The 57,671-nt window shown below is 73.0% G+C and carries 45 protein-coding genes and 2 pseudogenes (2 of these 47 only partly in view); 26 read left to right on the forward strand and 21 right to left on the reverse strand.

Features of this window, described 5'->3' with window-relative positions:
* Together ACXNSR_RS38075 and ACXNSR_RS38080 are read left to right on the forward strand one after the other, a co-directional pair.
* A protein-coding gene (locus ACXNSR_RS38075) for a DUF2625 domain-containing protein (RefSeq protein WP_458639906.1) crosses the window boundary here: on the forward strand, positions 1–611 show its 3' portion. 121 nt of this gene lie to the left of the window's left edge; the window shows 611 of its 732 coding nt (coding positions 122–732); the start codon falls outside the window, past its left edge; the stop codon is at positions 609–611.
* A gap of 37 nt (positions 612–648) precedes the next feature.
* A pseudogene (locus tag ACXNSR_RS38080) lies at positions 649–1,008 on the forward strand (response regulator); the annotation flags it as partial.
* A 61-nt stretch (positions 1,009–1,069) separates the two neighbouring features.
* Here ACXNSR_RS38080 and ACXNSR_RS38085 read toward each other — a convergent pair.
* Positions 1,070–1,612: pseudogene (locus ACXNSR_RS38085) on the reverse strand (phosphatase PAP2 family protein); the annotation flags it as partial.
* A gap of 261 nt (positions 1,613–1,873) precedes the next feature.
* On the opposite strand from ACXNSR_RS38085, the gene ACXNSR_RS38090 reads away from it, so the two are divergent.
* From ACXNSR_RS38090 to ACXNSR_RS38115, 6 genes are all read left to right on the forward strand, one after another.
* A complete protein-coding gene (locus ACXNSR_RS38090; protein WP_458639907.1) occupies positions 1,874–3,973 on the forward strand; it encodes a SpoIIE family protein phosphatase in 2,100 nt (699 codons plus the stop codon).
* 36 nt (positions 3,974–4,009) lie between these two features.
* Entirely contained in the window at positions 4,010–4,534 is a 525-nt protein-coding gene (locus ACXNSR_RS38095; RefSeq protein ID WP_458639908.1) for a GNAT family N-acetyltransferase, read from the forward strand.
* 150 nt (positions 4,535–4,684) lie between these two features.
* The gene (locus ACXNSR_RS38100) at positions 4,685–6,004 is read left to right on the forward strand and encodes a hypothetical protein (RefSeq protein ID WP_458639909.1); all 1,320 of its coding nucleotides are present in this window, start codon (positions 4,685–4,687) and stop codon (positions 6,002–6,004) included.
* A 63-nt stretch (positions 6,005–6,067) separates the two neighbouring features.
* The gene (locus ACXNSR_RS38105) at positions 6,068–6,859 is read left to right on the forward strand and encodes a class I SAM-dependent methyltransferase (RefSeq protein WP_458639910.1); all 792 of its coding nucleotides are present in this window, start codon (positions 6,068–6,070) and stop codon (positions 6,857–6,859) included.
* A gap of 45 nt (positions 6,860–6,904) precedes the next feature.
* Positions 6,905–7,312: a Cif family virulence factor gene (locus ACXNSR_RS38110; protein WP_458639911.1), complete on the forward strand. Its 408-nt coding sequence runs from the start codon at positions 6,905–6,907 to the stop codon at positions 7,310–7,312.
* A 51-nt stretch (positions 7,313–7,363) separates the two neighbouring features.
* Positions 7,364–8,005 (forward strand): hypothetical protein, encoded by a 642-nt coding sequence (locus ACXNSR_RS38115; protein ID WP_458639912.1) that lies wholly within the window; start codon positions 7,364–7,366, stop codon positions 8,003–8,005.
* Positions 8,006–8,012: 7 nt separating this feature from the next.
* On the opposite strand, the gene ACXNSR_RS38120 is transcribed toward ACXNSR_RS38115, so the two are convergent.
* Both ACXNSR_RS38120 and ACXNSR_RS38125 read right to left on the reverse strand, forming a co-directional pair.
* The gene (locus tag ACXNSR_RS38120) at positions 8,013–8,969 is read right to left on the reverse strand and encodes a nucleotidyl transferase AbiEii/AbiGii toxin family protein (protein WP_458639913.1); all 957 of its coding nucleotides are present in this window, start codon (positions 8,967–8,969) and stop codon (positions 8,013–8,015) included.
* Positions 8,970–9,085: 116 nt separating this feature from the next.
* Positions 9,086–12,349 carry an amidohydrolase family protein gene (locus tag ACXNSR_RS38125; protein ID WP_458639914.1) on the reverse strand — a complete coding sequence of 1,088 codons (3,264 nt, stop codon included), beginning with the start codon at positions 12,347–12,349 and terminating at the stop codon, positions 9,086–9,088.
* A gap of 142 nt (positions 12,350–12,491) precedes the next feature.
* On the opposite strand from ACXNSR_RS38125, the gene ACXNSR_RS38130 reads away from it, so the two are divergent.
* Positions 12,492–13,400 carry an aminoglycoside phosphotransferase family protein gene (locus tag ACXNSR_RS38130; protein ID WP_458639915.1) on the forward strand — a complete coding sequence of 303 codons (909 nt, stop codon included), beginning with the start codon at positions 12,492–12,494 and terminating at the stop codon, positions 13,398–13,400.
* A gap of 63 nt (positions 13,401–13,463) precedes the next feature.
* On the opposite strand, the gene ACXNSR_RS38135 is transcribed toward ACXNSR_RS38130, so the two are convergent.
* From ACXNSR_RS38135 to ACXNSR_RS38165, 7 genes are all read right to left on the reverse strand, one after another.
* A complete protein-coding gene (locus tag ACXNSR_RS38135; RefSeq protein WP_458639916.1) occupies positions 13,464–13,994 on the reverse strand; it encodes a hypothetical protein in 531 nt (176 codons plus the stop codon).
* A gap of 173 nt (positions 13,995–14,167) precedes the next feature.
* Positions 14,168–15,352 (reverse strand): cytochrome P450, encoded by a 1,185-nt coding sequence (locus tag ACXNSR_RS38140; protein WP_458639917.1) that lies wholly within the window; start codon positions 15,350–15,352, stop codon positions 14,168–14,170.
* The gene (locus ACXNSR_RS38145; protein ID WP_458639918.1) at positions 15,342–16,082 is read right to left on the reverse strand and encodes a cyclodityrosine synthase; all 741 of its coding nucleotides are present in this window, start codon (positions 16,080–16,082) and stop codon (positions 15,342–15,344) included. The genes ACXNSR_RS38140 and ACXNSR_RS38145 overlap by 11 nt, the downstream gene beginning before the upstream one ends.
* A gap of 313 nt (positions 16,083–16,395) precedes the next feature.
* Complete coding sequence (locus ACXNSR_RS38150) at positions 16,396–17,658, reverse strand: serine hydrolase domain-containing protein (protein WP_458639919.1); 1,263 nt, start codon at positions 17,656–17,658, stop codon at positions 16,396–16,398.
* Between the two features lie 97 nt (positions 17,659–17,755).
* Entirely contained in the window at positions 17,756–18,628 is an 873-nt protein-coding gene (locus ACXNSR_RS38155) for a PhzF family phenazine biosynthesis protein (RefSeq protein WP_458639920.1), read from the reverse strand.
* Between the two features lie 25 nt (positions 18,629–18,653).
* Positions 18,654–18,902, reverse strand: coding sequence for a hypothetical protein (locus tag ACXNSR_RS38160; RefSeq protein ID WP_458639921.1), 249 nt, complete (start codon positions 18,900–18,902; stop codon positions 18,654–18,656).
* Positions 18,902–19,528, reverse strand: coding sequence for a class I SAM-dependent methyltransferase (locus ACXNSR_RS38165; protein ID WP_458639922.1), 627 nt, complete (start codon positions 19,526–19,528; stop codon positions 18,902–18,904). The genes ACXNSR_RS38160 and ACXNSR_RS38165 overlap by 1 nt, the downstream gene beginning before the upstream one ends.
* 371 nt (positions 19,529–19,899) lie before the next feature.
* Between ACXNSR_RS38165 and ACXNSR_RS38170 the strand changes: the two genes are divergently transcribed.
* The gene (locus ACXNSR_RS38170; RefSeq protein WP_458639923.1) at positions 19,900–20,898 is read left to right on the forward strand and encodes a TAXI family TRAP transporter solute-binding subunit; all 999 of its coding nucleotides are present in this window, start codon (positions 19,900–19,902) and stop codon (positions 20,896–20,898) included.
* Between the two features lie 4 nt (positions 20,899–20,902).
* On the opposite strand, the gene ACXNSR_RS38175 is transcribed toward ACXNSR_RS38170, so the two are convergent.
* The 3 genes from ACXNSR_RS38175 to ACXNSR_RS38185 form a co-directional block, all read right to left on the reverse strand.
* Positions 20,903–22,363, reverse strand: a complete 1,461-nt coding sequence (locus ACXNSR_RS38175) for a sensor histidine kinase (RefSeq protein ID WP_458639924.1) — start codon at positions 22,361–22,363, stop codon at positions 20,903–20,905.
* The gene (locus tag ACXNSR_RS38180) at positions 22,360–23,067 is read right to left on the reverse strand and encodes a response regulator transcription factor (RefSeq protein ID WP_458639925.1); all 708 of its coding nucleotides are present in this window, start codon (positions 23,065–23,067) and stop codon (positions 22,360–22,362) included. Before ACXNSR_RS38180 ends, ACXNSR_RS38175 begins: the two co-directional genes overlap by 4 nt.
* 125 nt (positions 23,068–23,192) lie before the next feature.
* Complete coding sequence (locus ACXNSR_RS38185; RefSeq protein ID WP_458643502.1) at positions 23,193–24,584, reverse strand: MFS transporter; 1,392 nt, start codon at positions 24,582–24,584, stop codon at positions 23,193–23,195.
* Positions 24,585–24,913: 329 nt separating this feature from the next.
* Here ACXNSR_RS38185 and ACXNSR_RS38190 point away from each other — a divergent pair, with 329 nt between their 5' ends.
* The 5 genes from ACXNSR_RS38190 (at position 24,914) to ACXNSR_RS38210 (ending at position 29,250) form a co-directional block, all read left to right on the forward strand.
* The gene (locus tag ACXNSR_RS38190; protein WP_458639926.1) at positions 24,914–26,263 is read left to right on the forward strand and encodes a phytase; all 1,350 of its coding nucleotides are present in this window, start codon (positions 24,914–24,916) and stop codon (positions 26,261–26,263) included.
* Between the two features lie 84 nt (positions 26,264–26,347).
* Complete coding sequence (locus tag ACXNSR_RS38195; protein WP_458639927.1) at positions 26,348–27,175, forward strand: PaaX family transcriptional regulator; 828 nt, start codon at positions 26,348–26,350, stop codon at positions 27,173–27,175.
* Positions 27,176–27,241: 66 nt separating this feature from the next.
* Positions 27,242–27,667, forward strand: coding sequence for a secondary thiamine-phosphate synthase enzyme YjbQ (locus ACXNSR_RS38200; protein ID WP_458639928.1), 426 nt, complete (start codon positions 27,242–27,244; stop codon positions 27,665–27,667).
* A 126-nt stretch (positions 27,668–27,793) separates the two neighbouring features.
* Entirely contained in the window at positions 27,794–28,180 is a 387-nt protein-coding gene (locus ACXNSR_RS38205) for a hypothetical protein (RefSeq protein WP_458639929.1), read from the forward strand.
* Between the two features lie 107 nt (positions 28,181–28,287).
* Positions 28,288–29,250 carry an alpha/beta fold hydrolase gene (locus ACXNSR_RS38210; RefSeq protein WP_458639930.1) on the forward strand — a complete coding sequence of 321 codons (963 nt, stop codon included), beginning with the start codon at positions 28,288–28,290 and terminating at the stop codon, positions 29,248–29,250.
* 19 nt (positions 29,251–29,269) lie between these two features.
* On the opposite strand, the gene katG is transcribed toward ACXNSR_RS38210, so the two are convergent.
* Entirely contained in the window at positions 29,270–31,501 is a 2,232-nt protein-coding gene (gene katG, locus ACXNSR_RS38215; RefSeq protein WP_458639931.1) for a catalase/peroxidase HPI, read from the reverse strand.
* Between the two features lie 392 nt (positions 31,502–31,893).
* Here katG and ACXNSR_RS38220 point away from each other — a divergent pair, with 392 nt between their 5' ends.
* From ACXNSR_RS38220 to ACXNSR_RS38230, 3 genes are all read left to right on the forward strand, one after another.
* Positions 31,894–32,304: a Fur family transcriptional regulator gene (locus tag ACXNSR_RS38220; protein ID WP_458639932.1), complete on the forward strand. Its 411-nt coding sequence runs from the start codon at positions 31,894–31,896 to the stop codon at positions 32,302–32,304.
* Positions 32,305–32,500: 196 nt separating this feature from the next.
* A complete protein-coding gene (locus ACXNSR_RS38225; RefSeq protein WP_458639933.1) occupies positions 32,501–36,412 on the forward strand; it encodes a Pls/PosA family non-ribosomal peptide synthetase in 3,912 nt (1,303 codons plus the stop codon).
* Positions 36,413–36,518: 106 nt separating this feature from the next.
* Positions 36,519–37,919 (forward strand): M1 family metallopeptidase, encoded by a 1,401-nt coding sequence (locus ACXNSR_RS38230; protein ID WP_458639934.1) that lies wholly within the window; start codon positions 36,519–36,521, stop codon positions 37,917–37,919.
* A gap of 49 nt (positions 37,920–37,968) precedes the next feature.
* On the opposite strand, the gene ACXNSR_RS38235 is transcribed toward ACXNSR_RS38230, so the two are convergent.
* Complete coding sequence (locus ACXNSR_RS38235) at positions 37,969–38,817, reverse strand: MurR/RpiR family transcriptional regulator (RefSeq protein ID WP_458639935.1); 849 nt, start codon at positions 38,815–38,817, stop codon at positions 37,969–37,971.
* Between the two features lie 73 nt (positions 38,818–38,890).
* On the opposite strand from ACXNSR_RS38235, the gene ACXNSR_RS38240 reads away from it, so the two are divergent.
* A complete protein-coding gene (locus tag ACXNSR_RS38240) occupies positions 38,891–39,748 on the forward strand; it encodes an EamA family transporter (RefSeq protein WP_458643503.1) in 858 nt (285 codons plus the stop codon).
* 19 nt (positions 39,749–39,767) lie between these two features.
* On the opposite strand, the gene ACXNSR_RS38245 is transcribed toward ACXNSR_RS38240, so the two are convergent.
* Positions 39,768–40,703 (reverse strand): glycoside hydrolase family 16 protein, encoded by a 936-nt coding sequence (locus tag ACXNSR_RS38245; protein WP_458639936.1) that lies wholly within the window; start codon positions 40,701–40,703, stop codon positions 39,768–39,770.
* A 363-nt stretch (positions 40,704–41,066) separates the two neighbouring features.
* Here ACXNSR_RS38245 and ACXNSR_RS38250 point away from each other — a divergent pair, with 363 nt between their 5' ends.
* From ACXNSR_RS38250 to ACXNSR_RS38260, 3 genes are read left to right on the forward strand one after another with little or no spacing between them, the layout of a single operon-like run.
* Positions 41,067–41,546 carry a hypothetical protein gene (locus ACXNSR_RS38250; protein WP_458639937.1) on the forward strand — a complete coding sequence of 160 codons (480 nt, stop codon included), beginning with the start codon at positions 41,067–41,069 and terminating at the stop codon, positions 41,544–41,546.
* Between the two features lie 30 nt (positions 41,547–41,576).
* Positions 41,577–43,727 (forward strand): bifunctional polysaccharide deacetylase/glycosyltransferase family 2 protein, encoded by a 2,151-nt coding sequence (locus ACXNSR_RS38255; protein WP_458639938.1) that lies wholly within the window; start codon positions 41,577–41,579, stop codon positions 43,725–43,727.
* A gap of 2 nt (positions 43,728–43,729) precedes the next feature.
* Entirely contained in the window at positions 43,730–45,007 is a 1,278-nt protein-coding gene (locus ACXNSR_RS38260; protein WP_458639939.1) for an acyltransferase family protein, read from the forward strand.
* A gap of 12 nt (positions 45,008–45,019) precedes the next feature.
* Here the strand turns inward: ACXNSR_RS38260 and ACXNSR_RS38265 are convergent, their stop codons facing one another.
* The 5 genes from ACXNSR_RS38265 to ACXNSR_RS38285 form a co-directional block, all read right to left on the reverse strand.
* On the reverse strand, positions 45,020–45,679 hold the full coding sequence (locus tag ACXNSR_RS38265) for a peptidoglycan recognition protein family protein (RefSeq protein ID WP_458639940.1): 660 nt from the start codon (positions 45,677–45,679) through the stop codon (positions 45,020–45,022).
* A gap of 369 nt (positions 45,680–46,048) precedes the next feature.
* Positions 46,049–47,215 carry a sensor histidine kinase gene (locus tag ACXNSR_RS38270; RefSeq protein ID WP_458639941.1) on the reverse strand — a complete coding sequence of 389 codons (1,167 nt, stop codon included), beginning with the start codon at positions 47,213–47,215 and terminating at the stop codon, positions 46,049–46,051.
* A gap of 133 nt (positions 47,216–47,348) precedes the next feature.
* On the reverse strand, positions 47,349–47,825 hold the full coding sequence (locus tag ACXNSR_RS38275) for a MarR family transcriptional regulator (RefSeq protein WP_458639942.1): 477 nt from the start codon (positions 47,823–47,825) through the stop codon (positions 47,349–47,351).
* Positions 47,826–47,905: 80 nt separating this feature from the next.
* The gene (locus ACXNSR_RS38280) at positions 47,906–48,289 is read right to left on the reverse strand and encodes a VOC family protein (protein WP_458639943.1); all 384 of its coding nucleotides are present in this window, start codon (positions 48,287–48,289) and stop codon (positions 47,906–47,908) included.
* A 184-nt stretch (positions 48,290–48,473) separates the two neighbouring features.
* Positions 48,474–50,387: a serine/threonine-protein kinase gene (locus tag ACXNSR_RS38285; protein ID WP_458639944.1), complete on the reverse strand. Its 1,914-nt coding sequence runs from the start codon at positions 50,385–50,387 to the stop codon at positions 48,474–48,476.
* Between the two features lie 209 nt (positions 50,388–50,596).
* Between ACXNSR_RS38285 and ACXNSR_RS38290 the strand changes: the two genes are divergently transcribed.
* The 4 genes from ACXNSR_RS38290 to ACXNSR_RS38305 all read left to right on the forward strand — a co-directional run.
* Positions 50,597–52,795, forward strand: coding sequence for a CHAT domain-containing protein (locus tag ACXNSR_RS38290; protein WP_458639945.1), 2,199 nt, complete (start codon positions 50,597–50,599; stop codon positions 52,793–52,795).
* An 11-nt stretch (positions 52,796–52,806) separates the two neighbouring features.
* The gene (locus tag ACXNSR_RS38295) at positions 52,807–54,246 is read left to right on the forward strand and encodes a lipase/acyltransferase domain-containing protein (protein ID WP_458639946.1); all 1,440 of its coding nucleotides are present in this window, start codon (positions 52,807–52,809) and stop codon (positions 54,244–54,246) included.
* Positions 54,247–54,369: 123 nt separating this feature from the next.
* Positions 54,370–56,253 (forward strand): VanW family protein, encoded by a 1,884-nt coding sequence (locus ACXNSR_RS38300; protein ID WP_458639947.1) that lies wholly within the window; start codon positions 54,370–54,372, stop codon positions 56,251–56,253.
* A gap of 182 nt (positions 56,254–56,435) precedes the next feature.
* Positions 56,436–57,671: the 5' end (the start) of a SpoIIE family protein phosphatase gene (locus ACXNSR_RS38305; RefSeq protein ID WP_458643504.1), read on the forward strand. It continues 1,392 nt past the right edge of the window; the window shows 1,236 of its 2,628 coding nt (coding positions 1–1,236); it begins with the start codon at positions 56,436–56,438; the stop codon falls past the right edge of the window.

The following is a 57,671-nucleotide window of genomic DNA, read 5'->3' on the forward strand; positions in this document are numbered from 1 at the left end:
CCTCGCTCCTCCAGCTGCAGGTCACGGCGCGGTCGTACCTGGGCGCGGTGGTGCTGCACTGCGGCGGCCTGCTCCTGGACGACGGCTGGCTGCGCGTCCTCGGCAGCCCCGCCCCCGACGACCGCTCCCGCGGGCTGCCCGGACTCGCACGGGCCAACGCCTTCCCCTCGGCGTTCGACGCCGACTGGCGCCCGGATGCCGGGCTGGTCGTGGCGTACGACGTGCTGGGCGGGGTCTTCGCCCTGAACGGCGCGCGTCCCGCCGACGACGGCCGCCCCGGAGGACCGGGCGAGATCGTCTACTACGCCCCCGACGCGCTGCGCTGGGAGGCGCTCGGGGCCGGCCATTCGGCGTGGCTGTCCTGGCTGCTGTCCGGGGCCCTCGACCGGTTCTACGCCGACCTGCGCTGGTCCGGGTGGCGGGAGGAGGTCGCGGAACTGAACGGCGGCCGGGGGCTGTCGCTCCACCCGCCCCTGTGGTCCGCCGAGGGCCGTGGCGACCTGGCGGCGACCAGCCGTCGCGCCGTCCCCATGCGGGAGCTGCTGGGCATCGGCCGGGAAACCGGGCGGCAGTTCGACGGGGTCGACCCGGGATTCATGGGCACGGTCTGACCGGCCGGGGCCGAAGGCGCACTTTCGGCAGTGCTACGGCCGCGAGGCGGTGCGGCTGGTGCAGCACCACCGCCCGGACGTGGCCGTCCTGGACATCCGGATGCCGGGCACGGACGGTATCGCTGCCGCCGCCGAGATACGAAGGACCGTACCGGCGACGGGAGTCGTGATGCTGACGACCTTCGGCGAGGACGACTACATCCTGCGCGCCCTCGGCGAGGGGGCCACCGGCTTCCTGATCAAGTCCGGCGATCCGGAGGAGTTGCAGGCCGGTGTGCGGGCCGTCGCCGACGGCGCCGCCTACCTGTCACCGAAGGTCGCCGCCCGGGTCGTCGCCCATCTCGCGGCCGACGGCGCGGGGGCCCGGGCGCACCGCCGCGCCGCCGCCCGCACCCGTGGGCGTCGTGCGGATAGTGCACGCCGACCAGGACCCGCAGCAGGGCGCCGGCCACGGCCACCGGGAGGGCCAGGCCCGCCAGCCGGGGACGTACGAGCGTCACCCCGACCGCCAGCGCGGCGGCGAGGGTGGCGTGATTGCTCGGGAACGACCAGTCGCCGGGCGCGGGACACGGCGCGACCGCCAGGGCCCCGGCCACGGCCCGGCACGGCCGTTCCTCGTCGACCAGGAGCTTCAGCGCCTCGCTGAGCGCGTAGGCGGCCACGGTCCCGGCGGCCGCCAGGGCCACCTCGGCCAGGCCCGGCACGTCACGGCGCCGCAGGGATTGCAGACCCAGCGAGAGCAGCAGCAGGGCCAGGAGCAGCACGGTGCCCCCGCTCGCCGCCTCCAGGGCCGTCCCGGCCCAGGCCGGCCAGTCGTCGGCCACACTCCGGGCGAGCGACCGGTAGGCCGTCGCCGAGACGCCCTCGGTGACGTGTACCGGCTCGTTCGTGCCCAGCGCGCCGCCGGGCGCCGCCCCGGCGACGGCCGCGGTGCCCGCCCCGGCCGTCGCGCCGGCGAGCAGCAGCCGTCGGGCCCATCCGTATCGGGTGTTCGATTCCATGGGCCCCGACCGTAGGAATGCCGGGGTCCGTCCGCCCCGGCCGAACGGCCGGCCCGGCCCCCGACGAACGTCGGGTTGCGGTGTCCGCCGTCGCGTGCATGGCGAGCGCGCGGCGACGGCGCGGTGGTCCCGGCGGGGCCGTTCCGGACGCTGCCGGCCGGGTTCGGGGGCACGATGAGAGGAAGCCGTGCGCCTCGGACCGCCCCAGGGCGGGTGGCGGCGGGCGGCGGCTGGCCGACGATGCCGGAAGGAGCGTCGCCGATGGGTGCGATCGACGGGGCGGGGACCGGTGGGATCCGACCCGGCATGGCCGGGGTCTCGCCGCCGAGCGGTCTGCTCGACGTCCTGAACGTCGCGGCGGTCGTCCTCGACTCCGAAGGGCGGGTCGCGCTGTGGAGCCCCCAGGCCGAGCAGCTGTTCGGCTGGACGGCGGAGGAGGCACTCGGCCGTCCAGCCGCCCGGCTGCTGGCCGCCAACGAGCACGTGGGCCTGGTCACGGAGCTGTTCGCGCGCGTCATGGGCGGCGCGGGGGACTGGGCGGGAGCCTTCCCGGTACGGCGCAGGGACGGCACCACCCGCCTGGTGGAGTTCCGCAACATGCGGCTGCTCGACGAGCACGGCGAAATGTACGCCCTCGGCATCGCGACCGACCGCACCCGGCTGCGCCAGCTCGAGCGCGACCTCGCCCTGTCCGCGCGCCTGGTGGCCCAGTCCCCGATCGGCCTCGCGGTCCTGGACACCGAGCTGCGGTACGTGCTCGTCAACCCGACGCTGGAGCGGATCAACGGGCTGCCCGCCGAGCAGCACATCGGCCGGGGCGTCCGCGAGGCCCTGGCCTTCCTCGACGACGCGGAGGCCGCCGAGTCGGCGATGCGCCAGGTCCTCGCCACCGGAACGCCGCTCCTCGAACAGTTCACGGCCGGCCGCACCCACGGCGGAGACCGCACCGAACACGCCTGGTCGGTGTCGTACTACCGGCTGGAGGACGCCACCGGCCGGGTACTGGGCCTCGCCACCTCCGTGGTGGACGTCACCCAGAGTCACCGGGCGGCCATCGAGATCGCCCGCAGCCGCCGCCGCCTCGCCCTCATCGCGGACGCCACCGTCCGCATCGGCACCACCCTCGACCTCGACCAGACCGCACGGGAGCTCGCGGACGTCGTCGTGCCCGAGCTCGCGGACATCGCCGCCGTCGACATCCTCGACTCCGTCCTCGAAGGCCGGCCGACCCTGAGGTCCTCCGCCCACGAGCCGGCGGTGTTCCGGGCGCTGGCCCTCGCGGCCGCCTACCCCAGCGACGCCGTCCGCGCCGCCGACCCGCCCGGCGACATCGCCCGCTACGCCGCCGACCGGCTGGTCACCCAGTCCGTGACGACCGGCCACCCGGTCCTCGTCGCCCACGTCCAGGCCCAGGACATCTCGCGCATCGCCCGCGACAGCACCGCCGCCGACCTCCTGAGCCGCGCAGGGCTGCGCTCCTACCTGGCCGTGCCGCTCATCGCCCGCGGCGAGGTCCTCGGGGCACTCGACCTCAAACGCACCCGCAACCCGCTGCCGTTCAACGACGACGACATCGTGCTGGCCGGCGAACTCGCCGCCCGCGCCGCCGTGTGCATCGACAACGCCCGCTGGTACCGCAACGCGCACCACACCGCCCTCGCCCTCCAGCACCACCTCCTGCCGCACCACCCGCCGCCCACACCCGGACTGGAGGTCGCCTACCGCTACCGGCCCGCCGCGGCCAGCAGCGAGATCGGGGGCGACTGGTTCGACGCCATCGCCGGACCGGACGACACCACCGTCCTCGTGGTCGGAGACGTCATGGGCAGCGGCATCAACGCCGCCGCCAGCATGGGACAGCTGCGCACGGCGACCCGCACCCTCGCCGAACTCGCCCTCGACCCGCCCCAGGTGCTCCACCAGCTGGACCACACCACCGCCGCGCTGGAGGAGACCATCGCCACGTGCGTCTACGTCGTCTACGACCCGCACGCCGCCCAGTGCCGGGTCGCCCTCGCCGGACACCTGCCCCCGGTCCTCATCCGCGCGGGCCGGCGGCCCCGACTGCTCGACCTGCCCACCGGGGCGCCGCTCGGCGTGGGCGGCATCCCCTTCGAGTCCACAGCCATCGCCATGGACCCCGGCGACCAGCTCGTCCTCTACACCGACGGCCTGGTCGAAACCCGCGACCAGCCCATCGACGAACGTCTCGACCTCCTGCTCGCCCTGCTCGCCGACATCGGGCGCCCGCTGGAGGAGACCTGCGACCGCCTCCTGGACTCCCTGCGCCGCACGGACGACCACGACGACGTCGCCCTGGTCATCGCCCGCGCCAGGACCCTGCCGACGGGCTCGGCCTAGCGGTGGCCCGGCCCGGCCGGCTGTTATCGTCCGGGTATGCCCGAGCTCATATCCCCCACCCCCCGCCTGCACGCTTCCTGGCTCGCCGCGCAGCGGGAATGGGGACCGGACGCCCACCTGGACGGCGGCGGGCTCGGCTCCGACGACGAAGTGGACACCCCGGAGGGCTTCGCGGCCTGGGTGGAGCGGCTGCACCGCCAGTCGGACCGCACCCTGCCGGTCGACCACGGCCGGGTCCATGCCACGTACTGGTGGATCGCCGAGGGCGACACGTACCTGGGCGCGATCGACCTGCGGCACTACCTGAACGGCTTCCTCCTCGACGCGGGCGGCCACATCGGCTACAGCGTCAGACCCTCGGCGCGCCGCCGCGGCCTGGCCACCTGGGCCCTGGCGGCCGTCCTGCACGAGGCGCGCGTCCTGGGCATGGACCGGGTCCTGCTGACCTGCGACCCGGACAACGAGGCATCGGTCCGCACGATCGAGGGCAACGGCGGGGTACTCGAGGACACCCGCGAAACCCTGATAGGCCCCAAGCGGCGCTACTGGATCGACCTCTAGGCCGTCACGCACCGACAGGAGCCGCCCCAGCCGTTCGCGACGCGATTCGACGGAATACGGGTGATCTCGCCGGTCTTCACGCGACTGGGCCTGCCCGCCGGGGAAAGGCTGGAAGGGAATCCGCGGGCGGGGGCGAGAGGTGGCAGCGCCATGACGAACCCGGCTGAAGTCGTCACGAAGACCCTTCAGGCACTCACCAAGGAGCTGGCGGGCGAAGCGGCGGAGGAGACCGCGTCGACGGCTCCGCCACTGCCGCCCCCGGAGCCACCGGTCGCCACCGACATGAGCCTGGACCCCGGTGGTCTGAACAGCGTCGCGGGCCGCGCCCGGCAGGCCTACCAGAAAACGTGTATGTGGATCCTGAGCGTCTTCGCCGCGTTCGGCCTGCTGATCTTCGGCTCCCTCCCCTTCACCAACATCGGCAAGGTGAACGGGTTCGTCAACCTGTTCTGGCTGTGGACCGGCCTGGCTCTCGCCGCCCTGGGCATCGCGCTGGCCGTCCTCGCCGTTTCCACCGTCTTCAGCCCCGCCGTTACCAGCCTGGGACATCTGGGGCGCAGGCTCGCGCGGATCCCCAGAGGTCCGGAGGGCGACCCCCTTCCCGATCCCACCCGTGCCACGAGGTTCTGGAAGCCCCGGAAAGCAGCCCTGTGGAATCTGCGCAACACCCTTGAGGGGGATGACGCCCGCGCTCACCTCGGCCCCGGCGTGAGGTCGGTGAAGCAGCTGATCGAGAAGCTCGGTGAACTGGACGACCACCAGCTCGGGGCCGCCCGGTCGGAGGCGGCGAAACGAGCGGGCCTGGCCGCGCTCGACAAGGCATGCGATGCGCACGTCGCCGCCGTCGCCACGCTGACCCAACGCCTCGAGGCCATCGGTGCTCCGGGGACCGACCGGGCCAAACAGCAGCTGGTGGCCGCCGTGACCGAGGCCCTTCACTACGAGATCCACGCCGGAGACGCCGTTGCGCGCGAACGTGCCGTCCGAGCACGGGAGATGGCGACGGCCGCGAGACGCCTCGCCGAGTACGACACCGTCATCAAGGAGTACCTGGGCCACCGGCAGCAGGTCCTGATCGAGGCCAACGTCCTCCTCATGGGCGGACGGTTCCGCCTGGCCCGGCGGCTCATCATGGTCGGCGTCCTCTGCACCCTGATCGGTGGGGCGCTGTACGCGAGCAGGCTGCCCCCGGACGAGGACGGAGGCGACAAGGCGAAGGAGGGGACGGCCCAGGTCGCCTCCTGGGATCGGTACGTCCCCGCCACGGTGGAGATCGACGCGCAGACCGATGCGGCGGGCCTGCTTCCGGTCGGATGTGCCGAGCGGCGGCTTCGGGCCCTGCGCGACGCGTCCGTCCCCGCTCCGGCGCCGAAGGACGCGTACACGGTCGTGATCACGGACCCGCCGTGCCGCGGCCTGGTCACCGTCCCCGAGAACCAGGGCGCGATCGTTTCCCCCGCTCTGCCGTGAGGCCGTGGAGGAGCCCCGTGTCGTTGCCCCGCCCTGCGGCCGTGGTGGGTCGATAGTGGGACGGTGAGCGACAGGCCGGAGGGACCCGGGACCGGTGGTGCCGGGGACGGCACCGCCTGGTCCGGAGATGCGGGGGCGCGGGCCTTCGCGGCGGTGGAGGCGGCCACGGACTGGCTGCTCGGGTATCCGTTCGTCTTCCGGGCCCTGACCCGCCGGATCGGCGCCGGCGAGGTCCTGGTGGACTACGGATGCGGGCCGGGCAAGGTGGCCGACAAGGCGGCGCGGCGGCTGGGGGCACGGGTGCTGGGGGTGGACACCTCCCCGGAGATGCTGGCGCTGGCCCGTGCCTCGGCGACCGCGGTGGCCGGGTACCACCTGGTGGTGAACGGACGCGTGACCGCCCTTCCGGACGGCTGTGCGGACGGGGTGATGTGCAACCACGTACTGGCCTCGCTGCCGACCGAGGAGGCCGTGCTCGGCGTGTTCACCGAGATCCGCCGGCTGCTGCGGCCGGGCGCCCCGTTCGTCCTGCTGGCCACCGACCCCGCGTGCAGCGGCACGGAGTACGCCTCGCTGCGGATCGGCGACCCGGGCGCGGTGTACGGGCCGGGCGACGCACTGACCGTACGGCTCCGGCGCACGGACGGATCCTGGCAGGAGGTGCGCAACCACGCGTGGCCCGTCGCAGTGCTCCCCACCCTGCTGGAGCGCGCCGGATTCCGGGGCGTCGTCCAGCAGCGGCCCACTGTCGACGAGGCACTGATCGTGGCCGACGCGGACTTCGCGGCCGGCCGCGCGTGGACGGCGGAGCGGGCGCGACCGCCCCTGGTGATCACGACGGCCCTCGCGGTCTGACGGAGCGTCACCGCACGGGATAGCCGCCGGTGCTATCGTCGCGCCATGTCGTCCAAGGCCGAAATAGACGTGGTGACCGCCGAGTTCTTCGGCGCCTTCGACAACCGGGGCGGCAAGGCCGCCGATCTGGACCGGATCCGGCGGCTGGTCCTGCCGGGCGGAGTGATCACCATGACCGGCCCGCAGTTCACGGTCTGGACCGTGGACGAGTTCGTCGAGCCGCGCCGCCTGTTGCTGGCCTCCGGCGGGCGCCTCGCCGAGTTCTCCGAGTGGGAGACCTCCGAACGGACCCAGATCGCGGGCGACATCGCCTCGCGGTTCGGCGGGTACCGCAAGTCCGGGATCCTGGACGGCGAACCGTTCGAGGGGGCGGGCACCAAGACCATCCAGTTCGTCCGCACCGCGGACGGCTGGCGGATCGCGGCCTTCGCCTGGTACGACCACCAGCCCTGATCACGCCCGGCCGGGGCGCAGGCCGTTGACACATTGGGCCGGTCATGGTGCGTGTGCGAGTTCTCGGTCCGCTGGACGTCCGGGTCGGCGGGGAGTCCGTGGTCATCGCACGGCGACGGCAGCGGACCGTGCTGGGCCTCCGGGCACTTCCACGGCGCCCTGCACCCCAGCCCGGCGGGCACCCGGATCGCCTCGGACGCCTGGGTGTGGCACCCCCTCGGGCGGCCCGTCGCCTGGAACCTGGACCAGTGGCTCACCGAAGGCGAAAGCGCCTGGGCCGGGGACATCGGCTGGGCCGGCCTGCCGGCCTGCGCGTACTACTGGGACCGCTCGATCGTGTGGCTCGACGAGGACCGCCTCGTGCTGGAAGGACTGGGCGACGACGAGGAGGAACTGGTGCCCGGGGCCCGCGTCTTCGACCTCGGCCGCCGAGGACCGGGCGGCGCCGGCGCAATGGGGGAGCCCGCCGAGATCGCGGCCTTCGGCGGCCCCAAGGGCCGCTTCTTCGCCGCGGACGGGCTGCTGTTCTCCTCCTCGGAATCCGGGTTCGAGATCTGGAACCCCACCACCGGCACCCGCCTCGGCGCCCTCGCCGGATTCCGTCCCACGCACCACGACCTGGCCCGCGGCGAACTGATCGAACTCTCCGGCATCGGACTGCGCCGCTGGCGGACCGCCGACGCCGGAGCCTGACCGGCCGCTACCGGCCGGCCCGGGCCGGGGCCGGGGGCAGCGCGGTGCCGAGTCGGACGAGCCAGTCGGCGGCAGAGCCCCGTACCCCGGGGTGGGCCGCGCGGAAGCGCTGCCACGCCCGCTCGTCCACCCGTACGCCGGCCAGGCCGGGCGGCGCTTCCCGGAGGGGCCGCCCCCGGCAGGCCTCCGCCAGCAGCACGGCGTCGTACAGGTCCTTGCACCGCGGACCGTCCTCGGCCGCGGCGTCCGCCACCAGCCACCGCAGCTTCCAGGCCAGCGACAGTTCGCGGCTCGCCGTCCGGGCCACCGTGACCCCGCCGTCGCCGCGCGGTACGGCCGTCCAGACGGGTGCCTCGGGCAGCCGCTCGTCACAGGAGAAGTCCAACTGCGCGACCCCCACCGGGCCGGAGTCCGCCCGCCACGGGATCAGGACCCTGATCCCGGCGGGCCCGTCCCCGCCGTTCGTGTACGCGTAGGCCCACGTACCGTCCCGGCGCGCCCCGTCCGCGTCCAGCAGGACGCCCGCGGCGGCCCGCGGGCGGTCGCGGACCAGCTCCAGCAGGTCCTCGTACGGCGGGAAGTCCGCGGGCTCCGGCTCCGGTTGCCAGACCAGGCCCTCCGGCGGGACGTTCGCGCGCAGCCCCCGCGTCTCGAACTCCTCCTCCCCGTCCACCCAGATCTCGTAGCGGGCCGCACCGTCCGCGGCCTCCGGCCACTGCTGCACGGTGTCGTACGCCGTGACGTACGGGTGGGGGTCCCGCCGGTCGACGGGGACCGGCGACGGCGGCGGCACGACGAAGTCGAGGTCACCCGGCGGCCGGGCCCGGCCACCGACCCACGCGGGCATGACCATGCTGCCGCGCAGGACCAGCTCGTCGCCCCACGCGGATTCCGCTATCAGCCGCAGGAGTTGGTCGAGGGCCGCGCGGCCGGGCCCAGCCGCCGTCCGGTCGTTCACCGTCATGCGGCGACTGTAGGCGCGACCACTGACAGGGCCGACCGGGCCCGGCAACGGCTCATCGGACCAGGGTGCTGCGCCTGGTCGTGCGACGCGTGGCAGTACGGCCCGCGGCCCCGCACCTACGCGTGCGGCGGGCAGCAGCCGTCGCGCAGCATCTGGTCCAGTACCGCGCGCCACCCGGCCGGGTCCGGATCGCGGTCGGGCGGCGCGGCGGACGGGGTGAAGGCACGCTCCAGGGACGGGCGTTCACGCAGGATCCCGCCGCGGACGGTCGCCCGTACCCGGACCAGGTCGTCGAAGTCGGTGAACGGATCGCCGCCGACGAGGGTGAGGTCGGCGATCCGGCCGGGCTCGACCGTACCGAGCCGGTCCGCGACGCCGAACATCCGGGCCGGGGCCGAGGTCACCGTCGTCAGGGCCGCCGCGGGCGTCAGGCCGTACCGGTGCAGGGCCCGCAGGGCGAGGTGGAGGTGGAGGCCCACCGGGGTGAGCGGCGCGTCGGTGCCCAGCGCGAGGCGCCCGCCGCCTTCGATCACACGGCGGTAGAAGTCGACCTCCCGCTCCAGCGCCGCGCTCTGTTCCGCGCTCGGCGGCCCGGCGGCCGAAGCCCGGACGGCCGCCACGTCCCACGGCGGCATCAGGGACGAAACCCGCGGATCGTCGGCGAGCGCCGGATCGGCGCCGATCAGCGGGAGTGCCGTGAAGGGGGTGGCGATCAGGTCGAAACCACCGCGCGTGTAGACCTCCAGGGTGTCCTGGTACGTGAATCCCCGCGGGGTCGCACCGTGCCCGTACTCGGCCCGCTCGGTCGCCACCAGGTGCGTGGTCAGGTCCTGGCCGGACCGGATGCCGGGGGCGCACAGATGGGAGCCGGCCAGGACACCGAGCCGCTCGTGCGCGAAGCGGGCCGCCTCGGCCATGTAGGCGTAGGGCGCCCGTACGTACGTCTTGACGAAGTCCCAGTCCAGCGCCGCGGCCCGGGCCAGCGAGCGGGCGAACCCGGCGCGCGTGCGGTGGGCGCGCCCCATGCTGTAGGCGACCCGCGAGCCGTCGAGGAGCTCCCCGCCCGCCAGCAGGCGGGGCGCGGCGAGCAGCCCGGCCCGGATGTCCTCGCGCAGCCGGGCCTGTTCATAGGCCGAACCGCCGAGCGAGACCACGGTCGTGACCCCGTACGCCAGGTGCAGCGCACCCTGGCGCGCCCCGTAGGTGTAGGGGTACGGATGGACGTGCGCGTCCCACAGGCCGGGCAGGACCGTGCCGTCGGAGCAGTCCACGGTGCGGGTGGCGCGGCGGCCCGGCCGGTGCGGCTCGACGGCGGTGATCCGGCCGCCGCCGATCAGGATGTCGACGTCGGCGCGGGGCGGGGAGCCGGTGGCGTCCCACAGCAGTCCCGCGTGCACGACGGTGTCGACGGGCGCGGGGCGCCGGTAGTTCAGGGAGACGGGCACGGTCCGGGGCGCTCCGGCCGGTGCGCCCGCGCCGTCGAGGGCGAGCAGGCGCAGCCGGGCACCGGACTGGTAGAGCAGGGTGCGGGAATCGGCGGACCACGAGGGGTGGTCGGCGGGCTCGTCGGTCAGGCGGCGGGCCGGTCCGGTCGGGGCGCCGTCGGGGCCGACGGGAAGCAGCCAGAGGGCCGACTCGGCGACGCAGGCCAGGAAGCGGCCGTCGGGGGACCAGACCGGGCCGGAGGCGTAGCGGTCCGCGAGCGAGGCGTGCGGGGCGAGCGCGTGCAGGCGGCCGGCCCCGGTGCCGGTGTCGACGATCCGGATGAGGTTGTAGCCCTCGCGGAAGCGCCGGCTGAGCCGGTTGCGGTCGCAGAGGGCGAGGTGGCGGCCGTCGGGCGACCAGCTGGGCGGGCCGGGCAGACCGCCGCCGCCGAGGGCCGCGACCAGGGCCGTCTCGGTCCCGGTCGCGAGGTCGCGGACGAGGAGCCGCCCGGCGAGGTCGAGGGCGGCGAGCTTGCTGCCGTCGGGCGACAGCACCCCGTAGACGCGGCCGCCCGCGGCCAGGACGCTCTCCCGGCCGCTGTCGAGTTCCCGGCGGCGCACGGTGTTCAGGCCGTCGCGGTCGTCGGTGTAGACCAGTGCGCGGCCGTCCGGGCTCCACACCGGACCCTGGACGTAAGCCGTGACGGGGGCCTGGACGATCTTGCGGGGAGAGGCGCCGGTGACGGGCGCGACCCACAGCGCGTTCAGTGCGGCGAAGGCGACGCTGCGGCCGTCGGGGGACAGGGCGGGCAGGTGGATACCCCGGACCGGAAGGCTCCGCTCGGCCTCCAGGACGTACTCCTTGACTCGGTAGCGGGGCCGGGACACTTCGAGGGTGGCGTCGAGGGGGATCACGCTGTCGCCGTCGCCGTCGTCCCGGTGGGGGCGGATCACCCGGAACCGGCCGTCGAGGGTGATCAGCAGCCGGTCGTCGCCGATCCAGCGCGGGGGAGCGGGGGCGAGGTCACCGTCGAGGGGGACCGGACGGCCGTCGGCGAAGAGCGTGAGGGTCTCGGCCTTGCGGGGGCCGGGAGCCGCGGAGAGCCAGGCGGTGCGTCCGGCCGGGGAGAGCGCGGGAGCCAGCAGTCTGCCGTCGGTGGCGGTGTGCTCGACCCGGACCGGGCCCGCTCCCGGGCCTCCGGCACCGGGTCCGGTGGTGGCGGCGGAGGCAGGGGCGGCGGAGGCAGGGGCGGCGGTGGCGGCGGAGGCGGTGGCGACGGAGGCGATGGTCCGGGCGGTCAGGGTGTCCCCGGTGGGTGTGCCGCGTACGAACAGGACGCGCGAGCCGTCCGGCGACCAGACCGGGTCGAAGTCCTCCCACTCCCCGTCCTGGCCGGGGCCCTCCTGCCCGGGCAGGCCCGTCAGCCGGCGCGGGCGGCCGCCGGCCGCCGGGACGGTCCAGATCCGGTACGGGCTGCCGGCCACCGGGTCACCGCCGCGTTCGGAACAGAAGGCGAGGGTGCGGCCGTCCGGCGACCAGGCGGGCGCGCGGTGGTCGAACGGGCCGTCGGTGAGCGGGCGCAGGGCGGAGCCGTCCGCGTTCATCACCCAGATGTGGAAGGTGCCGCCCCGGTAGGCGCTCATCGCCACCCGGCGGCCGTCGGGGGAGAACACCGGCCGGCCGGGTTCCAGGTCGGGCGGGGTCAGTGCCGTCGCGGGCGAGCCGTCCGGGGGCAGCGACCACAGGACGCCCTGGACCTCGGCGACGACCCGGTCCCCGGTGGCGGAGGCGGTGGCCGCTCCGTTGGTCGCCCGGGTGAAGCGGAGCCGGACCGGTTCACCGGCGGCGGCGTCCGGGACGGCCGCCGCCCCGGACGCGCGGCCGAGCAGCGCCGTCAGGGCGCCGGCCGAAGCCGCCTGCAGTACGGTCCTTCGCGCAACTCGCAACCCGATCACTCGCCCCGTCCGTCGGTGACTGTCCCTGATGTCCCGTCAGCCACGTAAACGATCACGACCCCGGTCGGGCAACGGGGCCGTGCGCGGGTGCGGTGGGAAAAGGGTTTGACCTCGTGGGCGGCCGGCGATCGGATGAGGCTCCATGAGTACTGCACAGACGATGCACGCCGGTGCGCACCCCGTCGACGAGGACCTCGTAAGCCGTCTGATAGCCGGTCAGTTCCCCCGGTGGGCCGGGCTGAGCGTGGAGCGGCTGCCGTCGGGCGGCACGGTCAACGAGATGTACCGGCTGGGCGACGGCATGGTCGTACGGCTGCCGATGCTGGCGGACGGGGCCGAGGACGTGGCGACCGAGCGGGAATGGCTGCCCCGCCTCGCGCCCCGGCTGCCGGTGGCCGTTCCCGAGCCGCTCGGGGCCGGGGAGCCCGCGGAGGGCTACCCGTGGTCGTGGTCGGTCTACCGGTGGCTGGCGGGGGAGAACCCCGAGGCCGGGGCGCTGCACGAGCCGGTGGCGCTGGCCCGTGACCTGGCCGCCTTCGTGTCGGCGATGCGGAGCATCACGCTGCCGGCGCCCCCCATGGCCTACCGGGGCGGGCCGCTCGCCCTGCTCGACGCGCCGACCCGGGCGGCGATCGAGGAGCTGCGGGGGATCCCGGAGGAGGGCGTCGACTGCGATGCCGTGGCCGCCGTTTGGGAGGACGCGCTGCGGGCCCCGGAGTGGGACGGGCCGCCGGTGTGGCTGCACGGCGATCTGACGCCGGGCAACCTGCTGGTGGACGGGGGCAGGCTGACCTCGGTCATCGACTTCGGCTGCGCGGGGGTGGGAGATCCCGCCTGCGATCTGTTCCCGGCGTGGAACCTGCTGCCGGCCGGTGCGCGGACGGTCTTCCGCGAGGAGCTCGGCGTGGACGACGCGACCTGGCGCCGCGGCCGGGGGCGGACGCTCTCGCAGGCGCTGAACGCGCTGCCCTACTACCGCACGACGAACCGGACGATGGCCGCCAACGCCCGGTACGTGATCCGGGAGGTGCTGGGGGAGGACATGCGGTGAGGGCCGCCCGGGCCCGGCGCGGGTGCGCCGGCCCCGGGCCCGCCGTCCGGCGGGCGGGTGCGCTCAGGAACTGGCCGCGGCGGTGCAGGCCGGGCTGCCGCCGCAGAAGGTGACGTCCCAGTGGTTGCTCTCCCGGGCGTAGACGTTGCCCGCGGCGGAGCGGTAACGGGCGGCGCCGTCACCGCGGTTGGCGATCCGGGTGAAGCTGCCGGTGACGTAGTTGCTGACACAGCTGGTCGGGCTGAAGTCGATCTTGTAGCCGTTCCAGTGGCTGTAGGTGCCCGAGGCGTGCCCCACCTCCGTGCCGCCCGTGATGGTGAGGGCGCAGTGACTCGCGTTGCGCAGGGTGCTGACGTCGCTGATGGTGGCTGCGTTGACCTGCTCCAGCGAGGTGCACGTGCCGTTGTTCCGGTCACTGCAACCACCGCTGGAGGACAGGCCGATGCCGCCCGTCGCGTTCAGCCTGCTCACGGCCGACGCGTGGCTGAGCTTTGCCGGGGCGGCCTGCGCGGTACCGGGAACGAGCAGGGCGACGAGGGCCGCAGTGGTGCCGACGAGGGCGGTGGCGAGGGTGCCGCGGACTCGACTGCGCATGAGGATCTTCCCCTTCTCCGGATGGGTGTCCTGACGGCTCACACTTCAGCAGGGGGAGCCGGGTCCGCGCAGGCCGAGCGGCACATCTGTCCGGTACGGCAACGGCCCCGGCCGGATTCCCCCCGGCCGGGGCCGTCATCGGGCGGGCGCGGCCGTCCCGCGCGCCCATGCGATCACCAGAGCACGGGCAGGCGCTCCGGGATGCGCTTCATGAAGCGGGTGCGCCAGACGAGCTGGTCGACCGGTACGGCGAGCGCGAGGCCGGGCATCTTCTCCAGGAGCACCTCGATGGCGATCTCGGTGTGCCGCTTGCCGAGCGCGGTGGCCGGGCAGTAGTGCTGTCCGCCGCCGAAGGAGAGGTGCGTGCCGGCGTTCGGCCGGTCGATGTCCGCGACGTGGGGGTCGGGGTACACGTCCGCATCGGTGTTGGCGGCCTCGACCAGGACGAGCAGCAGCTCGCCCTTCTTCACCTCGACGTCGCCGAGGGTGACGTCCTCCAGCGCGAGCCGGGGCAGGCCGTCGGCGATCGACAGGTTGATGCGCAGGAGTTCGTCCACCGCGGCCGGGATCTTCTCCGGCTCCTTGCGCAGCCGCTCCCACATCTCGGGGTTCTGGAGCAGGGAGAAGATCGCCATGGTCAGGAAGCCCATGGTGGAGATGACCCCCGCGCCGAACAGCGTGACGCCCACGGTGGCGAGCATCTCATCCGTCAGGTGGTCGTATTCGGGGTCGTCGCGCAGGGCGGCGAGCTCGGCGATCAGTCCGGTGGTGGTGGGGTCGTCGAGGCGCTCCACCATGTAGGCGATGTCGCGGTCCCAGTTGAGCTTGGCGCCGGTGACCGGGCAAGCCGAGTTCATGAACGCGATGTCGAGGCTGGCCGCCAGCCGCGGCGCGTCGGACTCGGGGATGCCGAGGATACGGCAGTGCAGGTTCTCGGCGTACGGGTTGGTGAACTGGCCGCGCAGGTCGACGGGCGCCCCGTGGCTCAGGAGACTGTCGACCAGGCCGGTGGCCTGGGCGCGCATCCAGTCGGTGAGCCCGGCCGTCTTCGGGTTGATCGCCTTGAGGACGGCCTTGCGCAGTCCCGCGCCGGTGATGTTGCCCATGTTGTTGACGACCTCGGGCGGGATCGTCAGCGCGTACTGGCGGGGCGCACCGGGGGCCGAGGTGTCCTTCAGGCTGAACCGGGGATCCTCGAGGACCTGCTTGGCCAGTGGATAGGAGGAGACGAGCCAGGCTTCGTCACCGGCTATCGTGCGCACCCGCTTCACCGGCTCGGCGCGCAGCTCCTCGATCTCGGGCGGCAGCTGGTCGCCGCGCGCGGAGAAGGGGAAGTCGAGCAGGGTGTCAGCGGACATCGGGGGCTCCTTCGGCGGGGGTGATGATGGCGTGACCCTGGTTGCGCGAGGCGCGCAGGCCCGAGCCGCGTGAGTAGAGCAGTTCCGCCATGGGCAGGAGCTGGTGGTAGCAATTGAGGGAGGACGGCACGCCGAGAATGGCCGGCGTGTCGAGGAAGAGCGGCATTTCGGCGCAGACGTACTCCAGGCACACGTCGCGCTGCCGTGTGGTGGCGGCCTTCCCGTTCAGGACCTTGGACGAGAGGAACGCGTCGACCAAGGTGTTACTGGTCTTGCGGAACTCCGGGTCGGTGTCCAGCAGGGTGGTCAGGTGACGGTGGAGCGCCCGGTAGGCCGGGATGTCGGTGAGGGAAGACATCGGGCGGGCGCGGAGGCGGACGCCGGTGGGATCGGCCTCCGCGGCGGCGTTGTTCACCTTGGCGCGGACGCCGCGCAGGTTCTTCACCGCCTTCCGGCGCGCTTCGTCCTCGCCGTAGCCGAGAGCCTCGTACATCTCGGCCACGTGCATGTCGGTGTAGATGAGGTCGACCTGCTCGAAGTTGCGCAGGCCCCAGTGGGCAAGGTCATTGACACGTTGGGCCGAGAAGTAACTGTTCCCCGGGGAAATGCCGATGACGGCATGATCGCCTTCGGTGCTGATCACCTGGCAATGCGGGGTGTACGGCCGGACTGTGAAGACTTCGGTTGCTGTCGTCAACAGGGGTCGGGTCCTTTGCGCCGCTAGTCCCATGGGGCCCTGTGCCCCGGGTGTGGCGGCGACGTGAAGGAAAGCTACCCGAACTGTGAGCGACGTTCCATGTCTTCTGGGTAGTAACTCATCTGTCGGACAGGACAGTTGACCCGGGCATCCTTTGGCGGCGGCCGATTCCGCCCCGTTGAAGCTCTGTTGGCCGCGATTTACCGGGAGTTTCCGCAGCGGTCACCGATGTGGAATCGGTCGGCCGATCGGAATTTCTCCCAATCGATTCCGGCCGGGAGGAGGCGTTGACGGCCGTTCGGGCTCCGCTTGTGCCCGGGGCATTTCCGGGCCGGGTCGGAGGATCTCAGCCGGACTTGGGCGCGACCGGTTTGTGGCCGGGATACACGTGATCGGGGGTCACGATGCTCGTGACCGCCTCGCCGAAGAGGGTGCTGGGCTCCTGGCCCTTGTACTGGCTGTCGGTGTTCAGGGCGATGACCATCGTCGCCTGCGCCGACGGCAGGTAGACGGGCAGGACCTCGTACCCGGGGATCGAGCCGTTGTGGCCGATCCAGCCCTGGACGTCGAAGATGCCCAGTCCGTAGCCGGCACCCGGAATGTCCATCGGGGTGGTCTTCAGGCGCTCCGCCTGGGTCGCGGGCTTCAGCAGCGTGCCGGTCGCGAGGGTGCGGGCCCAGCTGCGCAGGTCCTGGAGGTCGGAGACCATCTCCCCGGCGGCCCAGGCCCAGGACGGATTCCAGTGGGTCGAGTCCTCGACCTTGCCCGAGGCCGTCTGGTCGGTGTAGCCGTGCGCGTAGGGCGCCGGCAGCGCCGGGCTCGTCGGGAAGACGGTGCTGCGGAGCCCGGCCGGCCCCAGGACGTCCTCGGTGACGACCTCGTGGAGCGGCCGGCCGGTGATCTTCTCCACCACCAGGCCGAGCAGGATCAGGTTGGTGTTGCTGTAGTCGAACTCCGCGCCGGGCTCGAACAGCACGGGGTGCTCGAAGGCGACGTCGAGCAACTGCTGTGGGGTGAAGGACTGTTCCGGCGCTGCCTCGAACTTCTTGACGAAGGCCTCGTCCAGGCTGTAGTTGAAGAGCCCGCTGCGCATGCCCGCCAGTTCCCGCAGGGTGATGCGGTCCCCGTTCGGAACCCCCGCGACGAAGTCGCCGATGCGGTCGTCCAGCCCCACCTTCCCCCGGTCGACGAGCTGGAGGAGGGCGGTGACGGTGAACGTCTTGGTCTCACTGCCGATGCGCACGTGGAGGTCGGGAATCATCGGCGCGCCGGTCGCCTTGTCCGCCACGCCGAAGGACCGTACGTAGCTCCCCTTGCCGGGGGCCCACAGCCCGACCGTCACGCCCGGCACCTGCGCCTCGCGCATGACCCGACGCACGGCCGCGTCCAGTTGCGCCGCGACGGCCGGTGTGAGCGGTGTGAAGCCCGTACCGGTGTCCGGGGACGGCGTGGTCGGGGCGGGGCTGGTCGTGGCGGCCGCGGAGACGGGAGTGGGCCGCCCGGGAACGGACGTCCCGGACGCGGAACCCGCGGCGGCCGGGGCGATGAGCACTCCTGTCGCGGCGGCGGCCGCGCAGGCCCGGCGCAGCCGGAGGGGGGTTGGCTTCACGGCATGGTCTCCCGCCGTCCGAGGGCCCCGGGCAACACCATCAGGCTAGGCGCCCGGGCCCCCGGTCGCGAGACGAGCCGCCCGCCGCCGGGGAGCCTCAGCACGGCGGGAGCTCGCGCAGGCGTCCCTCCCCGACGAGCGCGACTCCGCCGCCGACGCGTACCGAGCGGATGTCCCGCCCGTGGCCGTCGGCGCTGACGGTCATCGTGCTGGGGCGGCCGGTGAAGCGGCCCTGGCGCAGCGGGCGGGGCTCCGCGGCGCCGATGCGTCCGTGGCTGCGCAGGTAGGCGGCTGCGCACCCCGCACCGCTGCCGGTGGCGACGTCCTCCAGGATCCCGTCGTTGTTCCAGTGCCTGCCCTCCATGGCCGCGGCGTCCAGCAGGTAGGCGAACTCGGCGCCGAGGCGGGCCAGAGGTGCGTCGAGCGGTCGCGTGACGCGGGCGCGGGCGAGCGCGTCGCCGCGTACGGGGAGCACCAGGTAGCGCAGGCCCGTGGAGACCACTTCCGGGGGCAGTCCGGGGTCCAGGTCACCGGGGTCGAGGGCGAAGAGGGCGGCCAGGCCGCCGGGGTCGGGGCGGCCGAGGAAGGCTGCCGGGCCCTGGTCGAGGAGGCTCGCGTACCGGCCCGGGCCGCGGTGTTCGGTGGCGACCTCCACCGGACGCTCGGGCAGGCGCAGGGTCCAGGACTCGTGGTCGGCCGCGCCGTGGAGGAAGTGCAGGACGGCGGCCGCGCCGATGAGGGGGTGCCCGGCGAAGTCGAGCTTCCCCGCGAGGTCGAAGACGCGCGCCCGCCGTGTGCGCGGCCGCCCGGGTGAGCCGTCGCGCATGAGGAAGACGGACTCGAAGTGCCGCAGCTCCCGGGTGATCGCCCCCATCTGGGCTGCGGTCAGCGGATCGGCGTCGGGGAACACCGCGAGGCTGTTGCCGCTGTAGGGGCGGTCGGTGAAGACGTCGACGTGGTGGTAGCGCATGGCGGCGACGCTACCGGGCCCGGCTCTACGCGCGGCCGTGTGCCATGAGCGCGGCATGCGGCAGCACGAGCACACCGTCGCGGTCGGTGAACTCCGCGCACAGCAGGTCGAAGTGCCCCTTGACGGTCGCGATGACCTCGGGCGACTGGCTCCGCAGGAGCTGCCCGATCGTCGCGATCCCGGCGGCGGGACCGCTCCACCACTCCTCGGGAGTGGTCCGGTGGTCCCACAGCAGGGACTCGAAGGCGGCCTCCCGCACGCCGGCCTGGGCCATCAGTGCGGCGAAGCCCCGCTCGTCGCGAGGGAAGTCGTCGTCCGGCGCCAGTGCCGGCAGATGGGCGGGGCGGCCGACCCCGGCCGCCCCGACGGCCCGCCCGAACAAGGTCTGGCCGGCGGCTGCGGGCGCTGCCCAGACGGTGACCGCGATCCGCCCGCCCGGTCGCGCACCCGCCGCAGCTCCCGCAGTGCCGAAAGCGGTCGTCCGAAGTTGTTCAGGACGAAGTTGCCGATCACCGCGTCGAACGCGTCGTCGGCGAAGGGAAGTTCCGGCAGTACGGCAAGGCACACGTCGGCCGTCGGCACATTGCGGGCGGCAACAGTGACCATGCTCGGCTCGGCGTCCACCGCCCTCACCTCGGCTCCCCGCCCGCACGCCGCCGCGGCGGCGGTCCCCGTGCCCGTCCCCACGTCGAGCACGCTCATGCCCGCCTCGATCCCGGCGGCGTCGAGCAGCCTGGGCACCACACCGGCGCAGATCTTGCCGAAGCTGCCGTAATCGGCCCGCGCGCGACGCTCGGACGTGTCGAATGCCGTCACCGTCATCGGTCCCTCCCCGGAACCGTCCCGAAGAACCCCCTCCTCGGGACGTTGCGACGCATCGATCACCGCGTCCGTGCGCACGCCCACTCCCGCGGCGCGGCGACACCGGGCCCGGCCGGGCGAGGCCGGACCTGGGGACGTCTCAATCTGTTGAGCAGTACCAGGCTCACGCCCAGCACAACGCCGTAAGCCATTTCGATGCGGAGTGAATCGATTTCGTGGTGGAGGAAGGTCGGGGCAATGTAACGATCTCGGCAGGCGGTTCTCGAGATGTGTCGCATGTACATGACGCTGGCGAATATTTACGACGACGGTGACGGCAATGGTGGTCACGATGCGCATGGGCTTCTCCTGTCCGACCCGGTGGCATTTCCATTCCAGTGAGATGGATGGAGAAGAGCACCTCACGGCCCGAAATCCCGTGGCTTGACAGCGGGGCCTAGGCTTCCGGCGTGACCAGCGCAGAAATGACCCGCCGGCGGATGATGGGCGTCGGCCTCGGAGTCCTGGCGGGGGTGCCGGCCGGTTGCTCGGGGGGTTCGGGGCCGGTGCGGCGGCTGCGGCTCGCCACGGGGGCCGAGGGCGGGCCGTACAACGCGTTCGGGCAGGTCCTCGCGCGGGCCGTCGCCGCGAGCGGCCGCCGGATCGAGATCGTCCCGGTGAGCACCGCGGCCAGCGTGGACAACCTGCGGAAGCTGGACGACGGTTCCGTCGAGCTGGCCCTGGCCATGGCGGACGTGGCCGAGGACGCCGTGCTGGGGCGGGAGCCGTTCCCCCGGGCGACCGCCGCGACGGCCCTGGCCAGGGTCTACGTGAACTACACGCACCTGCTCGTCCCGGCCGGCGGGCCGGTGCGCTCGGTACGGGACCTCGCCGGGCGCCCGGTCGCGGCGGGCGCGGCCGGTTCGGGGGTACAGGTGGTGGCGGAGCGGGTTCTGCGGGCGGCCGGGCTGAGCGGCGCATCCGCACTCGCTTCCGCATCCGTGCCTGCGCCCGTGCCCGCGGACGAGCGGCAGCTGGGCCTCGCCGCCTCCGTGAGCGCACTGCGCGAGGGCTCGGTCGACGCGCTGTTCTGGTCCGGAGGGGTGCCCACACCGGCCCTCGCGGACCTGGCGCGCGAGCTGCCACTGCGGTTCCTGCCGCTCGACGACCACGTCGGAGCGCTGCGGGAGCGCCACGGCCCCGTCTACACGGCGGTCACGCTTCCGGCCGGCGTGTACGGGCTGACGGAACCGGTGGGAACCATCGGGGTCGGCAACTACCTCCTCGCGCGTTCCGACGTACCGCAGTCCGCGGTGCGCGACCTGCTCCGGGTGGTGTTCGACCGGTGGCGCGACCTGCTGCGGGAGGTGACGGCGGGGGCCCGGCTGGAGCCCCGGTTCGCCATCTCCACCGGCGAGGTGCCCCTCCACCCGGGCGCGGCCGCCTACTACCGCGCGGTGTACGGCTGAGACCTCACCCGGCGGGAGGGCGCGGGAGCCGTAGCTCGACCACCAGGCCGTGCGGATCGTTGCAGCGGACGTCGATCCGGCCGCCGCTGAGCCGGGCGATCTCGTCGGCGATGGCCAGCCCCAGCCCGCTGCCGGGGACGTTCTGGTGCTCCGGGGAGCGCGCGAAGCGGCGTAGCAGAAGGGGAAGTTGCTCCTGCGGCACACCCGGGCCGTCGTCCGAGACCCGTACGACGGCCCCGGCGCTCCCGTCGGCTGCCCGCGCGGCACGCACCTCGACGCGGCCGCCGCTCGGAACGAACTTCACTGCGTTGTCGAGGAGCGCGTCGAGGATCCGGCCCGCCGCGTCGGGCAGGGCGCGTGCCCGCAGGTCCTCCGCGAGGCCGGTGGACACGAGCTCGACCCCCGCGGCGCGGAAGACGGGGGCCCAGGCCGTCATCCGGTCCCGTACCGCCCGTGACACGTCCTCGTCGGCCGGCTCCGCCGTGCCCGACTCGACACGGGCCAGCGCCAGGAGCCCGTCGAGCAGCTCCTCCAGACGTTCCGCCTCGTCGAGCGCGCGGCCGTGCTCGGCCAGGCCCGGCCCGGGGGCGACGTGCGGCTCGACGTTCTCCAGCTGCAGCACCAGCGTGGCCAGCGGATTGCGCAGCTGGTGGGAGGCATCGGCGACGAAGTCGCGCTGGCGGCCGATGGAGTCCGCCATCGCCTCCGCCATCGTGTTGAAGTGCTGCCGCAGACGGCGCAGTTCCGGCGGACCGGTGTCGGACACGGCCCGGGCCTGCAGGCTGCCGGCGGTCAGCCGCCCGACCGCCCGGTCCAGGTCCAGTACCGGCCGCATCAGCCAGCGCGTGATCCCGGCCGCGACCAGAGCGGCCGCCGCGAAGGCCGCGAACGCCCCGGCGGCGATGAGCGACCAGCGGACGGTCACGTCCCGGCGGGCGGCCCCGGTGGGCACGGCCATCAGGACCGCCCCGCTCACCCGTTCGTCCCGGCCCACCGGCTCGGCCAGCACCACGGTGCGCGGTCCCCAGGGGCGCAGGGTGGGCAGCCGGTCGGTCGAGCGGCCGGTGAGGGCACGGCGACGGGCATCCGCCCCTTCGGAGGAGCCGCCCGCGGCGGGCTCGGTGCCGGCGTCGGGCTCGGTGCCGGCGTCGGAGGCCGCGTCCGCGGCGGCCTCGGCCGCCGGTCCCGTCCCGGCCCGGGCCACGGTCGCCCCCGCGGAGTCGACCACGACCACCCCGGCCCCGTACAGCTGGGCGTAGCGGCCGATCTCGGCCGAGAGCTCCGCCCGGTCGGCGGCGGTACGCATCCGGTCGGCTAGGTCGGCGAACCGTACGGCCTCCGAACGCCGCTGCAGGAGCAGGTGCTCGGTGCGCCCGCGCGCGTAGGCGTCGGCCAGCGGGACGCAGAGCAGCAGCGCCGCGACCCCCATGAGCACCATCAGCACCGCCAGCAGCCTGCGCCTCACCGCTCACCGCCCGGCTCGCCCGGGGCCGGGCAGCCGAGCTGGTACCCGAACCCCCGGACCGTACGCACCAGGCCGGAGCGGCCGGTCTTGGCGCGGATGCCCGCCACGTGGACGTCCAGGGACCGGGAGGCCGCGAGGAAGGCGTCACCCCAGATCCGGTCCAGGATCACCTCGCGGGAATGCACCTCGTCCGGGCGCGCGGCCAGGAAGGCGAGGACGTCGAACTCGCGCCGCGTCAGGCGTACTTCGGCTCCCGCCACCGTGACGGTGCGGCTCGCGAGGTCCACCGCGACATCGCCGCTGCGCACGGGCCGGGGCCCGGTAGGGGCCGGGTCCGAACGGCCCGGGTGCGGGTCCGTCCGGCGCCGTACGGAGTCGATCCGGGCCATCAGCTCGGCCATCCGGAACGGCTTGACCACGTAGTCGTCGGCTCCCGCCCGCAGCCCCTGGACGATGTCGCGCTCCTCGCAGCGCGCGGTCACCACGATCAGGGGCGCGTCGCACACGGTCCGCAGCCGTCGCAGCAGCTCCAGCCCGTCCAGGTCGGGAAGGCCCAGGTCGAGCAGGACGAACTCGGCCTCGCGGATGTGCCGCAGCGCGTCCAGGGCGCGCCCGACCCGCCGGACGGTGTGCCCGCGCTGGGCGAGGGCCGTGCCCAGGGCCCGGGCCATCCGGTCGTCGTCCTCGACGAGAAGCGCGTGCATAGACAATCCCTCGCGACCTGTGACCGGAGCCCCGTGACCCGGCGCAGCAGCTTACGGGAGCCGGCGCGCCGGTTCACCGGGTCGTCTCACCGGGCCGCCCCACTGGGCCGCCCCACCGGGTCGGCTCAGCGTGCCGCCTCGGCGGGTGCGACCGTCGGCCGCTCCTGCCCGGGCTCGCCGTCGGCATCGGCCTCGGCCTCGGCGCGGCTGAGCGCGGCGTTGCGGGTGTCCGGCATCAGCACGTAGGTGACGAGGGAGATCAGCGCGCATCCGGAGACGTACCAGAAGAACATGGTCTCGTGCCCACTGTTCTTGAACCAGAGCGCCACGTACTCCGCCGTGCCGCCGAACAGGGCGTTGGCGATCGCGTACGGCAGCGCCACGCCCAGCGCGCGCACCCGGGTCGGGAACAGCTCGGCCTTGACCGCCGCGTTGATGGACGTGTAGCCGGTGATGATGACCAGGGCCAGCAGGGACAGTCCGAGCGCCGACCAGTACGAGGACGCCGACCCGAGCGCGGTCATGATCGGGTACGTGCCGACGGTGCAGCCCACCGCGAAGGTGATCAGCAGGGGCCGGCGGCCGATCCGGTCGGACAGCATGCCGGCGAAGGGCTGCAGCACGGCGAAGAGGGTCAGTGCGGTGAAGCTGACGAGCGTGGCGGTGGTCTTCTCCATGCCCGCGCTGCCGACCAGGTACTTGGTGAGGTAGGTGGTGTAGGTGTAGTAGGCCACGGTGCCGCCGAGGGTGAGCGCCATGACCAGCCCCGCCTGCCGCCGGTACTGCCACAGGGCCTTCAGCGTGCCGCGCGTGCTGTCGTCGTGGGCGTCCCCGCCCGTCTCCGTCGGCGCCGACGACTCCTCCTTGAACGCGTCGGTCTCCTGCAGCCGGCGCCGCAGCCAGAAGACGACCACCGCGAAGAGCGCCCCGAGGAGGAACGGGAGCCGCCAGCCCCAGCTCTCCAGCTGGGCCGTGGTCAGGGTGTGCTGAAGGGTGATCAGAGCGCCCAGTCCGAGCAGCTGGCCGCAGGTCATGGACACGTACTGGAAGGACGAGCCGAGCCCGCGCCGGTTCCGGGCCGACGCCTCGGTCAGGTAGGTGGCGCTGGCCGCGTACTCGCCGCCGATGCTCATCCCCTGCAGCAGCCGGGCGAGCAGCAGTACCAGGGCGCCGAAGTATCCGGCCTGGTCGTAGGTCGGGGCAACGGCGATCAGCAGGGCGGCCACCGACATCATGGTGACGGTGAGGGTGAGCGCGCTCTTGCGCCCGTGCCGGTCGGCGGCACGGCCCAGGATCCACCCGCCGACGGGACGCATCAGGAAGCCGACGGCGAAGATCCCCGCCGTGTTCATCAGCTGGGTGGTCGGGTTGTCGCCGGGGAAGAAGGAGTCGGCGAAATAGATCGCGAAGCTGGCGTAGACGAACCAGTCGTACCACTCGACGAGATTGCCGAGCGAGCCGCCGACCAGGGCGAGACGGCGCTTCCTGCGCTCGTCCCCGGGCGGCGACGCGGGCATGACGACGGACGGGGACATGGCGGCTCCAGAGGGAAGTTCCCTGATGAGGGATGGTGGAACGGGGCCCCGGCGGTGGGGGAGTGTCCAGAGCATGCGGCGGCCGCCGCACCCGGACAAGGTCCGCCACGCAGATCTAACGTTCCGCTAAGAAAGCCCCCGGGTAAGCCCCGGAGCCGCCGGATTTCACCGGCCGGTCATGCGCACGTCACGCCTGCTCCACGGTCGTCACCCGAACGTGGCCCACGGTGGGGGCGGCCCGTCGCGGGACGCCGGAGGACCCCGGCCGACACGCGGCCGGCCCGTCCCGTACCCCCTCGACAGGAGGCAAGATGCGCGTGATCCCGAGCAGGCGGACCCCGGCCGTGGCCGCGGCCGCGGCGGCCGCGGTGGCCCTGGGTGTGATCGCCGGACCGGCGCACGCCCAGGAGGACCGCGGCGGCGCCCCACCGTGGCTGCCCCGGGTGACGGCCTCCGTCGAGACGCCCTCCCTCTTCGACGACGAGGCCGGCGGCAACGCGAACGCCGACGACCCGGCGATCTGGCGCAACGCCAAGGACCCCGACGCCAGTCTGGTCATCGCCACCGCCAAGGAGGGCGGCCTGCGCGTCTACGACCTGGACGGACGCCAGGTGCAGGCCCTGCCCGCGCCCGCGCCGCCGAGGGACGGCGACAAGCCCGGGCGCTTCAACAACGTCGACCTGATCACCGGCCTTCGCTTCCCGGACGGCCGCCACGACGTTGCCGTCGTCTCCGACCGCGGCCGCGACCAGCTGCGCGTCTACCGGATCGACCCGAAGCGGCCCGCCGCCCCGCTGGTCGACGTCACCGACGAGGCGGCCGCCCCGCGGGTCTTCTCCGCCGGTCAGGACGAGGTCAACGACCAGCGCACCGCCTACGGCCTCGCCGCCTACACCGACCGCCGCAGCGGCCGCTCGTACGCGGTCACCAGCCGGCGCCACGCCACCGACCTCGCACTGGCCGAACTGCTGCCGAACGCCCGGGGCAAGGTCGGCTACCGCACCGTCCGCACCACCTCGCTGCCCGCCTCCTTCACCCTGCCGAACGGCAAGAGCTGGGCACCGTGCGCCGAACCGGGCGAGCTGCCCCAGGTCGAGGGCATGGTCGTCGATCCCGACACCGGTGACCTCTACGCCGGTCAGGAGGACGTCGGCATCTGGAAGCTCGACGCCGACCTGCGCTCGCCCGCCCGCCTCATCGAGAAGGTCCGCTCCTTCGGCGTGCCCGGCACCTGGAACCCCGGGACGGAGGAGTGCGACGCGGGCGCGGACCCCGGCTTCGGCGGCCGGCACATCGCCGCCGACGTGGAGGGCCTGACCATCTGGCGCGATCCGAAGCGACCCGGCCACGGCGGCTACCTGCTCGCGTCCAGCCAGGGCGACGACACGTTCGCCGTCTTCGACCGCGAGCACGGCAACCCGTACGTCCGCGGCTTCCGCGTCGGTGACGGCGCGCTGCCCGGTTCGCCGGACGGTTCGCAGGAGTGCGACGGCGCCGCCGTCACGAGCGCGCCGCTGGGCAAGAGGTTCCCGAACGGCCTGCTGGTCGTCCAGGACGGCCACAACACCCCCCGGACCGCCGGAGCCGACGGCGAGGCCCGTACGGACACCGACTTCAAGTTCGTGGACCTGGGCCGGCTGAAGCGGGCCGCACGCCTCTGACCCCGCCGCCGGGGACCCTGACCTGGGCGGCGCCGGGTTCGCCCAGGTCGATAGGATCACCACCGCACACGACGGAAGGTGATCATGGCGGACAGTCCCCTCAGGCCCAGCTCGTTGATCAACACGGTCTACGGGGCATTCCTGAGACGCCTCGGCGGATGGATCTCCGTCGCGGACCTGATCACCCTGATGGCCGAGCTGGACGTGGACGGTCCGGCGGCCCGCTCGGCCATCTCCCGGCTCAAGAAGAAGGGCGTCCTCGAACCGGAACGCCGGGGCGCCACCGGGTACCGGCTCAGCCCGGGCGCGCAGCCCGTCTTCGACGAGGGCGACCGGCGCATCTTCGGCAGCCTGGAACCGGCGGAGCTGAGCGACGGCTGGGCCATGGCCGTCTTCTCCGTACCGGAGTCCGAGCGCTCCTACCGCTACCAGCTGCGCACCCGGCTGACCTGGCTGGGCTTCGGGAACATCGCCCCGGGCGTGTGGCTGGCGCCCGGCCGCCTCCTCGGCGACGCCCGCGACATGCTCGTCCGGCTCGGGCTCAGCGAGTACGTGCACCTGTTCGCCGCCGAATACGCGGCCTTCAGCGACCTGCCCGGCACGGTCAGCTCGTGGTGGGACTTCCCGGCCATCGAGGAGCAGTACGCCGGATTCACCGAGGCCTACGGCCCCGTCGCCGAGGGACTGACCGAGCGGAGCGCCATCGACGGCGCCGAGGCCTTCCGCCACTACGTCCCGATGCTCACCCAGTGGCGCCGCCTGCCCTACCTCGACCCCGGACTGCCCGCCGAGCTGCTCCCCGCGGACTGGAACGCGGTCGCCGCGCGGCAGATCTTCCAGCAGCTGAACGAGGTGCTCGCCCCGCCCAGCCTGCGCCACGTGCAGGAGGTCACCGGCCTGGCCGAGGCCTGACCGCCCCGACCCCCGCCGTCGGCCGGGTTGCGCGCCGGCGGGGCGGCCGGGCGCGAGGATGCCGTCATGGCCGACATCTTCGCCTCGCGCACCATCGACGTGACGACCGGTGACCGGGAGACCGTCCACGACCTGACCGACGCCTGCGCGTCGTTCCTCGGGGAGGTGGCGCGGGGCCGCAGCGGACTGCTCAACATCTTCACGCCGCACGCGACCGCCGGACTCGCCGTCATCGAGACGGGAGCGGGCAGCGACGAGGACCTCCTGAAGGCCCTGGCGTCCCTGCTGCCCGCCGATGACCGCTGGCGGCACCGGCACGGTTCCCCCGGCCACGGCCGGGACCACGTGCTTCCGGCGATCGTCGCGCCGCACGCGACGCTGCCCGTGATCGACGGTCTGCTGGAGCTCGGAACCTGGCAGTCCGTCACCCTCGTGGACACCAACCGGGACAACCCCCGCCGGCAGGTCCGCCTGTCCTTCTTCGGCTGCTGACCCGCCCCCCGGGTCGCAGGGGTGAAGACGTATCAATCATGACAGGTCAGAGGCCATTTTCGTAGGACCGAGAGCACAGCGGATTGCCCTTGTTCGGACCCCTGTGCGGCTTTCAGAATCACCGTCATGACTTACTCAGCGCACGCCAGTCACGACGCCGTACTCCGAGCCCGGGTCGCCCTCCTCGGATCACAGACCCTGCCGGCCCGGCAGGAGGTCGCCGCCTACCGCGTGCTCGTCCAGGTGAGTCCGCTGGCCTATCTGCCGCTGCTCGCCGAGGCGTTGTACGAATACAGCCGTCAGGACTTCGCGCATCTGCCCGGGACCGCCCTGGCCCTGCGGGCCGAGGCCGTCGCCGCCGCGCGCCGCATGTACACCATGGAGCCGAGCAGGGACCTCCTGCTCATCAAGGCGCTGGACCGTTACCGGGAGCAGCTCGTCCGCATGGACCGGAAGGAGGAACTCGGCTCCGTGGAGCGGGAGATGGCCCTGGTGGCCGCCGGCGGGGCGTAGCGGCCCGGCAGCGAGGAGCCGCGACTTCCCGTCCGGCAATGCCGGGCGCGCGGCCCCTCCTGCCGGATGATCGGGGGAGGGGCGCCGACGAGGGACCCGGAGAGCCGATGCGACACCGAATTCCGCTCCTGCCCGTCGTGGCGGCCGCGGTGGCACTGGCCGCCGTCGCGGGGTGCGGCGGCCCCTCGGCTCTGCGCGGTTCACCGCCCGCGCCCACCTCCGTCCCGGCCACCGGCGACTTCTCCGGCCAGGTCGAGGTGGGCGGGGGCCGGAAGATCTACCTCAGCTGCAAGGGCAGCGGCAGCCCGCTCGTCCTCCTGGAGTCCGGGCTGCACGATTCCTCCGACACCTGGACCTTCACCGACACCCGGCCGCCGGTACCGAAATCCCCGGCGGTGTTTCCCGGCGTCGCGGAGTTCACCCGGGTCTGCGTCTACGACCGGCCCGGAACCGTCCGGTACACCGACCCACCGGCACTCACCACCCGCAGCACGCCGGTCCGCGGCACCCGCTCCCTCACCGCGATGGCCGACGACCTCGACGCACTGCTGACCTCCGCACACCTGCCGGGCCCCTACGTGCTGGTCGGCCACTCCTTCGGCGGGATGATCACCCGGCTGTACGCCCAGCGGCACCCCGGGAAGACGGCGGGGCTGGTCTTCGTCGACGCCTTCGGTACGGACATCCGGGCCCTCTTCGGCGCGCGGTGGGCCGCATACCGCGAGCTGCTCGACCGCCCCGGCACGCCCTTCGACGCGCAACCCGCCTTCGAGAGGGTGGACATCGACGGCTCGATCGATTCCGTCACCGCGGCGCGCCCCCTGCCCGCGGTTCCCATGGCCGTCCTCAGCAAGACGGAACCCTTCGCCGCCCCGCCCGGGACCCCGAAGGTTCTCCTGGACACCCTCGAGCGCGCCTGGCCCCAGGTCCAGCAGAAACTGGTGGACCTGGGGTCCCAGACCCCGCACTTCCTGGCCACCGGGAGCGACCACTACGTGCAGGTGCACGATCCCGACCTGACGATCGGCGCCGTCCGGCTCGTCGTGGGCCGAGTCCACGCGGAACCGTAGCCCGGCCCGGACGCCACGATCAGGCCAGGTCGAACCGGTCGAGGTTCATCACCTTGTCCCACGCCGCGACGAAGTCCTTCACGAACTTCTCCTTCGCGTCGTCGCTCGCGTAGACCTCGGCGAGGGCGCGCAGCTCCGAGTTCGACCCGAAGACGAGGTCGGCGCGGGTGCCGGTCCACCTGACCCGGCCCGTGGCCGCGTCGCGGCCCTCGAACGTGTTCCCGTCCTCGGAGGTCGCCGACCACGTCGTGCCCAGGTCGAGCAGGTTGACGAAGAAGTCGTTCGTCAGGGCCCCGGGGGTCGCGGTGAAGACACCGTGCGACGTCTGCCGGTGGTTCGCGCCCAGCACGCGCAGGCCGCCGACCAGCACCGTCATCTCGGGGGCGCTGAGGGTCAGCAGGTTCGCCCGGTCGAGCAGCAGGTACTCGGCCGGCAGCCGGTTGCCCTTGCCGAGGTAGTTGCGGAAGCCGTCGGCGGCCGGCTCCAGCGCGGCGAACGACTCCACGTCCGTCTGCTCCTGCGCCGCGTCCGCGCGGCCCGGGGTGAAGGGCACCTGCACGGCGAACCCGCCGTCCGTGGCGGCCTGTTCGACGGCGGCCGCGCCGGCCAGCACGACCAGGTCAGCGAGCGAGATCCGCTTGCCGCCGCTCTGGGCGGAGTTGAAGGACTCCTGGATCCCGGTCAGGGTGCGCAGCACCCCGGCCAGCTGGTCCGGGTCGTTGACCTCCCACCCGCTCTGCGGCTGGAGGCGGATCCGGCCGCCGTTGGCTCCGCCGCGCTTGTCGCTGCCGCGGAAGGACGAGGCCGAGGCCCACGCGGCCGAGACGAGCTGGGACACCGTCAGGCCCGAGTCGCGGACCTGCCGCTTGAGCACCGCGACATCGGCGGCGTCGACGAGCTCGTGCGTCACCGGGGGGAGCGGGTCCTGCCACAGCAGCGTCTCGGCCGGGACCTCCGGGCCGAGGTAGCGTACGACCGGGCCCATGTCACGGTGGGTCAGCTTGAACCACGCACGCGCGAACGCGTCGGCGAACTCGGCGGGGTTCGCGAGGAAGCGCCGGGAGATCTGCTCGTAGGCCGGGTCGACCCGCAGTGACAGGTCGGTCGTCAGCATCGTCGGGGCGTGGGTCCTGGACGGGTCGTGGGCATCGGGCACGGTACCCGCCCCGGCGCCGTCCTTCGGCCGCCACTGGAACGCCCCGGCGGGGCTCTTGAACAGCTCCCAGTCGTAGCCGAACAGGATCTCGAAGAAGGTGTTGTCCCAGGTGGTCGGGGTGTTGGTCCAGACCCCCTCGAGCCCGCTGGTGATCGCGTCGCCGCCCTTGCCGGTGCCGAAGGAGTTGCTCCAGCCCAGCCCCTGCGCCTCCATCGGGGCGGCCTCGGGGTCGGCGCCGACGCTCTCCGCCGGGCCCGCGCCGTGGGTCTTGCCGAAGGTGTGGCCGCCCGCGATCAGGGCCACCGTCTCCTCGTCGTTCATCGCCATCCGGCGGAAGGTCTCACGGATGTCCCGCGCCGCGGCGATCGGGTCGGGGTTGCCGTTCGGGCCCTCCGGGTTGACGTAGATGAGGCCCATCTGGACCGCGCCGAGCGGGTTCTCCAGCTCGCGGTCGCCGGTGTAGCGCTCGTCCTCGAGCCAGGTGGTCTCGGGGCCCCAGTAGACGTCCTCGTCGGGCTCCCAGACGTCCGGGCGGCCGCCACCGAAGCCGAAGGTCTGGAAGCCCATCGACTCCAGCGCCACGTTGCCGGTGAGGATCATGAGGTCGGCCCAGGAGAGGCTGCGGCCGTACTTCTGCTTGACCGGCCACAGCAGACGGCGCGCCTTGTCGAGGTTGCCGTTGTCCGGCCAGCTGTTGAGGGGGGCGAAACGCTGCTGGCCGGCCCCGGCACCGCCGCGGCCGTCGCTGATCCGGTAGGTGCCCGCGCTGTGCCAGGCCATGCGGATCATGAACGGACCGTAGTGGCCGAAGTCGGCGGGCCACCAGTCCTGGGAGGTGGTCAGCACGTCGGCGATGTCCCGCTTGACGGCGGGGAGATCGAGGGTCTTGAACGCCGCGGCGTAGTCGAACTCCTCCCCGAGGGGGTTCGCGACGGCCGGGTTCTTGGCGAGGATCTTCAGGTTGAGCCGTTCGGGCCACCACTGGCGGTTTCCGCCGCCCTGGGTCGGGTGCGGGGCTCGTCCGTGCGCCACCGGACAGCCGTCCCCACCCTCCGACTTGGCGTCCGTGACGATTGCATCATGGTTCTCAGACATGGGAATCCTTCCGTACCAGGCGGATCACGGTGTTCAGGAACTGAATGCGACTGAATGCGATGGAACAGCCGGGGCGCGGGGCCCCGCTCCAATGGGCTCGGCCTCGTCGATCGCCTCGACGCCGAGAGGTCACCGTCCCGGACGGTTGCGCGCAGTGGGACGCCGGCGGCCGGTGCGCACGTGCCGGCACCGGGCAGCTCCTCGGCGGTGATCCGTCACGCTTTTGTCACCTGCCGCTCTGGAGTCTTCCTGTCTCTTGGCTATCTACGAAACCGATCCTACGATGGACAGAATCCAAGTCAAGAAGGACACCAGGTCCACATTCGACCGGATTCCGGATGTCCGCCGATAAACTTCGGGGCACCCCGTCGAACCTGAATAGGTGGGCCGATATGAGTGACCTGCTGAAGCGTTTGCGCGGGCGTGGCTGGCGGATGACGTCCCAGCGGCGCGTGGTGGCGGAGGTCCTCGACGGTGACCACGTGCACCTCACGGCGGACGAGGTGCACGCGCGTGCGGCCCAGCGGCTGCCGGAGATCTCCCGGGCTACGGTCTACAACGCCCTCGGCGAGCTGGTGGCCCTCGGCGAGGTCGTGGAGGTCACGACCGACGGCCGGGCGAAGCGCTACGACCCCAACGCGCGCCACCCGCACCAGCACCTGGTGTGCTCCGCCTGCGGCCTCATCCGCGACGTCCACCCGACGGACGACCCCCTGACCGGCCTCCCGGCGGACGAACGCTTCGGCTTCACCGTGTCCGGGGTCGAGGTCACCTACCGCGGCCTGTGCCCGGACTGCGCGTAGGGACGCGCCGTGGGCCGGCCGTTCCGGTTCGGCAGCCGCAATACCGTCCTTTCCCAGCCACGCACAAGGCTTCAACAAGAAAATCCTTGATACCGCACTAGACTGGTGGGTTGTTTGGCGCTGGGCCGGAACAACCTGGGCAGACCCGGGCTCCGCCCGCGACCCGGATGCTGCCGGGAACGAGACGCGAGGGCCGATGGCAGTCACACCTGAGCGCGGTGAACTCACTCTGCTCGACGACGGGGAGGCGTGGGAGGAGTCCGGCAAGTCCGCCCGGTTCACCGCCGGGCCCGCCGCCCCCACCCGCACCCTCGTCGACGTCTTCGAGGCCACCGTACGGACGCACCCCGACGAGCTCGCCCTCGACGACGGAACCACCCGATTGACCTACCGGGCACTCGCCGCCGAGGTCGAGCGCCGGCGCCGGGCCCTCGCGGCCGCCGGAGTGGGACTCGGCGACCGGGTCGGCGTCCGCGTGCCGTCCGGGACCACCGAGCTGTACGTGGCCGTCCTCGCCGTCCTCGCCGCCGGAGCCGCCTACGTACCCGTCGACGCCGAGGACCCGGACGAGCGCGCCGACCTGGTCTTCGGCGAGGCCGGGGTCCGGGCGGTGCTCGGCGGCGGACAGCGCATCCATTCCGGCCGGGCCGCGGAGCCCGGCGCCCGGGCCGCCGCCTCCCGGCCCGGCCCCGAGCACGACGCGTGGATCATCTTCACCTCCGGCTCCACCGGGAAACCCAAGGGCGTCGCCGTCAGCCACCGCAGCGCCGCCGCCTTCGTCGACGCCGAGGCCGCACTGTTCCTCGCCGAGGAGCCCATCGGCCCCGGCGACCGCGTCATGGCGGGACTGTCCGTCGCCTTCGACGCCTCCTGCGAGGAGATGTGGCTGGCCTGGCGCCACGGCGCCTGCCTCGTGCCCGTACCCCGCTCCCAGGTGCGCAGCGGCGCCGACCTCGGCCCCTGGCTCGTGGACCAGGAGATCACCGTGGTCTCCACCGTGCCGACCCTGGCCGCGCTGTGGGAGCCCGAGGACCTGGGCGAGGTCCGGCTGCTGATCTTCGGCGGCGAGGCCTGCCCGCCCGAGCTCACCCAGCGCCTGGTCACCGAGGGCCGCGAGGTCTGGAACACCTACGGCCCCACCGAGGCCACCGTCGTCGCCTGCGCCGCCCTCCTGACCGGCGAGGAGCCGATCCGCATCGGCCTCCCGCTGAACGGCTGGGAACTGGCCGTCGTCGACGAGTCCGGAGAGCCCGTCCCCATGGGCGGCAGCGGCCAGCTCGTGATCGGCGGCGTGGGCCTCGCCCGCTACCTCGACCCCGACAAGGACGCCGAGAAGTACGCCCCGCTCGAATCCCTCGGCTGGCAGCGCGCCTACCGCAGCGGCGACCTCGTACGCGCCGAACCGGAAGGCCTGGTCTTCCTCGGCCGCGCCGACGAGCAGATCAAGCTCGGTGGCCGCCGGATCGAGCTGGGCGAGGTGGACGCCGCGCTCCAGGCCCTGCCCGGCGTCGCGGGCGCGGCCGCCGCCGTCCGCACCGCGCGCAGCGGCAACCAGCTGCTCGTCGGCTACCTCGTCACCCAGGACGGCTGGGACCACGCGGCAGCGGTCACCCGGCTGCGCGCCGAGCTGCCCGCCGCCCTCGTCCCGCTCCTCGCGCCCGTCGCCGAGCTGCCCACCCGCACCTCCGGCAAGGTCGACCGGGACGCGCTGCCCTGGCCGCTGCCCGACCTGGAGACCGCCGGCCCCACCGAACAGCTCTACGGGACCGAGGCCTGGCTCGCCGAACAGTGGACCGAGACCCTCGGGGTCACCGTCACCGGCGCCTCCGACGACTTCTTCGCGATCGGCGGCGGCAGCCTCGCCGCCGCCCAGCTCACCACCCGGCTGCGCACCCGCTACCCGAGCGCCGCCGTCCTCGACATCTACCAGCAGCCCACCCTGCGCAAGCTGGCCCGGCACCTGGAGAAGTCCGTCCAGGACGACGGAGCGGCCCGCACCGTCGCACCGGTCCCGCTGCGCTCCCAGGTCGTCCAGTCGTTCCTGCTGCTCCCGCTGTTCACCCTGGTGGGCCTGCGCTGGACGGTCGTCCTGCTGACCCTGGGCAACGTGCTGCACGGCCTCGGCGCCTTCCCGTGGGCGCCGACCGCCTCGTGGTGGCTGGTCGGCGCCGGCGCGCTGCTGCTCTTCAGTCCGCCCGGCCGGCTCGCGATCGCGGCCGGCGGCGCCCGCCTCCTGCTGCGCGGCGTGCAGGCCGGACGCCACCCCCGGGGCGGCAGCGTGCACCTGCGGCTGTGGACGGCCGAGCGGCTGGCCGAATGCGCCGGCGCCACGTCCCTCACCGGTTCCTGGCTGGAACGCTACGGCCGGGCCCTCGGCGCCAAGATCGGCCCCGAGGTGGACCTGCACTCCCTGCCCCCGGTCACGGGCATGCTCAAACTCGGCCGCGGCTGCGCCGTGGAGTCCGAGGTGGACCTCTGCGGCCACTGGCTGGACGGGGACCACCTGGAGATCGGCGCGGTCAAGGTCGGCGCGGGCGCCGTCGTCGGCACCCGCAGCATCCTCTTCCCCGGCGCGCGCGTCGGAAAGCGCGCCGAGGTGGCCCCCGGCTCCGCCGTCGTCGGACAGATCCCGACCGGCCAGCGCTGGGCCGGCGCACCCGCCGGGAAGCTCGGCAGGGCCAAGCACAACTGGCCGAAGGAACGCCCGCCGCGCGGACTGCCCTGGCGGGCCGCCTACGGGGCGGCCGGCTTCGGGCTCACGGCCCTGCCCGTGCTCGCCGCCCTGCCCGCCCTCCTCGTGGCCGGCCGCTTCGTACCCGCCGGCGCCGGACTCGCCGAAGCCCTGCGCGGAGCGCTGCTCGCCGTGGTGCCCGCGGCGCTCGCCTTCGGCTTCGCGTACGCGGCCCTGCTGCTGGCCTCCGTACGCCTGCTCAGCCTGGGCCTGCGGACCGGAACCCACCCGACGCACAGCAGGGTCGGCTGGCAGGCCTGGACGGTCACCCAGCTGATGGACCTGTCCCGCGAGACGCTCTTCCCGCTGTACGCCGGGCTGATCACACCGGTCTGGCTGCGGCTGCTCGGCATGAAGATCGGCCGGGGCGCCGAGGTCTCCACCGTGCTCGCCCTGCCCAGCCTCACCACCGTCGGCGAAGGCGCCTTCCTCGCGGACGACACCCTGACCGCCCCCTACGAGCTCGGCGGCGGCTGGATGCGCATCGGACACTCCGAGATCGGCCGCCGTGCCTTCCTCGGGAACTCCGGCATGACCGCCCCGGGCCGCACCGTGCCGGACGACGGCCTGGTCGGCGTCCTGTCCGCTACCCCGAAGAAGGCCAAGAAGGGCAGCTCCTACCTGGGGCTCCCGCCGGTCCGGCTGCCCCGGTCCACCGCGGACGCCGACCAGAGCCGGACGTACGAGCCGCCCGCGCGGCTGCTGTGGGCGCGCGGCCTGGTGGAGCTGTGCCGGCTCGTCCCGGTGTTCTGCTCGGCCGCCCTGGCCGTGCTGACCGCGGCGGCGCTCTGCGCGCTCGTCACGCGCGGCGGCCTCGGCCTCTGGGGAGCCGCGCTCCTGTCCGGAGCGGTCCTGCTCACCGCCGGAGTGGCCGCCTGCGCGGTCGCGGTGACCGCCAAATGGCTGCTGGTGGGCCGGCACCGCACCGGGGAGCACCCGCTGTGGAGCGGCTTCGTGTGGCGCAACGAGCTGGCCGACACCTTCGTGGAGGTCCTGGCCGTGCCGTGGCTGGCCGGATCGGTGCCCGGCACGCCCGTGCTGGTGCTGTGGCTGCGCGCGCTGGGCGGCCGGATCGGCCGGGGCGTGTGGTGCGAGAGCTACTGGCTGCCCGAGACGGACCTGGTCGTGCTGGGCGAGGGGGTCGGCGTGAACCGCGGCTGTGTGTTGCAGACACACCTCTTCCACGACCGGATCTTGAGGACGGATACTGTGGTGCTCCGTGAGGGCGCCACCCTGGGCCCGGGCGGAATCGTCCTGCCCGGGAGCACGGTGGGGGCCCGCAGCACCCTGGGCCCCGCATCCCTCGTGATGGCCGGGGAGTCCGTCCCCGCCGACACCCGCTGGCTGGGCAACCCGATCGAGGCGTGGCGGTCCTGACCGGGCCGTCCGCGCCGCGGCAGGCAGCAGGACGGTACCGGCACACCACCGGTACACCGGCACACCAGCACGTCGTACGAGCACAGCGCAGGGAGCGGAAGCGGCAGTGAGCGGCCAGAGAACAGAGCCTTCGGACCCGTACTTCCCGGCCAACGGCGACTCCCGTTACCGAGTGCACCGGTACGAACTCGCCCTGGAATACCGTCCGGGCCCCAACCGGCTCGCGGGCACGGCCCGGCTGAGCGCGATCGCCGGGCGGGCGCCGCTCACCGAGTTCCACCTGAACCTGGCCGAATTCAGAATAGGCCGCGTCCTGGTGAACGGCCGGGCACCGCACTACACCCACCGCGGCGGCAAACTCCGCATCCGTCCGGCCAAGCCCCTGCCCGCCGGCTCGGCCTTCACCGTGGAGGTGCACTGGGCGGGCAACCCCAAGCCGGTGCGCAGCCCCTGGGGCGGCCTCGGGTGGGAGGAACTGACCGACGGCGCGCTCGTGGCCAGCCAGCCCGTCGGCGCGCCCTCCTGGTACCCGTGCAACGACCGTCCCGCCGACAAGGCCTCGTACCACATCTCGGTCAACACGCCGTCCCCGTACGCGGTCGTGGCCGGCGGCCGGCTGCTCACGCGCACCACGAAGGCCAGCACCACCACCTGGGTCTACGAGCAGTCCGCGCCGACCTCCAGCTACCTGGTCGGCCTGTCCATCGGCATGTACCAGACGGTGCTCCTCGGCGACCCCGGACTCGGCGGAGTCCCCCAGAGCGCCCACGTGCCGGCGCACCTGCTGGCGCGGTTCTCCCGCGACTTCGCCCGGCAGCCCGCCATGATGCGCCTGTTCGAGGAACTCTTCGGCCCCTACCCCTTCGGCGAGTACGTGGTGGTCGTCGCCGACGAGGAACTGGACGTCCCCGTGGAGGCGCAGGGCCTGTCCACCTTCGGTGCCAACCACGTGGACGGCGTCCGCGGTTCGGAACGCCTCATCGCCCACGAGCTGGCGCACCAGTGGTTCGGCAACAGCGTGACCATCGCCGACTGGCGGCACATCTGGCTGAACGAGGGATTCGCGAAGTACGCCGAATGGCTTTGGTCGGAACGCTCCGGCGGCCGCACCGCGCACGAGCTGGCGGCCGCCGCACACCGGCTGCTGTCCGGGCAGCCGCAGGACCTGCGACTGGCCGACCCCGGCCGCAAGCTGATGTTCGACGACCGCCTGTACCAGCGCGGCGGCCTCACCGTGCACGCGATCCGCTGCGCGCTGGGCGACAGCGCGTTCTTCCGCATGCTGCGGGACTGGGCCACGGTGCACCGCCACGGGGTGGTGTCCACGCCGGCCCTCACCCAGCACGTGTCCCGCTACGCGGACGAGCCGCTGGACGGCCTGCTCACCGCCTGGCTCCACGAACCGGCTCTCCCGCCCCTGCCGGCCCCGCCGCGCCCCCCGATACCGGCGCGGCCCGGCTACCCGCCGACGAACGGCGCCCCCAAGGGCGGCCGCGGCAAGGCCTAGGTCGAGGAGGGGCGGGTTCCGGCCGCGCGGCGCGCACCGGTCGGACCGTTCAGTACGAGTGGTCGACCGTGACGTCGGCCGACAGGCGCAGCGCCGCCTCGGCCGGGGCGCCGCGCACCCCCAGCAGGGTGAGGGTGAGGGCGTCGATCACGGTGAGGTGGGCCAGCCGGCTGGCGACGGTCTCGAGTCCGAACACGAGGTCTTGGCCGCCCGCCACCAGGGTGCAGTCGCTGGACTCGCTCAGCGGGGAGCGGGCGTAGCTCGTGAGGGCGACGACCCGGGCCCCGGACCGCCGCGCGCCCCGGGCGGCGTCCACGGTGCTGCGGGTGGCTCCCGTGTGGCTGATGGCCAGGCAGGCATCGGCGGATGTCAGCTGTGAGGCCGCCAGCTGTGCGGTCAGCGGGTCGGCCGGTGCGTCGACCGCGCAGCCCAGCGCGCGCAGCCGGTAGGCGGTGTCCAGCGCGACCGCGCCGGACAGCCCCGCGCCGACCACCAGCACCCGGCCGGCCGTGTCGACCATCCCGGCCGCCGTGCGCAACTGCTCGGGGGTCACCGTCGCCGCCACCCCGTCCAGCGCCTCCCGGGCGGCGCGGACCGTGTCGGCCAGGGCGCGGGCAGCCGGGTCCCGGTCCTGGGAGGGCTCCTGCGCGGGCGCCTGCCGGGCGGCGGCGATCTTCAGCTCCTGGTACCCGCGGAACCCGAGGCGCTGGCAGGCCCGTACGACGGTGGACGGCGCGGTGCCGGCCAGCGCCGCGACGTCGCTGACGCTGAGGTGCACCAGCTCCGCCCCCTTGTCCAGGACGACCTGTGCCACCCGGGCCTCGGTGTCGCGCAGCTCGGACAGGTGGGCCCGGATGTGGGCGGCCAGTCCGCCCGGCGCTGTGGAATGAATTTCCATGAAGCTATGCTACCAAGGAAATCCATTCCACAGCCTTTCGTGGGGAGCGACCGTGCCCGCAAACCTGCCGCCCATGACGGGCGCGGCCGCCGTGCCCGCCGTCGTCCTCGCCTCGGCGGTACTGCACGCCGCCTGGAACGGCCTCACCCACGGTCTGCGGGACAAACTGGCCGGCTTCACCCTCATCAGCCTGGCCTCCGCCGGCTGCGGAGCCGTGCTGGTATGCCTCGCTCCGCTGCCCGCCCCGGCGGCCTGGCCGTACATCGCCGCCTCCGCCGCACTGCAGGTCGCGTACCAGCTCCTGCTCCTGCGGGCCTACCAGCTCGGCGACTTCGGCCAGATGTACCCCACCGCCCGGGGCACCTCGCCCGTGGTGGTGGCCCTGGTGTCCGCCACGCTGCTCGGCCACTCGCTGCCCGCCGGCCAAGCCCTCGGCATCGCGGTCGTCGCCTGCGGTCTGGCCGGTCTCGCCCTCGCCGACGGGATCCCCGGCCGCGCCCAACTGCCCGCGCTGGCCGCCGCGCTCGGCACCGGCGTGATGATCGCCTCCTACACCCTCGTGGACGGGAGCGGCGTCCGCGTCTCCGGCAGCGTCTTCGGCTACATCGCCTGGCTCTTCCTCTGCCAGGGACTCGTCCTCCCGCTCATCGCCTGGGCCCGGCGGGGTCCGGCCCTGCTCACCGCCCTGCGTCCGCTGTGCGGCCGGGGCCTGGTCGGCGGACTGCTCTCGCTGCTGGCCTACGGGCTCGTCGTATGGGCGCAGTCCCGGGGTGACCTCTCCACCATCGCCGCCCTGCGGGAGGCCAGCATCGTCTTCGGAGCCCTGATCGGCGCGGCCGTCTTCCGCGAACGCCTCGGCCACCGGCGCATCGCCGCCAGTGTCACCGTCCTGGCGGGCATAGCGGTCCTCCAGCTCGCGGGCAACCCCTGAGGTCAGTGCATTCTGCTGCTCAGGCCTTCGGCACGGTGTCGATGTGGGTGGTGCCCGCGCTGTAGAAGCCGTCCACCGTCTTCTGGACGTCCGCCCGGGAGACGGCCTCATCGGCCTTGTAGTAGACCCAGTTGACCTTCATGTCCCAGGTGCGCGGACCGCCCGGGGCGGGGGTGTCGATGAACCAGTTGCTGAAGTGGATGTCCATCTTCTCGCGCGGGACGTACTTGCCGGAGCTGGTGAACAGCACCTCGCCGTCGAGGGAGTAGGTGACCGTTCCGTTCATGGCGGTGACCATCAGGACGTGCCAGCCCTCGGTGCGCCGCGCGAGCGTGTGGCTGACCCGGTCCGGCGGATCGGCCTTGTGCCAGCTGACGTTGTCGAGACGCGGACCCTTCGTGCCCCAGCCTCCGTTCGGCAGGTACTCGAAGTCCAGCTCGCTGTAGTCCGCCGAATCGTCTGCGGGGGAGATCGGGAAGAAGGTCTGGACGACGTGGTCGCCGTTGCGGCCGGTCGTGGGCTTGCCGCTGAAGTGGACCCGGGCGGCGAAAGTGCCCGTGAAGAGGTTCTTGCCGGTGCCCTGCACCTCGACCTGCCGGGTGCCCTGCGCGGTGCCGTCGGTGGAGGACTGCAGTCGCAGGACCCTGCCGCCCTGTGCGGTCGCATCCGAGGGGAAGTCGGCGCCGGCGGCGGACCAGGTGTCCTGGATTCCGGGGCCGCCCCCGCCGGTGCGCACCTCCCAGCCGTGGGCGGCGAGCGACGGGTCGCCGGGGCCGCTGTAGTGGAAGCTGTCGAACAGGGTTCCGGGCGGACCGGACGGGGTCGGCGCGACGGTCGGGGCGGGGGCGGCGTCGTCGCCGGGGCCGGCGGAACACGCGGCGAGCACGCACAAGAGGGCGGGCAGCGTGAGCGCGGTCCGCGCGCGGCGACGAGGGGTGCGGCGGGGCTGGCTCACGCGGGCTCCTTGGGGGCGTAGAGGCGGTACCTGGGCACGCCCCGTGCGGGGGTGTCGTCACCGGCCGAACCGATGCGGGCGTCATCCTAAGGCGCTCCCCGACCGCCGATGGACCGCCCGTGGACCGCCCACGGACCGCCCACGGGCCCGTCCTTACGCGTACGGACCGGCACCCGGCGGCGGTGGGCGCAGCGGCTAACCGGTATGGAAAATTCCGTTTCTATCTGGTCACGACCCACGAGTAGATCGGTTCATATCCCGACATCGGGCCCAAGTCGATCCGGGTCGGTGCACTAGCGTTCGCCTTGCGATCCCGCGCTCTACGTACCCTGCAATGAGAGGCCTCGCAAGGTGCGCCCAGCCATGACTTCCGTCCAGCGCGGATCGGTACCCCGGTCGAATCCTGGAACGTCCGATCCTGCCGTCGAGGAACCCGCCCCCGCACCGGTGTTCGTCGACCAGTCGGGTCTGCGCGGCCGTCTGCTGCGGGGTTTCGGCTGGCCCGTCTCCGTGCTCGGCGCGATCCTGGCGGTTGCCATGGGCAGCAGCCTGATCGGTGTGCAGGCGGACGCCCCCACGATGGGCATCCCCGCACAGCCCTCGCGCTCACCCGTGCCGTCGGGGTCGCCGCCCCGGTCGTCCCCGCCGACCCCGCCGGCCTCACCTCGGGCGGTCACGCGGTCAGCTGCGCCCGTGTCGAAGACAATCCCGGCCGCCAGGACCTCGGCCACCCCGTCGAAGAACGCGGCCGCACCGTCCAAGGCAGCCGTCACCCCGCCGAAACCCGTGACCACCGCGCTGCACGGCGCGAAGCCTTCGAGCCGGCCCGCCAAGCACCCCTGATCGCCGGCACCACCATCTCCAGGAGCACCCTTGTCCCGCCACCAGCGCCGCCGGCAGTCCCTGCTGAGGCCGCGCCGACTGGCCGCGCCGCCGCTGCGCTTCTTCATGCCGCTGTCCTTGCTGGCCTGCCTGCTCGCCCTGCTCGTCCTGCGCGGCCTCGCCACCAACGAGGCGTTCCACGACTCCCGGATCGCCATCTCGGTCGACAAGACGACGGTTCCGGCCGACCTGCTCAAGGGCGGTCCGGTCATCGACGCGCGCGGCGCCAGGAACGAGCACCCCGTGAGTTACCACATCCCCGACCGGACCGCGGTTCTGAGTTTCGACGACGGCCCCTCACCGGAGTGGACTCCGAAGATCCTCGAGGTGCTCGCGGCCCGCAGGATCCGTGCGGACTTCTTCGTGACCGGCGCGATGACCACGCGCAACCCGGAGCTGATCCGGCAGATCGTTGCGGGCGGCCATGAACTCGGAGTGCACACCTTCACCCACCCCGACCTGGTGTACCAGTCCCACGCCCGGATCAGCTGGGAGCTGGCGCAGACGCAGCTGGCGCTGGCCGGTGTCGCGGGCGTCCACTCCGCCCTGTTCCGTCCGCCGTACTCCTCCGACGCCACCGCGATGGACGACTGGAACTATCCGGTCATCAAGTACGTGGGGGCACGCGGCTACCTCACCGCGTTCATCGACCGCGACACGGACGACTGGAAGCGCCCCGGCGTGAACGAGATCGTCAAGGCGGCGATGCCGGCCAAGCCCGGTGCGGGCGCGCTGATCCTGCTGCACGACGCGGGTGGCGACCGTACCCAGACCATCGCCGCCCTCGTGCAGATCATCGACAAGTTGCAGGCCCAGGGCTACCGCTTCACCACCATCTCCGACGCGCTCGGCGCCTCCGGTGCGACCGTGCCCGTGCACGGGTTCCAGCTGTGGGCGGGCAAGGGGTTCGTCTGGGCCACGAAGGTCGCCGTGCTCACCCTGCCGGTGCTGGTCGCACTGCTGGCCCTCGTCGGCTTCCTCAACTTCGGACGGTTCGCGCTGATGCTCGTCCTCGCTCCGATCCACGCCCGCCGCGCCAAACGGAGGGACGCCTGGGGGCCGCCCGTCACCGAGCCGGTCACCGTGCTCGTCCCGGCCTACAACGAACGCGAATGCATAGCCAACACCCTCCACTCCCTGGCCGTCAGTGACCATCCGATCGAGGTGATCGTCATCGACGACGGATCCACGGACGGCACCGCGGACATCGTCGAGGAGATGAACCTGCCGTTCGTCCGGCTGATCCGGCAGGTCAACGGCGGCAAGTCCAGCGCGCTCAACACCGGCATCGCGGCCGCCTCGTACGACATCGTCGTGATGATGGACGGGGACACCGTCTTCGAGCCGTCCACCGTGCGCGAGCTCGTGCAGCCCTTCGCCGATCCGGCGATCGGCGCGGTCGCGGGCAACGCCAAGGTCGGCAACCGCGACAGCCTGATCGGTGCCTGGCAGCACATCGAGTACGTCCTCGGCCACAACCTGGACCGCCGGATGTACGACATGCTGGGCGTCATCCCGACGATCCCCGGCGCCGTCGGAGCGTTCCGCAAGGATGCCCTGCGGCGGGTCGGCGGAATGAGCGACGACACCCTCGCCGAGGACACCGACATCACCATGGCGGTGCTCTGCGACGGCTGGCGGATCGTCTACGCCGAGCACGCCCGCGCCTGGACGGAGGCGCCCGCCAGCCTGCAGCAGCTCTGGTCCCAGCGGTACCGCTGGAGCTACGGCAGCATGCAGGCGATGTGGAAGCACCGCCGTGCCGTCACGTCCCGCGGCCCGGCCGGGCGCTTCGGACGGCTCGGGCTCCCGCTCGTCGTGCTGTTCGGCGTGATCGCCCCGCTGCTGGCGCCGCTGGTCGACCTGTTCCTGCTGTACGGAGTGCTGTTCGGGGACGCCCCGATCACCCTCACCAGCTGGGGCGGCTTCATCCTCCTCCAGGCCGCACTGTCGTGGTACGCCTTCCGGCTCGACCGCGAGAAGCCCTGGCACCTGATCAGCCTGCCGATCCAGCAACTCGTCTACCGGCAGCTGATGTACATCGTCCTGCTGCAGTCCGCGATCACGGCGATGACCGGTGGCCGACTGCGCTGGCAGAAGCTCAGGCGCACCGGCGAGGTCGCCGTACCGGTGGAGGCCTGACCGTGACCGCATCCTTCGACCTCGGTCGCACCCGGGACACCATGCAGCTGAGAATTCCGGCCGCACTGCGGGTCGAGCCGACGCGGGACGAGGAGACCGAGCCGAGGCCTGCGCCGCAGCAGCAGCAGTCGGCTGGGATCGGGAGCGGCCGCGACCGCTACCTGGACCTACTGCGCGCGCTGGCGCTGGGTCGCGTGCTGCTCTACCACAACTTCGGCTGGTTCTGGCTGCCGCTCGTCTTCCCGTCGATGGGCGTGATGTTCGCCCTCGCCGGCGCCCTGATGGCCCGCTCGCTCAGCCGACCCGCCCTCGGCGTGATCCGCGGCCGGCTGCGCCGCCTGCTGCCCCCGATGTGGCTGTTCGGCGCCGTACTGATCGCCCTCCAGATCCTCGACGGGTGGGGCCCGCAGTCCGAGGGCCACCCCACCTGGTGGTGGTCCAAGCTGGCTTTCTGGATCCTGCCGCTGAGCACCCCGCCGTACGCGGAGGAGCTGTCCGGCTTCCAGCACCTGGAAGCGAGCTGGGCCGTGCAGATCACCGTCCCGCTCTGGTACCTCCGGGCCTACCTCTGGTACGTCCTGCTCTCGCCGCTGCTGCTCAGGGCACTGCGACGCTTTCCGGTGGCGACGCTGGCCGGTCCGCCGACGATGGTCATCGTCATGAACGCGTTCTTCGCCGACCAGGAGTTCGTGTACAGCCGGGTGTGGGAGACCGCCAACGACTTCGCGACCTTCGGCGCCTGCTGGATCCTCGGCATGGCCCATCAGGAGGGCCTGCTCAAGAAGATCCCGCAGTACGTACTGCCGTCCGTCGCACCGCTGATCATGGTCGCCGGCTTCTGGTACCTGCAGACCCGTCCGGTCGATCCGACCGTGGCGACCGACATCGAGGCCTGGCCGATCGCCCAGGCCCTGTGGTCCTTCGGCTTCGTCGCCATCCTCCTCCACGCCAGCCCGTCGTGGGCGCGTTGGCCCAGGCCGCTGGAACGCTGGAGCGGCCTGGTCGGCCTGCTCAACGCGCGAGCCGTCAGCGTGTACCTGTGGCACCAGGTGGCCCTGGTGGTCGCCGTTCCGCTGATCGACCCCCTCTGGAGCGTCCCCTTCTTCTACGACAACCTCCAGTGGCTGCTGGCCAGCCAGTGGTTCACGCTGCTGGTGGCCCTCCCGCTGCTCGGGCTGCTGGTGCTGGCCTTCGGCTGGGTCGAGGACGTGGCCGCCAAACGCCCGCCACGCCTCTTTCCGTACCCCCGCCGCCGGGGTCGCCGCCGAGCCGCCGACTGAGCAGGGCCGCGCCTACCGGGAGTATTTGGTGCGGACCGCGCCGAGTATCTCTCCCGCCTGGGCGGAGCGCAGCGGGCCCGGGCAGGAGTGTCCGCCCCAGGCCCGGCCGCCCATGCGGTGGATGCCCAGCCCCCGGCCCTGCGGTGTGGAGGCGGGTTCGAGGGGCCAGCCGTGCTGGGCCATGCCCCAGGCGTAGATCCGGGCGACGGAGTCCACCTGCTGCGCGGTGAGCGGCCGGCTCGCGAAGCCCGAGGTCTCCACCGAGAGCCACGACGGGTTGCCGGTGCCCTGTGCCCAGGCCCGGTCGTGCGCGGAGACGTACTGTTCGATCTCGCCGGACTGCGAGACCCAGAAGTGCGCGGAGGCCTGGGCCGCAGGGTCGCTGAAGTGGTCGTGGAGCGAGTTCTCGCCCTCCTGTACGTGCAGGACCAGACCCCGCATCTCCCTGAGCCCGCCGGGAGTGAAGTTCACGGACAGGGGCCGCAGGGTGGCGTCCGGCATCCAGGCCTGCCTCCCGGGTTCGGGAGCCGCTTCGGCGGGCGGCTCCGCCGTGCTCTCCTCCTGCGCCTCGGTGCGGACGGGCCCGGGGTCCCCGCCGCGGTCGACGACGACCCCGAAGGCGGTGGCGATGAGTCCGCTGCTGGTGCAGAGCATTGCGGTGCGGCGCGACATGGGTCGTGCCTTCGGTTTGCGGTGGGTCACGCGAGCGGCGCCCTGGCGGCGGCTCGTCGGGAACGGAGCATCGGAGGGGTCCCTTGCTGGACTGACGTTCTCCAGCGGAATGCTTCACGACCATTAGTGTCGGAATGGGACCGGACGATGACCGTTTCGTGACGGCCGAACGCGGCGCGGCCGGTTCCGTGGCCCCGGCAGGCTGCCGGGGCCACGAGTGCGGGGTGCGGTTCGGGGCCGTCCCCCGCCGGGCGGCAGGGTGCCGCCGACTGGTACGCCCCCCTGCCCGGTTCCACCGTAGGCGGGCCGACGGCCGGACGGCCGCCGAATCCCCTTCCGGATGAAGGTGCCCCTGCGCTTGACCCATGCCTAGGCGAGCGGAATGCGGGCCCCTACCTGCCAGTCGCCCTCGGCCGTGGCCCCGGCGCGGAAGGTGCCGCCGGCCAGGGTGACGCGTTCGCGCAGGTTCTTCAGACCGTAGCCCGGGCGGGAGGCCGGGTGGGCCGTTCCGTCGTTGGTTATCCGTACGGCGGCCTCGTGGGGACGGACGCGGACGTGGACGCCGACGTGACGGCAGTGGCGGGCGTGCTTGCGGATGTTGGTGAGGGACTCCACCGTCACCCGGTGCAGGGTGGCGGCCACATCGGGCGGAACGGTGTCCGTCGGGCCTTCCTCGGTGAGGTGCGCCGGGACACCGTTCAGGGCGAACCCCCGTACCAGGGCCCGCAGGTCGTCCATGCCGCCGGGTGCGGCCGGCGGTGCGTCGCTCTCGCCGGCCGTGAGCCCGGCGACCATCTTCCGCACGGAGACCAGCGCCTCCGCCCCGGTCTCCTCGATGCGCTGCAGAGCGGGCAGGACCATGTCGGGCCGCCTGGCGGCGACCGCCCGGGCGCCCTGGGCCTGCACCACGATGCCGGTCACGTGGTGGGCGAGGCGGTCGTGCAGATCCCTGGCCAGCTCGATCCGCTGCTCGAGCCGGAGGCGGTGTGCGCGCTGCCGCCGGTCCGCCTCCACCACTCGGGCGGTCACACTCGCCCCCGCCACCAGAACGGTGACCAGGGTGAGGCCGAACGCGACGGTCAGGCTTCCTTCCTGTACGCCGATGGACAGGGGTCGCAGGACGATGGCGGCCGCCAGCAGCAGGACGACCGGCACGGTGGCGGCCGCCGGGCCCCGCCGGGCGACGAAGGCCAGCACCACGAGGAGGGCGACCGGTTCGAACGCCCCGTAGGCCGAGGAGACGCCGACAGCGGCGTGGCTCACGTGCACGGCCGCGGTGCAGATCAGCGAGGCCGTGGCGGCGGCGCCTCCGGCGTAGGCGTACGACCAGGCCTCCTTGAGCAGGGGCAGGGCGACGAGGACGGCGCCGACGGCGGTGGCCGACAGCACGAGCCGGCCCTGCGACGCCGGTCCGGTGAACGTCCCGGCGCGTACGTCCGCCCAGGCGGCGGCCGCGAGCACACAGGCTGCGAGGGACCGCAGCAGGACCGCCGCCCTGCCGGGAACGGCGAGGAGGCGGAAGAGAGGAGACCACATAGCGCGCAGATTAGATCATCCACCCGCCCCGTCCCTGCGCGCCGGGAGCCCGATGGCCGGGGATCGCCGTCGCCCGTGACGGTCACGGACCGGGACCCCTGCGGACGGGGCGGTGACACCGCCGGAGCGACGGCTACAGGGAGGGCGCGCTCGGGCCGGCCGCGTTGCGGATCAGCTGCCGGAGCACCTTCAGGGTGGTGACGTAGTCCGCGTCGTCGATGCCTTCGTGGAGGGCCGCACGGATCGCGGGGGCGTTGCGCGCGAGGTCGACGCGGGCCTGCTCGCCCTCCGCGGTGAGCCACAGCCGGTCCTGCGGGTCCCGGGTCAGCCAGCCGCGCTCCAGGAGGACCTCGGCCTCCGCCGCCAGGTCGTCCTCGTGCCGGATGTAGGAGGCCATGGCCTCCCGCAGCTCGGGCAGGGTCATCCCCTGGCCGTCGGGCGAGATGTCGTTCACCGACAGATTGCGCAACAGCCAGAACTGGGGCTGGGTGTAGTCCTTTTCGGCTATCCGGGCCCGGGTGAACCCTATGAGGGCCTCGTAGGCGATACCGGTCCAGTAGGCGGCGGGCTGTCCGGCGAGTTCGGCGTCGGACATCTGCTGGGTCGTCATGTCGGGCTCCCTCACGGTGCGGTGCAGGTGATACGGAGACCGTAGGACCTCAAGTGCGCTTGAGGGCAAGGGCGGGTGCCTCAGGAGGGCGTCGCGGCGTGATCGGACTCGCTGCGCAGGACGCAGAACTCATTGCCCTCGGGATCGGCGAGAACCGCCCAGCCCGTACCGTCGGGCTGCCGGCGATCGGTGACCAGGGTGGCTCCGAGCTTCAACAGCCGTTCGACCTCCTCCTCGCGCGAGGTCGTCGGATTCAGGCACAGGTGGATCCGGTTCTTGATCGTCTTCGGTTCCGGCACCTGGTTGAAGTACAGCACCGGGCCCTCCGCAAGCATCACCAGCGTCTCCTGGTCGCCCGGTTCGGAGTGCGGATACACCGGACAGCCCGTCACTTCGCTCCAGAACCGGGCCAGCTCATACGCGTCCGCACAGTCGATCGCCACGTTCTGCACCACTGAGACCATGCGGCTCACCCTAGGGCCTGTCGTCAAACTCCCGTCTGCCCCACGGCGCCTGGCACGCCCTCTCGCCGCACCGGGCGAAAGCCGAGTACGTCCAGTACGCGCGCTTCCGCCCGGCACGCCGAGAGCACGCACCAGACGCCGCGGGGCCGCCCTCCGGGCGACGACGGGAGTTTGACGACAGGCCCTAACCCTGCCGGGTCCAGCGCTGCGACGCCTCCCCGCCGCACGTCTTCGTCACGAGACCGCCGCTCATGCCCAGGTCGAGACAGCCCCCGCTGAAGTCGTTGCGGAGGCTGCCGCCCGACCCCGTGCGCCACAGTCGGGCGGTGCCCTGGGAGCAGTCTCCGACGAAGACCGCCTGGCCGAGCATGTTGGCGTACAGGCAGCCCCCGCCCTGCTGGTTAACGAGCCTGAAGCTGCCGTCCGATCCGCTCTGTACGGTCCACCGGGCGCTCGCGTCCGTGCAGTCGCCGTAGTCCGAAGCCCCGAAGACCTGCGTGATGCACTTGCTGTTGTTGCCGTTGCGGAAGCGGTAGGTGCCGGACGCGGGAGGTGCCGGGGGCGGTGGGGCCGTCGGCGCCGTGGACGTTCCGCCGCCGGAAGGTCGCGTACCGCCGGAGCCGCCGCCCCCGTTCGCGGGGCTGCCGGAGTTCCCGGCGCCGCCCGCGCCGGGCTGCGTACCGCCGCCGGGGAGGGGACCCGCGCCGGGCGCGGTGCCGGTGCCGGTGCCGGGGCCGGTGCCGCCCGCGCCCCCGGCGGCCGCCGCCGCGGCCGCTCCCGGGTCCTGGGCGGGCGGCTGCGCGGGTGACTGCGCGACCGACGGGCCGCCGCCCGCCGTACTCGCCGTACCCGATGCCGCCGCCGACCCGGTCGGGCCGGCCGGGGCCGAAGCCGTGACCGGAGCGGCCGGGGAGTCGCCGGCCCCGGCCTGGGGCGCGGAGGCGTACGGCAGGTGCTGGATGGCGAGGGTCGTACCGCTCGCGACCACGACGACGGGTACGACGGCGAGGAGGACGCGGGTGCGGCGGCTGCGCGCGGACCGTTCCGGACGGGCCGTGACCGGGGGAGCGGGGGCCGCCGGAGCCGGGGCCTTCTCCGGCGCGGGCCCGGGTGCGGGCTCCGGTTCCGGTTCCGGTTCCGGCCGCCCGCCCGTGAGCGGGACCGTGGGCACATCGGCCTCCTGGACGTTCGCCGCGAAGGCGGCCCGCTCCGTCAGGCGCTCGGTCACCGCCTCCGGCCACAGCGGGGCGCCGGACGGCCCGTGCCCGCGAGCGCGTTCGAGGAGTTCGGCGGCGGTGGGACGTCCCTCGGGGTCCTTGTCGAGGCAGGCCGCGACGAGCTCGGCGAGCTCCGGCTCCAGCTCCCGCAAGGGCTCCAGTTCGGGCTCCTCGTGGACGATCCGGTACAGCACCCCGTGCCCCGACTCGTCGCCGAACGGCGGCCTGCCGCACGCCGCGTACGCGAGTACGGAGCCCAGCGCGAACACATCGGTGGCGCCGCTCAACCGCCTTCGCCCCGAAGCCTGTTCGGGGGCCATGTAGGCGGGCGTGCCCACCACCATGCCGGTCCGGGTCAGCTGGCTCTGCTCGGCCGCCCGGGCCACGCCGAAGTCGATGAGGGTGAGTCCGTCGAGGGTCAGCATGACGTTGGACGGCTTGAGGTCCCGGTGCACCATGTCCAGCGCGTGCACCGCCGCCAGTCCCGCCGCGGCCTCCCGCAGCAGCAGCCACAGGGCCCGCGCGGGCAGCGGGCCGCCGTGCAGCGCGATGGCCTCCCGCAGGGTGAGCCCGGGGATGTACGCGGTGGCGAACCACGGGGGAGTGGCGGTGCGGTCGCTGTCGAGCAGCGGCGCGGTGGCGTCCGCGGGCAGCCGGGCGAGGTTGTCCAACTCGTGCCCGAAACGGCGCAGGAAGTCCTGGTCCTCGCCGACGACGGAGGACAGCAGTTGCTTGACGGCGACGTACCGCCCCTCGCGGATACCGAGGTAGACGCGCCCCATGCCACCGGCCCCGAGCCGGCCCACCAGCGGGATCGACCCGATACCACGCGGATCCGTCGCCTCCAGCGGCTCGGCCCCGCTCCCCGTCAGCTCTGACACGTCAGCCAGCCCCACTCGAAATTGGAGAAGTTTCCAGAAATCTAACCCCGATGATCCCGGGACGGCAACGCGGGTCGCCGGAAGCCGAGTTGTCCCCGTGGGACCGGCCCGCGCGACGGCCCGGCCCCGGTAGTGGGATAATCCAGTCGGGGAGACAGATGTGACGCACTCGGATCGAGAAGCTCGGGCGACTCGAAGGGAGGAGCGTGGTGAGCACCCCCGCCGCCGCTCGCATCGCTGACCTGCTGGACGACGTACCGACGGCCTCGAACCCGCCCCCTCGGTTTCCCGCTCCGGCCCCCGCCCGACCCCCGCGCACCGATGGTCCAACGCTCAACATCACCGTGATCTGGGGCGACATCGCCCGGATCGAGGCCGATCTGCACGTCACGGGCCACTACCAGTCGGTAGTGCCCGCAGCCGCGGAACTGGCACTCGACCGGGCCATCTCCGTCGAACCCCGCCGCACCATCACCGAGCACACCAAGCTCGGCTGGATCGAGGCCCAGTTGGGCGAGGTCACGTACTTCCCCTGCAGGGAGGGCCCCGTGCGCTGCGCGGCCGTCGTCGGCATGGGACCGATGGGCACCCTGACGGAACGCCGCGCCGTCCAGCTGTACGCCTCGCTGCTCGGCGAAGCGCTCGGGCTCGGCCACGTCGGGACCATGGCCACCGTGCTCATCGGCTCGGGTACGGGCAATCTGACCGTCAAACAGGCGGCCCGCGCCCTCGTCCGGGGATTCGCCGACACCCTGGCACCACTGGGCCCGCCCGCGCCGCCGCCCCGGCTCACCGACGTACTCCTCCTGGAGGTCGACCGGCTGCGCGCGGAACAGCTCCACCTCGCACTCACGGACTCCGCCGCGAAGCTCCCGCAGGTACGGATCGTCCCCGCGCTGCGCGAGGAGACCGGCGGCGAGCTCTTCGGACCCTCCGCCGCGGTGTACGCCCTGTCGGCGCTGACCGGGCTCGCCGGGCCGGCGGGCGAAGCCGCCCCCGACGGCACCCCGGGCGGCCCCGGTCCGCCCGGGTCGGCGCAGGACGTCCTGCACACCGTGCTCGCCGGCTTCGACGACAACATCCGGGGGAAGATCCGCGAGCAGCTGGCGGACCTGGCCTCGGTCGAGCACACGGAGCTGTCCGTGACCGTCCGCAGACCGGCGGAGGCCCAGGACGACGCGGTTCCCGTCCGGATGTCCGTCCAGTCGGGGGTCGGCGGCCTGCGCTGGGCGGCGCTGACCGGGCGGGCCACCGTACCGGAGCGGCTCGTGCCGGTGGACATGGACCTGCTGCGCGAACTCGTGGACCGGCTGACGGAGCCGAGTGTCAAGGACGCGTGCGAACTGCCCGACCTGCTGTCCCGGTTCGTGGTGCCGCCGGACTTCCAGCGGCTGCTCACCGACGACTCGACGGTGCTGCTGGAACTGGACCGGGACACGGCCTCCGTGCCCTGGGAGTTCCTGGCCGAGATCCAGCAGGCCGGCGTGGAGAAGCGCGATCCCCTGGCGATCCGCACCCAGCTGTCCAGGCAACTGCGCACGACCTACTCGCGGGTGATGACCGAGGGCCTCGCGGACGGCCCGCTGCGCGCTCTGGTGATCGGCGACCCGGGGGACCCGGAGAAGGGCTTCCACCTGCCGGGAGCCCGCCAGGAGGCCCTCGCGGTGGCCTCCCGGCTCAAGGAGCTCGGGGCCAGCGTCAGCCTCTTCGTCGGCGCGGCGAACGCGCTGCGCCAACCGGGAGTCGACCCCGCCCGGCGCCTGGACGTGCTGCGGGTCCTGCTGTGCGGGGGCAACCACATCGTGCACTACTGCGGGCACAGCGACTTCGACCTCTCCGGTACGGGACGCCGCTCGGGCTGGGTCTTCGCGGACGGCCTGCTGACCGCCCAGGAGCTCGCCCTGCTCGAACGCCCGCCGCTGATCGTCGTGGCCAATGCCTGCTACACGGCCCGCCTCGGCGACGCCGCCGGCCCCGGCGCCCCGGACGCGGCGCCCGGCCTCGCCGGCCGCAGTCCCTGGGGGAACCCGCAGGCCGCGCTGGTGCCGAGCCTCGCCGACGAGTTCCTGCGCATGGGCGTGGGGCACTACATCGGGGCGGCCTGGCGGATCCCCGACGACCAGGGGATCACTTTCGCCGACCAGTTCTACACGCACCTGTTCAAGGGCGGGTCCGGCGAGGCGACCCCGACGGTGGGCGGCGCCGTCCGCGCGGCGCGCAGGCGCCTGTACGGGCTCCGCGCCGCCGGGGAGCAGGAGCCGGGACCCGACAGTCCGCAGGGCCGGAACGGCCCCGACGGCCCGGACGGCCCGCAGGTCGCGCCGAGCGGGCAGCGCTGGAGTTCCTGGGCCGCCTACCAGCACTACGGGGACGCGGCCGACCCGTTCGTCCGACCAGGGGGCAGCTAGGAGGTCCACTCATGGCCAGGATCCCGATGGCCGATGTCGTCGTACTGCTCCCCGGTATCGGCGGGAGCGTGCTGACCAGGAACGGCAAGGACGTGTGGGCGCCCTCCGCCTCGGCGGTACTGGGCGCGCTGGCGAGCCTCGGCGGTTCGCTGGAGTCCCTGGAACTCGGTGCGGACGACTGGCTCGTGGACGATCTCGGCGACGGCGTCGCCGCCGACCGTCTGGTGCCCGATCTGCACACGCTGCCCGGACTGTGGAAGATCGACGGCTACACGGCGATCGAGAAGTTCCTGCTGGCCCGGTTCGACCTGCAGAAGGGCCGGAACTACTTCCCGTTCCCGTACGACTGGCGGCGCGACAACCGGGCCGCCGCCCGCAGGCTCGCCGAGCGGAGCGCCACCTGGCTGCGGGACTGGCGGGAGACGAGCGGCAACTCCGCGGCCCAGCTCGTCCTGATCGGGCACTCGATGGGCGGGCTCGTCTCCCGCTACTTCGTCGAGGTGCTGGGCGGCTGGAAGGACACCCGGGCCATCGTGACGTTCGGGACCCCCTACTACGGCTCGCTCAACGCCGTCGAGTTCCTGTGCAACGGCTTCCAGAAGCGGATCGGACCGTTCGAGAAGGACCTCACACGCCTCCTGCGCTCCTTCACCGGCCTCCACCAGCTCGTACCCGTCTACAGGTGCGTGTACGGGCCGGACGGCGAGGCGGCCACCCCGGCCAAGGCGGGGCTGCCCGGCTGGCAACCGCAGTGGAGCAGCCACCTGACCGACTTCTTCGGCGAGATGGAGAAGGCGGCCACCGAGAACAGGAACAAGTCCGACTGGGAGTCCAACCAGGTGGTCTACCACCCCATCGTCGGCATGGACCAGCCCACCCGGCAGTCGGCCCGGCTCACCGACCACAAGGCCGAGACCCTGATGGTCCGCGGGGACGCCGACGAGGGCGGCGACGGCACCGTGCCCAAGCTCTCCGCCGCCCTCTCCGGCACCGAGGACGCCCGCACCTTCGTCCCGCAGAAGCACGGGAGCCTGCAGAACCAGGACGCGATGCTCGACCACCTCGGCGGCATCCTCCAGTCCCTGCACGACATCCGGATCGACGACCTGCGCGCCGCCGTGACCTCGTGGTTCAGCTACCTCGGTGACGATCTCTACCTCTCCGGCGAACCCGTCGTCTGCGAGGTCGGCGCCATCAGCGCGCTCGGCGAGAGCGAACTGCCCGAGGTCCCGGCGCGACTCTCGGTGACCGCCCGGACCACCGGCCGGGCCGTGGTCGCCCGCGAGCTCACGGTCGCACGGCGCAGGCAGCGGGTCGACGTCGGCGTGCTGCCCGCCGGCACGTACGACCTGCTGATCAGCGCCGGGGCCGACACGGCCCCGCTGTCGGACGTCTTCGTGGTCGCCGGTCCGGAGGGCACGGACGCCGCGGAGCCGCGGCGGGATTCGTGACAACGATTACATTCATCCCCAAATAGGGCATTCGGCAGGGATCATTGTTTCCCGTAATTGTCGTATATGGCTGCCATTGCGGCCCGCGCCACCTGAGGGACCGGTGGGCGCCACGGGAGAGATATGGGACGCGTGCGCAGCTGGACGGTCAACCGACGCATCGCTCTGCCGATCGCGGCGGGAGGAGCCGTCGTCCTCGCCCTGGGCGGCCTCTACGGAACCGCTCTCGCGGTCGGAGGCGACATAGACCAGGGCACACGGGTCCTGGGGGTGGACCTCGGAGGCATGAGCCGGGCCGAGGCGCGCCAGGCGCTGACCCGGCAGCTCGGGCCCGCCGCCGCGGCGCCGATCACGGTGAAGATCGGCGACCGGGTGGAGAAGGCCGACCCCGCCGCGTTCGGACTCTCCCTCGACGCCGAGGCGACCGTCGACCGCGTCGTACGGACCGGCTACGGTCCGGGCACCGTCATCGGCAGCCTCTTCGCCTCCGGCAGCCGCGACGTGGCGCCGGTGATCGGCATGAACGAGCAGACCGCCCGCGCCGCCGTGGACCGCCTCGGGCTGACCACCGAGCAGCACGTCCGCGACGGGGCGATCACGTTCGAGAAGGGCACGGCGAAGGCCGTCACCCCGCTCCCCGGCGTCTCCCTCGTCGAGGACCGGGCCCTCGCCACCCTCCGCGACGCCTATCTGCGGCCGCACACCGCTCCCGTCGTCCTGCCGGTCGCGCGCACCGAGCCGCGCGTCGGCGCGGAGGAGACCGGACGGGCCATGCGCCAGTTCGCCGAGCCCGCGATGTCCGGGCCCGTCACGCTCACCGTGGCCGGCCGGCGGATGTCCGTAACCCCCGCCGTCCTCGGCGAACACCTCAAGATGCGTACCGACGGGCAGGGCCGCCTCGTGCCCGCCCTCGACTCCAAGGGCCTGCTCGCGGACCCCGCCGTGGCGCCCACGATCGACGAGGTCACCCGTACGCCGCGCAACGCCGTGCCGGGCCTCGCCGCCGACGGCCGCGTGGTCATCACCGACCAGGGCCGTACGGGACGAAAGGTGACCCAGGACGCGCTCGGCCGGGCCGTGCTGCCCCTGCTGACCCGCACCGGTGCGGCCGCCCGCAGCGGCGAGGTCGCCACCGTGGCGGTCCAGCCGGACCTCACCGCCGATGAAACGCGGCGTCTCGGCATCAAGGAGAAGGTCTCCTCCTTCACCGTCGAATTCCCGGCCGCCCCGTACCGCACCACCAACATCGGCCGCGCCGTGGAGCTCATCAACGGCTCCGTCGTCATGCCCGGACAGGAGTGGAGCTTCAACCGCACGGTCGGTGAGCGCACCCCCGAGAACGGCTTCGTCGACGGGATCATGATCAACGACGGCCAGTACGTGAAATCGCCCGGCGGCGGTGTCTCGGCGGTCGCCACCACCATGTACAACGCCGCGTTCTTCGCGGGCGTCAAGCCCGTCGAGCACGGCGCGCACTCCTTCTACATCGAGCGCTACCCCGAGGGCCGGGAAGCCACCGTCGCCTGGGGCACCCTCGACCTGCGCTGGATCAACGACTCCGGCCACCCGCTGTACATCCAGGCCCGGTCCACCGACACCTCGCTGACCATCTCCTTCCTCGGCACGAAGAAGTACGACGAGATACGTGCCACCAAGGGGCCGCGCACCAACATCACGCCGCCCGGGAAGCGGACCGGCAGCGGCGACACCTGCGAGGTCCAGACGCCCCTGGAAGGCTTCGACGTCACCGTCGGCCGGACCTTCGTCCAGGGCGGCAAGGAAGTCAAGCACGAGGACTTCAAGACCCACTACACGCCGCGCGACGAGGTCACCTGCACCCCGGAGGGCGCGCCGGAAGCCTCTCCGGGCGCCACCCCGGGCGCCACCGCGGGCGCCACCCCCAGTGCCGCGCCGGGCGGCGCACCGCAGGCCCCGGCGCTCGCGCGGACCCCGTCGTCCGCCGTCGCGGACGGCGCCGGGACCGAGGCCCAGCGCCACGCCGACTGACGTCACCGGAGGACCAGGTGTGACAATCCGGGCGCTCCCTGTGCATGTCGGGGGCCGCGGACGCCCGGAAGTGCTACAACTGGGTTCGTGACCATTCCTCGCCACCCGTGCCGGGCACGTCGGTGCGGTCACCTCTAGGCAACCGGAACAAGAGCGTCGCCGGACAGGTATTCGTCCTCCAGGTGGCGATCGTGGTGTTGCTCGCGGCCGGGGCCCTGCTGGCCCTGGTCCTCCAGTCGCGGCACGACACCGAACGCGAGGCGCGCAACCGGTCGGTCTCCGTCGCCCAGACCTTCGCCCACTCCCTGGGCCTCCAGGACACCCTGAAGTCGGCCGACCCGTCCAAGACGCTGCAACCCCTCGCCGAGACCACGCGCAAGGCCGCCGGGGTGGACTTCATCGTGGTGATGGACACCAACGGCATCCGCTACAGCCATCCCCAGCCGGACCGCATCGGGAAACGATTCGTCGGCACCATCGAGCCCTCGCTGAAGGGCCAGGTCCACACCGAGAGCGTCGACGGCCCGCTCGGCAAGGAGATCCAGGCCGTGGTGCCGGTCACCGGGCCCGACGGCAAGGTCAACGCCCTGGTCTCGGCGGGCCTCACGGTCAAGAACGTCACCGGCGTCGTCGACCGCCAGCTCCCGGTCATCCTCCTGGCCATCGCCACCGGCCTGGCCCTGGCCACCGTGGGCACCGCGCTCATCAGCAGACGCCTGCGCCGCCAGACCCACGGGCTCGGCACGCAGGAGATGACCCGCATGTACGAGCACCACGACGCGGTGCTCCACGCCGTCCGCGAAGGGGTGCTGATCACCGACGGCGAAGGCCGGCTCCTGCTCGCGAACGACGAGGCCAAGCGCCTGCTCGGACTCCCGGAGGACGCCGACGGACGCCACATCGCCGACGTGCCGGGCCTGGACCGCCGGATGGCGGACCTGCTGCTCTCCGGCCGCGAGGCCACCGACGAGGTCCTGGAGAGCGGGGACCGGCTGCTCGTCGTCAACCAGCGGCCCACCCACCCCCGCGGCCGCCCGGAAGGCGCCGCCATCACCATCCGCGACTCCACCGAGATGCAGGTCCTGACCAGCCGGGCGGAGACGGCCCGCAGGCGCCTCAAACTGCTGTACGACGCGGGCGGCGACATCGGCACCAGCCTCGACGTGGTGCGGACGGCCGAGGAGCTCGCCGCCGTGGCCGTCCCCCGCTTCGCGGACTTCGTCACCGTCGACCTGGCCGACCAGGTCATCGACGGAGAGGAGCCCCGCGCGGGCTCCGACATGCGGCGCACCGCGGTCTACGGCATCCGCTCCGACCACCCCCTCTACCCCGTCGGCCGGCTGATCGACTTCCTGCCCTCGACCCCCCAGGCGCGCGGATACGGCACCGGCCGGGCCGAGCTGGTGCCCCACCTGGCC

The sequence above is a fragment of the Streptomyces sp. NC-S4 genome (assembly GCF_054353315.1).

What these genes read in the sequence shown, in the direction of transcription:
- ACXNSR_RS38090 (WP_458639907.1), top strand. Translation starts at nt 1,874, where the DNA reads ATGGGTGCGATCGACGGGGCGGGGACCGGTGGGATCCGACCCGGCATG.
- ACXNSR_RS38095 (WP_458639908.1), top strand. Translation starts at nt 4,010, where the DNA reads ATGCCCGAGCTCATATCCCCCACCCCCCGCCTGCACGCTTCCTGGCTC.
- ACXNSR_RS38100 (WP_458639909.1), top strand. Translation starts at nt 4,685, where the DNA reads ATGACGAACCCGGCTGAAGTCGTCACGAAGACCCTTCAGGCACTCACC.
- ACXNSR_RS38110 (WP_458639911.1), top strand. Translation starts at nt 6,905, where the DNA reads ATGTCGTCCAAGGCCGAAATAGACGTGGTGACCGCCGAGTTCTTCGGC.
- ACXNSR_RS38120 (WP_458639913.1), bottom strand. Translation starts at nt 8,969, where the DNA reads ATGACGGTGAACGACCGGACGGCGGCTGGGCCCGGCCGCGCGGCCCTC.
- ACXNSR_RS38130 (WP_458639915.1), top strand. Translation starts at nt 12,492, where the DNA reads ATGAGTACTGCACAGACGATGCACGCCGGTGCGCACCCCGTCGACGAG.
- ACXNSR_RS38135 (WP_458639916.1), bottom strand. Translation starts at nt 13,994, where the DNA reads ATGCGCAGTCGAGTCCGCGGCACCCTCGCCACCGCCCTCGTCGGCACC.
- ACXNSR_RS38140 (WP_458639917.1), bottom strand. Translation starts at nt 15,352, where the DNA reads ATGTCCGCTGACACCCTGCTCGACTTCCCCTTCTCCGCGCGCGGCGAC.
- ACXNSR_RS38145 (WP_458639918.1), bottom strand. Translation starts at nt 16,082, where the DNA reads ATGGGACTAGCGGCGCAAAGGACCCGACCCCTGTTGACGACAGCAACC.
- ACXNSR_RS38155 (WP_458639920.1), bottom strand. Translation starts at nt 18,628, where the DNA reads ATGCGCTACCACCACGTCGACGTCTTCACCGACCGCCCCTACAGCGGC.
- ACXNSR_RS38160 (WP_458639921.1), bottom strand. Translation starts at nt 18,902, where the DNA reads ATGGCCCAGGCCGGCGTGCGGGAGGCCGCCTTCGAGTCCCTGCTGTGG.
- ACXNSR_RS38180 (WP_458639925.1), bottom strand. Translation starts at nt 23,067, where the DNA reads ATGCACGCGCTTCTCGTCGAGGACGACGACCGGATGGCCCGGGCCCTG.
- ACXNSR_RS38185 (WP_458643502.1), bottom strand. Translation starts at nt 24,584, where the DNA reads ATGCCCGCGTCGCCGCCCGGGGACGAGCGCAGGAAGCGCCGTCTCGCC.
- ACXNSR_RS38190 (WP_458639926.1), top strand. Translation starts at nt 24,914, where the DNA reads ATGCGCGTGATCCCGAGCAGGCGGACCCCGGCCGTGGCCGCGGCCGCG.
- ACXNSR_RS38195 (WP_458639927.1), top strand. Translation starts at nt 26,348, where the DNA reads ATGGCGGACAGTCCCCTCAGGCCCAGCTCGTTGATCAACACGGTCTAC.
- ACXNSR_RS38200 (WP_458639928.1), top strand. Translation starts at nt 27,242, where the DNA reads ATGGCCGACATCTTCGCCTCGCGCACCATCGACGTGACGACCGGTGAC.
- ACXNSR_RS38205 (WP_458639929.1), top strand. Translation starts at nt 27,794, where the DNA reads ATGACTTACTCAGCGCACGCCAGTCACGACGCCGTACTCCGAGCCCGG.
- ACXNSR_RS38210 (WP_458639930.1), top strand. Translation starts at nt 28,288, where the DNA reads ATGCGACACCGAATTCCGCTCCTGCCCGTCGTGGCGGCCGCGGTGGCA.
- katG (WP_458639931.1), bottom strand. Translation starts at nt 31,501, where the DNA reads ATGTCTGAGAACCATGATGCAATCGTCACGGACGCCAAGTCGGAGGGT.
- ACXNSR_RS38220 (WP_458639932.1), top strand. Translation starts at nt 31,894, where the DNA reads ATGAGTGACCTGCTGAAGCGTTTGCGCGGGCGTGGCTGGCGGATGACG.
- ACXNSR_RS38225 (WP_458639933.1), top strand. Translation starts at nt 32,501, where the DNA reads ATGGCAGTCACACCTGAGCGCGGTGAACTCACTCTGCTCGACGACGGG.
- ACXNSR_RS38235 (WP_458639935.1), bottom strand. Translation starts at nt 38,817, where the DNA reads ATGGAAATTCATTCCACAGCGCCGGGCGGACTGGCCGCCCACATCCGG.
- ACXNSR_RS38240 (WP_458643503.1), top strand. Translation starts at nt 38,891, where the DNA reads ATGACGGGCGCGGCCGCCGTGCCCGCCGTCGTCCTCGCCTCGGCGGTA.
- ACXNSR_RS38250 (WP_458639937.1), top strand. Translation starts at nt 41,067, where the DNA reads ATGACTTCCGTCCAGCGCGGATCGGTACCCCGGTCGAATCCTGGAACG.
- ACXNSR_RS38265 (WP_458639940.1), bottom strand. Translation starts at nt 45,679, where the DNA reads ATGTCGCGCCGCACCGCAATGCTCTGCACCAGCAGCGGACTCATCGCC.
- ACXNSR_RS38270 (WP_458639941.1), bottom strand. Translation starts at nt 47,215, where the DNA reads ATGTGGTCTCCTCTCTTCCGCCTCCTCGCCGTTCCCGGCAGGGCGGCG.
- ACXNSR_RS38275 (WP_458639942.1), bottom strand. Translation starts at nt 47,825, where the DNA reads ATGACGACCCAGCAGATGTCCGACGCCGAACTCGCCGGACAGCCCGCC.
- ACXNSR_RS38280 (WP_458639943.1), bottom strand. Translation starts at nt 48,289, where the DNA reads ATGGTCTCAGTGGTGCAGAACGTGGCGATCGACTGTGCGGACGCGTAT.
- ACXNSR_RS38295 (WP_458639946.1), top strand. Translation starts at nt 52,807, where the DNA reads ATGGCCAGGATCCCGATGGCCGATGTCGTCGTACTGCTCCCCGGTATC.
- ACXNSR_RS38300 (WP_458639947.1), top strand. Translation starts at nt 54,370, where the DNA reads ATGGGACGCGTGCGCAGCTGGACGGTCAACCGACGCATCGCTCTGCCG.